The following is a 41,667-nucleotide window of genomic DNA, read 5'->3' as shown; positions in this document are numbered from 1 at the left end:
CCCGTGGGGGAGGGTTGGGGAGAGGGCAAAGCAGTTGCCGCTCAAACCGAATTTTCCACAGCCGCAACAAGCCCTATACCACAGGAGAGGGAACAAAGTGCCGCCGCCGTTTCAGACGACCTGAAAACCGAAAGCAGCCTGCACCCCGTCGAAAGTAGTCTGCACAGGCAAATCCGACAGCAACCTGCCCCCTCCCCCGTGGGGGAGGGTTGGGGAGAGGGCAAAGCGGTTGCCGCTCAAAGTGCAATCGCCGTCATCACCGAATCCGACCTCTACCAATACGTCGCTCGTTCGCGCGTCCACGACCGCCGCAAGAAACATGTCGCTGTTTCAGACGGTCTGTTACGCGACCTTGCCGAAATCAATATCGGCGACCCCGTCGTGCACGAGGAACACGGCATCGGGCGGTATATGGGCTTGGTAACGATGGATTTGGGCGGCGAAACCAACGAAATGATGTTGCTCGAATACGCGGGCGAAGCGCAGCTTTATGTGCCCGTTTCGCAACTGCATTTAATCAGCCGCTACTCCGGCCAGGCGCATGAAAACGTCGCCCTGCACAAGCTCGGCAGCGGCGCATGGAACAAAGCGAAACGCAAAGCCGCCGAAAAAGCGCGCGATACCGCCGCCGAATTGCTCAACCTCTACGCCCAACGTGCCGCCCAATCGGGACACAAGTTTGAAATCAACGAGTTGGACTATCAGGCGTTTGCCGACGGCTTCGGCTATGAGGAAACTGAAGACCAGGCCGCCGCCATCGCCGCCGTGATTAAAGATTTGACGCAGGCGAAGCCGATGGACCGCCTTGTGTGCGGCGATGTCGGTTTCGGCAAAACCGAAGTCGCCCTACGCGCCGCGTTTGTGGCGGTGATGGGCGGCAAACAGGTTGCCGTCCTCGCACCGACCACGCTTCTGGTCGAGCAGCACGCGCAAAACTTCGCCGACCGCTTCGCCGATTTCCCCGTGAAAGTCTCCAGCCTTTCGCGTTTTAACAACAGCAAAGCCACCAAAGCCGCACTGGAAGGCATGGCGGACGGCACGGTCGATATTGTTATCGGCACGCACAAACTGGTGCAGGACGATATAAAATTCAAAAACTTAGGCTTAGTGATTATCGATGAAGAACACCGCTTCGGCGTGCGCCAGAAAGAGCAGCTCAAACGCCTGCGCGCCAATGTCGACATCCTTACCATGACCGCCACGCCGATTCCGCGCACCCTCAGCATGGCACTCGAAGGCCTGCGCGACTTTTCGCTGATTACCACCGCGCCCAGCCGCCGCCTCGCCGTCAAAACCTTTGTCAAACCGTTCAGCGAAGGCAGCGTGCGCGAAGCCGTGTTGCGCGAACTCAAACGCGGCGGGCAGGTATTTTTCCTACATAATGAAGTGGATACCATCGAAAACATGCGCGAGCGGCTGGAAACCCTGCTGCCCGAAGCCCGCATCGGCGTGGCGCACGGACAACTGCGCGAGCGCGAACTGGAACAAGTGATGCGCGACTTTTTGCAGCAAAGATTCAACGTGTTGCTCTGTTCCACCATCATCGAAACCGGCATCGACATCCCCAACGCCAACACCATCATTATCAACCGCGCCGACAAATTCGGGCTGGCGCAACTGCACCAGCTTCGCGGACGCGTCGGCCGCAGTCACCACCAAGCCTACGCCTACCTGCTCACGCCCGAATACATCACCAAAGACGCAGAAAAACGCCTCGACGCTATCGCGGCGGCAGACGAACTCGGCGCAGGCTTCACCCTCGCCATGCAGGATTTGGAAATCCGCGGCGCAGGCGAAATCCTCGGCGAAGGACAATCCGGCGAAATGATACAGGTCGGCTTCACACTCTACACCGAAATGCTCAAACAAGCCGTGCGCGACCTCAAAAAAGGCCGCCAGCCCGACCTCGACGCACCGCTGGGCATCACCACCGAAATCAAACTGCACAGCCCCGCCCTGCTGCCCGAAAGCTACTGCCCCGACATCCACGAACGGCTCGTCCTCTACAAACGCCTCGCCGTCTGCGAAACCGTGCAACAAATCAACGCCATACACGAAGAACTCGTCGACCGCTTCGGCCTGCCCGAACAACCCGTCAAAACCCTCATCGAAAGCCACCACCTGCGGCTCGCCGCCAAAGAATTGGGCATAGACGCCATCGACGCCACCAGCGAATCGGTAACCGTTACCTTCGGCAAACACCACCAAATCGACCCGACAGAAATCATCCTGCTGATTCAGACAGATAAAAAATACCGGCTGGCTGGGGCGGATAAGTTGAGATTTACAGCCGAGATGGAAAATATCGAAGTCAGGATTAACACCGTGAAGAATGTGTTGAAGACTTTGAAAGAAAGAGTGATAGCAAAGTAGAGTTTGATAAAGAAAAGGTCGTCTGAAAAATTTTCAGACGACCTGCGAGTCAGATTCGTACCCAACAAAACCGTTACACTGAGAATGTAGGATTCAAGAATTCAATAACCCAAAGTGTAGCTAACAAAGAATATACTATAAGGCAACATGTACAAACTAAGTTAATATTATGAATGCTTTGGACTATATCGACTCCCCTTTAGACTCAATATCCACTAACAATCCTTACATAATAACCGAGGTAATCGAATTAACTGAAGAACATCAAACAAAATTAATCCTGATAGATTATCTTTTAAACAATTTCTTAAATTTGAATAATCATCCTTACCTATTAGGATATAACTTATATTTAAAAGCTAGTCTATCGGAAGATAAAAATAGAATTTCTCTTTTAGAACAAGCAAAATTTTCCTTTGAAAAGGCTACTTCTGATTCTGAAAATGCTATGTTTGCCAAAGTCTATCTAGCACATGTTTATTATGATTTAGAAGAATTTAATCATTGCCTTGATATGATAGAGCAAATTCCAAATAATTACTTTTCAAAACTACCCAGTCATCAAAATTGGCGTGACTTAAAAATCCAAGAGTTGAAAATATGCTGCCTAATCAAGTTAAAAATATTTTCTAATTTTGAATTTATTCTACATAGTTATTTTTTAAAAATTTCAAGTTCAAGTAAACATAATATACCCGTACCAACGGAACTTTCCAATGTAATAAAAAATATTAAATAATCAAAAAATTAATATCTTATAGAGGACGCTAATATGGGTAAATTTCATACCCCTTTGGGCAACTTGACATTCATTACTGAAGAAACAACAAAGACATCTTTTCTTCAAGGTAAGTTTGGTGAAATATCTTTCTCTATTCAAGTCAATCAACCATTTGATTTCGAGGAAATAGATTTTAACTTTATTCAAAGTAAAATGAATAACTTTTCTCAGATCAGGGCAAAAACTGACCTATTCTTAAGAAATATTCTATATACCCAACCCAAACAACTTGGATTTAGTCATTACAAAGATAAACTAGCAAGCGTAGGTTGGGTTGGCAAACCCAACAAAAATCTGAATGTTGGGTCACGACCCAACCTACATCTGCTGAAATTAGATTGGAAGCAGCAGGAATCAGATTAATTCCTAATAATCCACATTAAACAATAAACACTCATATTTACGTTATTTATTTCAAGTGGCACACAATAGCAAGGTCGTCTGAAAACTAATTTAGAGTTTTCAGACGACCTTTTATCAAACAATGGAGAATATAGACTGACTTTGACTTGCTATAAACTATTCTATTAACTCCGAATCCAATATACTCAAATCATTATTTGTTGGCATAGTAAGAGGTTTCTCATCATTCTTAACTTCTCCGTTAACATATTCTGCGTAATTGCATGTTTTGCAGCAAGCGTAGGTTGGGTTGGCAAACCCAACAAAAATCTGAATGTTGGGTCACGACCCAACCTACATCTGCTGACCCAACAGCTTGCTATAAACCATGAAACTTGGTTCCTTCAATTTTAAATCCTATCGAGTTAATATTAAAAATGAATCTTAAAAAATATCTGATTACTTTACTCTTTATATTCTTTATACCGCAAAATACTATGGCTGATTCTTTTGAAATTTACAAATATTCGGGTAAAAAACTATTAATAGAAAAAGAATATTCCCAACCTCTATTTCTCTCCATGAAAGAAATAGAGGCTAGAGGATTAAATATCTCCGACTACAATATATTGTGTAGCACTTACATTGATAAAACAGAAAACAAATATTATGTTTTTACCTACTCTCCTAAAGTATTAAATCCTCATCGTAGAGGTGGACATGGAATTATTGAAGTCCACATAAACGCTAAAACTCATGAAATCAAATCACATTTTTCAAGATAGCCTCCTGCATTAGAAACAAGACAAGGCAAACTATTATGAAAAATAGAGATTCTCTGAGTTTTGATGCTTATTTGGCATGTAAGGATTTATCAGTTGCTGAATTACTCAATATTCTGCTGAATTCTAATACTCAAATTCAATACGAAGCAGCTAGAAGATTGCAATTTTTCCGGTATCGTGAAATTAAAGACATCGTTAAAAATGTTCTCTTAACAAGCCAGTATAGTCGGCATAGGGAAATTGCTGTTTTTATTCTCGGGCAGATTCAGAATAAGCTTAATAAATATGAACTTGAAGAGGTTTTATCTCTTTTAATTGATTTTATAAACAACGATAAAAGCATTAACGCAAAATCCTCAGCGATATCTTCTTTAGGGCATTTGTTTCACCATTATGATTTAGGAGAGGAAGAATTCTGCGCAATAGAGGAAAAAATTCAATTAATTTGGCAAATACATAGATATTCTATTGTTATTGCTACTGCGTTCAGCTCTGCATTTTTTCCCAAAAGAGATTATATTGAAGAATATCTAATAAAAAATTTAAAGAGCAGACATCCGAAAGTAATCTCTTGGGTTGTGTATGCATTAAAAGAAAAAAGTTATCACTCGAGATCGATTGAAACTTTGCTATTGAACAAATTAGACCATTCTCGCATAGAATCATATATTTATATTGAGATAGCTGCCTATCTAATCTCAATCAACTGTGAACAAATTATTCCATATATTGAAGATATGGTATTAACACAAAACAAAATTGATGATGAAATTCATATAGCTCTTAAAAATAATTCATCAAAAAGTTTTTCAGACATAAGAAAAATAATGTTGAGAAAATTTCAATAAATTATTGGTATACCTTATAATATTCCATCTTTTATGCAGGCAATTTTGTTTTATTCTTAAACTCTATTTAATAACAAGGATTTAAATGAAATCTTATTTTCTGATATTTTGCGCATTGCTTACATCTGTCAATATCGCCAAGGCCGATACGATGGAAACCATGCGTATGTACGATAAATCTTTGTCTAAGGTTTTGGTAGAAGCTGCCCGCGATGGCAGTTTTATTGACTTGGATAAAATCGGTCGCAGTATTGGCATCCCCGAGTTGACGCATGAAATCAATCAAACTGCTAACCATACGATAAAAAACGACAAGCAGTTCAACAGCACATACCATGTAAACCAAGATCCATATCAACAATACGGTATCCGCAGTATTTCGTTTGCCGAATGGTCGTCTGAAAAAGGCAAGATGAAGCAGCTTGAATTTGAACTTCACAATAACCGCTGTCCGTTACCACCTACAAACTATGAAGAGTTCGCAGGCAGTCCTAGCTTTATCGGCCATTTAGACGGTAAAGACATATCTATTCTTACGTTACCCGCTCCGGCAAAGGCAAAGATGCTTTTTCTGAAAAAACGTAAAGACAACTGCGCGGTCATGATTGTTCAAGAATTTATCATAGCCGATTTCGGACCTGAAATTCGTTAATAAAAAAGAACGCTACAAACCACAGATAAAGCTTCGTCGCTATGTTCTGGTTTGAACTGAATCCACTATAACTTCCAACTCAAGCCAAAGGTCGTCTGAAATCCTCAATTCGTATTTCAGACGACCTTTTCTCTACTGGAATTTTTAATTTCTCAAAATCTCAACATAACAAAAAACCTGCCCGAATCATCGGGCAGGTTTTTTGATAGCTGAATCGAATTAGTTTTTATCCAAGTCGACCAGTTTGTTTTTGGCAATCCAAGGCATCATAGAACGCAGTTGCGCGCCGACTTTTTCGATTTGGTGGTCGGCATTCAGACGACGGCGTGCGGTCATGCTGGCGTAGTTGGTTGCGCCTTCTTGGATGAACATTTTGGCGTATTCGCCGCTTTGGATACGGTACAGGGCTTTTTTCATCGCTTCTTTGGTAGCAGGCGTGATGACTTCGGGGCCGGTAACGTATTCGCCGTATTCCGCGTTGTTGGAAATGGAGTAGTTCATGTTGGCGATACCGCCTTCGTACATCAAGTCTACGATCAGTTTCAGCTCGTGCAGACATTCGAAGTAAGCCATTTCAGGTGCGTAACCTGCTTCAACCAGGGTTTCAAAGCCGCATTTCACCAGCTCGACCGCGCCACCGCACAATACGGCTTGTTCGCCGAAGAGGTCGGTTTCGGTTTCTTCGCGGAAGTTAGTTTCAATAACGCCACCTTTGGTGCCGCCGTTGGCTGCTGCGTAAGACAGGGCGATGTCGCGGGCTTTGCCGCTTTTATCTTGGTAAACGGCGATCAGTGAAGGGACGCCGCCGCCTTTCAGGAATTCGCTGCGTACGGTGTGGCCAGGACCTTTAGGGGCGACCATAATCACGTCCAAGTCGTCGCGCGGTACGATTTGGTTGTAGTGGACGTTGAAACCGTGTGCGAACGCCAGTGCCGCACCTTGTTTCAGGTTAGGCTCGACTTCGTTTTTGTATACCACAGGTTGGTTTTCGTCAGGCAACAGAATCATCACAACGTCTGCTTTTTTAGTAGCATCGGCTACGGACAATACTTCAAAGCCTGCTGCTTCTGCTTTTTTCCAAGAACCGCCTTGGCGCAGACCGACTACTACGTTTACGCCTGAATCTTTCAGGTTGGCTGCGTGGGCGTGACCTTGTGAGCCGTAGCCGATGATGGCGACGGTTTTGCCTTTGATCAGGGACAGGTCGGCGTCTTTATCGTAATAAACTTGCATTTGATTTCCTTTGGATAAAATGGGTTCCGGCTTTGCGTTGAGGATGCCGGACAGTTGGATTGGGGGTAAGGGGTTAAACGGAGAGTTCTTCCATCAAAACGATTTCGAGCGCGTCGGTTTTGCCGTCGATGGCTTTGACGAAGCCTTGGAAATGTTCGCTGGCGTTGTGCGCATCGATGGCTGCCTGAGATTTCCAGTTTTCGACGAAGACGAAACGTTCGGGTTTGCCGATTTCCTGATGCAGATCGTAGCTGATGTTGCCTTCTTCCGCGCGGCTGGCTTTGACCAGGCTTTGGAACAAGGGTTTCAGCGTTTCTGTATGTTCAGGTTTGACGGTAACCAGTGCGACGATTTTAATGTTTGACATAAATCTCTCCTGCCGTTTTTGTTTTCAGACGACCCTAGATAGGTCGTCTGAAAACTGACGGTGTTAAATTTTCAAAATACGCTCGCCGCGGCCGATACCGGCTGCGCCTGTGCGTACGGTTTCCAAAATCTGGGCACGTCCGACAGTTTCGAGAAAAGAGTCGAGTTTGTCGGTAGAGCCTGTGATTTCGATGGTGTAGCTGCGGTCGGTTACGTCGATGATGCTGCCACGGTAGATTTCGGTCAGACGTAAAAATTCGTCGCGGTCTTTGCCGACGGCGCGGACTTTTACCAACATCAATTCGCGTTCGACAAAACGGCTTTCGTTCAAATCGACCACTTTGATCACCTCAATCAATTTATTGAGTTGTTTGGTGATTTGTTCGATGACTTGCTCGTCGCCGTGGGTAACGATGGTCATGCGCGAGAGGGTTTTGTCTTCGGTCGGGGCTACAGCCAAGGAGTCGATGTTGTAGTCGCGAGCGGAGAAGAGACCGACCACGCGGCTCATCGCGCCTGATTCGTTTTCCATCAGAACAGATAAGATATGTCGCATTGTCGTTCTCCTTACGCTTTCGGGTTTTCGCGCATATGCGGCGGCAGGACCATTTCGTCCAAACCTTTGCCGTTGCCGACCATGGGCAGCACGTTTTGTTTTTTATCGGTCAAGAAGTCCATAAATACCAAACGGTCTTTTTGTTTGACCGCTTCCAAAAGCGCGCCTTCAACATCGGATTTTTTGTCCACGCGGATGCCGATGTGTCCGTATGCTTCCGCTAGTTTGACGAAATCGGGCAGAGAATCGAAATAGGTTTCCGATTCGCGGTTGCCGTAATACAGCTCCTGCCATTGGCGAACCATGCCGAGGTAGCCGTTGTTGAGGGTAACGACGTTTACCGGAATGCGGTATTGGAAGCAGGTGGACAATTCTTGGATGTTCATCTGAATCGAACCTTCGCCGGTAATACAGAACACGTCTTGATCGGGAGCGGCGAGTTTCGCGCCCATCGCATACGGCAAACCTACACCCATCGTACCCAAGCCGCCGGAGTTAAGCCATTGGCGCGGGCGTTCGAACGGATAATATTGCGCTGCGAACATTTGGTGTTGCCCTACGTCCGAAGTGATGATGGCGGAGTTGTTGGTGATTTCGGCAAGTTTTTGCACGACGTATTGCGGTTTGATGATTTCGCTGTCGTTGTCAAACCACAGACAGTCTCGCGAACGCCATTCTTCGATGCTTTTCCACCATTTGTCTAAAGAATCGGACGCGGGAGTCGTATCTTGTTTACCCCACAAGCCGATCATTTCGGTCAACACGTTTTTCACGTCGCCGACAATCGGAATATCGACTTTGACGCGTTTGGCGATGCTGGACGGGTCAACATCAATATGAATGACTTTTTTGGCTTTTTCAAAAAATTTGGACGGAACGGATACGACACGGTCGTCAAAACGCGCGCCCACTGCCAACACAACATCTGCGTTTTGCATGGCAAGGTTGGCTTCGTAAGTACCGTGCATACCCAGCATACCCAAGAATTGGCGGTCGCTTGAAGGATATGCGCCCAAGCCCATCAGCGTACCGGTACACGGTGCCCCCATCATACGGACGAACTTCGTCAACTCTTCCGAAGCGTTGCCCAAGATTGCGCCGCCGCCGAAATAGACGATCGGACGTTTGGCAGAAGCCAACATTTGAACGGCTTTTTTAATCTGCCCGATATGACCTTGTACGACAGGTTGGTAAGAACGGATAAAGATGTCTTCCTGCGGATAGCTGAATTTCGCCATCGCCTGCGTTACATCTTTAGGAACATCGACCACGACAGGACCGGGACGGCCGCTGGCGGCGATTTGGAATGCTTTCTTGATGGTCTCGGCAAGCTCGTTGACATTGGTTACCAAGAAATTGTGCTTGACGCACGGACGGGTAATGCCGACCGTATCCACCTCTTGAAACGCATCCGTACCGATGAGCGAATTGCCGACCTGTCCGCTGATGACCACCATCGGAATCGAATCACTGTATGCGGTGGCAATGCCGGTCAACGCATTGGTCACGCCCGGTCCGGAGGTAACCAACGCAACGCCGACTTTGCCGCTGACGCGCGCATACGCATCTGCCGCGTGTACCGCCGCCTGCTCGTGGCGTGCCAGGATGTGTTTGAATTTATTGAGTTGGAAAATAGCGTCGTAGATTTCGATGACTGCGCCGCCCGGATAGCCGAAAACGTACTCTACACCCTCGGCTTTGAGACTTTGCACTATGATTTGTGCGCCTGATAATTGCATAATGACCTCTTTTATACGGCTTCAAACCAATAGGGGCAACCCGCCTCGCCACAGCACCTGTAATGCAAGCCCTCCAAGCAGCGGTTTAGGGTACGCGCATTGAAGAAACACGGCGACAGTCAGACTGTCCAATCAATTGGTATGAAACACAGAGTTTATGAATGAAAGAATGCAAACGATAACGCAAACCGTCTATTCAATCAAGACAAAATCTTTCATCTTTTAACATTATCCGAATACCGAAAAGATTGAGTATTGATTTTTATAAGATAAATATGTAAGCATTCAAAATATATTAATGAAAATTGTTGACAGTTTTTATAGAAAGGTCGTCTGAAAACCATTTTAAAGTGTTTTCAGACGACCCTCTGGCTGCCATTCTTCTCCTCTTGTTTCACATTCCCTATAAACTCATTTCTCCCGTTTTGTCTATTCCTTCAGGCATATTTTCCAAAAAGAGATGCAGCAAATGATCAATTACCAAATCATTGGTGGTGCTGCAATAGGGTCTATTCGCGTAATGTTCCTTGTGATGATGGTATTGGCTTTTGATAACGGCGGCATCTTGAACCATCAGACGTTCAAGAAACGGGCGGAACAGATGGAATTTGATCGGCAACGGGAAGCGGCTTTTAGGGAAATGGACACGGACATTCAAGCTCATGCTGCCCTTGTTTTGCGGAATAAAGAAGGCGGAAATCCGATATTCATGACTGTTTGGCGTGAAGTAATCGATACGCACCAGCCCCGGGAATGTAAATGCCGCATTGTTGACCGTAATGCCTTTGTCGAATAACTTGTTAATCAACCCGTTTTGCTGTTGATTGAGGCGATACTGCGTTACGAAACCGCGTTCGTGGTGGCTCTGGCTGATCTGCATACTTTGCTTGCCTTTGTTGCGCAGCAGTTTGGCATGGATATAGCGCGTATGGGTCGGATCGAGGAAGTTTTCGATGGCGTGGATAAAATCGCCTTCCATATATCGGACGGCATTGGCGGTTTCAAAACCTTCCGGCGCTTCAAAATCGGCATATGGTTCGAAAGGAATATCAGAAACCAAACAGACCCACACCCAATCGTCGTACTCTTGGCACGGAAACGTAGGAACATTCTCAGCTTCTTCACAAGCACACATCCCGCCGACAACAGTCAAAACTTTGCCTTGCGCGTCAAACTCCCAGCCGTGATAACAACATTGAAGCTTACCCGAAACGATTTTGCCCGCACTCAGCGGTACATGCCGATGCGGACAGCAATCATCCATACAGGCTGCTTGTCCGTTCAGCCGTACCAATACCAACTGTTGTCCCAACAATTCGCGATGAACGGGTTTGTCTTTAAGCTGCTTGCTCGGTATCAACGGATACCAAGCGCGTTTCATTTTTTCTATATTCATGGTTTGTGTCGTTTTATTTGATTGTTATGGCAAATCAACTTTTTTATGTTGATCCGCTGTTTTAAAGCTTAAGGCGCGGATTAACCCATGCAGCTCTTACGTTTATAAGGGCGGTAGGCTTTTCCATTAAAGCGGTAACGCGTTTCGGTGCAATATCCTGCATTGCCTTCTGTAACGGCGATATCGCGCAAGCCGTTATGTTGTTGCGGCAAGATATTGATTCCATAGCCTCCGTCTTCCAACAAGACCTCTGATTTGCCGCGTCCGCTGGATAGGATTTGAAATTCTGTCGATGCGCTGCCGCCCATTGTGCAGACTGCGACGAAATATTTAGCGTCCTTTTTCGGGGAAAGCGAAATAGGTGCAACAGCAAAATCACCGCATCCGTTTTGTATGGATTTGAACGCAGGCTCTACCTTTGCATCTGCGGAATATTGACGAAATGCCGGATTGCCCGACACTTCCAGCGATATCGTTTCAGCGGATGCAGCCGACGTGGCGGCAAGGCAAATGAGTAAAGCCGTTTTTTTCATGATGTACTCCGTGTTTTAAGTTCGATATTGTGTTTACAGTTTGTATTTGATTAGGATTTTTTTGTAATAGCCCTGACTCAATGCGTGTAACAGCTTCCAAATAAGCCGGCGCGCAGGTCGGAGATGGGATGTATAGACTGCCATGTATTCGATCTCAGGGACTGCGCCGCGTACTCTTTTGAAATCGGGCGCACCCGAACTGAAATTTAAAGGGACATCCGCTTCGATACAGGTTTGCATGGAACGCGTCATGCAGCGGCGGTATAGGGCATCACTTTGAGGCTTGGCGTCATCGTAGCCGACGATGGGCGAAGTAGCGGTATCGCTGTCGATGGCAACACCGGATACACCGGCACTTTCACCGGTTTCGCTGTCACGCAGTAGAAATAAATTCAAGATATCGCGCGATACGGCTTCGCGCATAAATTCAACGGTAAATTGTACGTTTTGCTTGGAATATTTGTGCAGATACAGACGGTTGTACCAATGCACCGCCGCTTCAAAATCCGCATCGGGGCTGTCGGCACTCAAACGCTCGAAAACATAACGCCCGTCATTGGATATCTTACGGTCGCGCTTGGTATTGGCTTTTGCCATGACTGCCTGCCAATCGTCCATGATATAAACCTGCCGCGTCACAATCATTTTCCAACCGAGCCGCTCCAGACGTTCAATCAAGTCCTTATGCTGGCGCGGATTGAGCGAACGGATAGACAACGCATGTTTCGGCCATTTTGCGACGGCGGTTTGGGTCAGCTTCGACATTGAGGTCGTCTGAAAAGACTCGGAGAAGCTATTGGTAGAGAGGCAATAATTGTTCAACGTCACCATGCGGTCGATTTGATTCAGCCGCAGCATACCGCTTAACGCCGACAACAAACCGGACGCAAGCATACGCTGCCCGACGGGCAACTTGACCAACTCGTCTTTCGCATAATCCACGATTGCCGAATGTGGCGACGCGGTAAAGCAGTTCGGTGTTATCCTGTCGATGACCGTGCAGGGAATATCCAAACCGCCGATATTCAAAATCTCGGCGCAGGCATTCATATTAGCGAACAGGCGTTGCAGCAGGATGTCTCGGAACAATGCCGCAAATTTATGGGACAAATCAGTTTTCATCGCCGTCAAACTCGATATCGAAAGTGCTGGCGCTGGTTAAAGGTTTATGGTGTCGGATTTTGCGCCACATCATTTCCCCCAATGCCAGCCATTGCGCATAAACAGGCAAATCGGCAATCACATCGTCCGCACGTTGGAAGTCCTGCCAAAGCTCAGACCATCTACCCTCTTTCCAAGCCTTGTAACCAAAAAGCAGCGGCAAGGTCGCGCCGACCCGTAAAGGCTTGGATGGCGCATTGTGTTCCCGTTGCTGCAAATCCCCTGCCCCATTAAATATCAAATCTTCACGTAAAAGATGCAGACCGCTGGTCGCGCGGGGATTGCATTCCAACACCCACAAATCTTTTCCGTCATCAATAAAATCAAAAGCCGCCTGTCCGTGATACGCGTTTTGCTCGGCAAATTTTGTCACAAATTCGTCCAAACGCGGATCGGAAAGCGGCTCGAAATAGGTTGATGCCGAATCGTTGAGCAGGTAGCGCGGGCGGTAGGCGGCATGCGCCAACACTCTGCCGTGTTCGCAAATCACATAATTACACAGCCCCTGCCCCGTAATAAAATCCTGCTGCACCCAAGGATAATCCGCAGTGATGTGAATATTTTTCAGACGACCTTCCGTTACGCCGCGTATTACGGAACGTCCGAAACGCGAATAAACAGGCTTCAATACCGTTTTCTTCACGCTGTCGCATTCGACTTCGCCGACCGACGTGATTCGGCGCGTAGCCGGAAAACGCACCGCCGTATCCTGCGGCATCCGCTCGAAAAAACGGAATTTGTCATGCAGGGTGAACAGCGTTTCATTATCCGGCATCCAACATTTGGCACGCTCCGACTCCGGCAAATCCAGCCTTGCCAAATAAAAAATATCTTCACAAGTCGGCACCACGCAATCCGCCTGCGCCACCAGTTCCGTCATGACACGCGCATAGCCGGCGAAATCCAAACGCGGCGCAGGAATGCGGCGGTACTCGCCTAATCCGGCAAAAATGCCGACCGGGAAACGCAGGCTGTCGCAAAACACAACCTGATGCCCACCGCGCTTGGCGAACCGCGCCCATTCCAACGCAACGGGCGCACGGGGAGAAGTGATGAGGATGTTCAATTTTGTCTTCCTGAAACGTTTGACTTTGCATCGATAATTTATGTCGTCAGAATGACAGTGTATCACATTGTCAAAAAAGGTCGTCTGAAAACGGGCTGAAACGTTTTCAGACGACCTAAATATTCCATTCAAATATTCCATCCAAGAAATCCCTACTGCCTCTCCGTTATAGTGGATTAACTTTAAATCAGGACAAGGCGACGAAGCCGCAGATAGTACATCAGGACAAGGCGACGAAGCCGCAGACAGTACAGATAGTACGGCAAGGCGAGGCACCGTCGTACTGGTTTAAAGTTAATCCACTATATCTTCTACGGAAATAGAACCAATCAGAATAAGGCTTGCAAGCCGTTTCTTTGCTTTTCCACCCAAACTTTGCGGATAGTCAACTATGGTACTTATAGCCACTTGCCAGCATGTATGTTTTAAAACATAATGACCCCGCTTATCTATACCAGATGCTTCACAACAACAATACCATCCCTCAGCAAATCGCGCCCACCCTACTCTTCCGACAACATCCCCTGCGCGTTTTTACTGATGACACGTTACTCAAAACCGTCTGAAAACAAATGTTTGAACGCTACGCTTTCTATCCGTGACAAGCGCAGAAAATGGTTTTACCCGACTGTTATCCAAGTGAGGACGCCTCCTCTTTAATTGAATTCCTTAAACAATTTCTTGCCGCTTCGCAGCCCGATGTCCTCTCCCAAACCGACTTCATCATAACGATGATTATGGTTTGACCGCTGCCTGCGTTACCGAAATTGCACCGATGGGGCTGAATTGCCCGAACTGTTGATTAAAAAATAGCTTAGTGTGATGTGGACATCAGGTCGTCTGAAACCGTCTTCTGTCTTCGTTTTCAGACGACCCCTGACCCGCGCGACTCAACATCATGCGCTGTCACAACACGCCCCTTTTTATCGGTATCCATCGCTCGATGATGTTTACCGAAACCGGTTTTATTACAAAAAAACGAAAGGACTACCTCATGTCGGACAATACGCAACCCACGCGGCAGGGCTTGCCCTCGCTGCCGAAAAGCACGATTTGGATGCTCAGTTTCGGTTTTCTCGGCGTTCAGACGGCCTTTACCCTGCAAAGCTCGCAGATGAGCCGCATCTTCCAGACGCTCGGCGCCGACCCGCACAGCCTCGGCTGGTTCTTTATCCTGCCGCCGTTGGCGGGGATGCTGGTGCAGCCGATTGTCGGCCATTACTCCGACCGCACATGGAAGCCGCGCTTGGGCGGCCGCCGCCTGCCGTATCTGCTTTACGGCACGCTGATTGCGGTCATCGTGATGATTCTGATGCCGAACTCGGGCAGCTTCGGTTTCGGCTATGCGTCGCTGGCGGCTTTGTCGTTCGGCGCGCTGATGATTGCGCTGTTGGACGTGTCGTCAAATATGGCGATGCAGCCGTTTAAGATGATGGTCGGCGACATGGTCAACGAAGAGCAGAAAAGCTACGCCTACGGGATTCAGAGCTTCTTGGCGAATACGGGCGCAGTTGTGGCGGCGATTCTGCCGTTTGTGTTTGCGTATATCGGTTTGGCGAATACTGCCGAGAAAGGCGTCGTGCCGCAGACCGTGGTCGTGGCATTTTATGTGGGCGCAGCGTTGTTGGTGATTACCAGCGCGTTCACGATTTTCAAAGTGAAGGAATACGATCCGGAAACCTACGCCCGCTACCACGGCATCGACGTGGCGGCAAATCAGGAAAAAGCCAACTGGTTCGAACTCTTGAAAACCGCGCCTAAAGCGTTTTGGACGGTCACTCTGGTGCAGTTTTTCTGCTGGTTCGCTTTCCAATATATGTGGACTTATTCCGCTGGCGCGATTGCGGAAAACGTCTGGCACACGACCGATGCGTCTTCCGTAGGCTATCAGGAAGCGGGCAACTGGTACGGTGTATTGGCGGCGGTGCAGTCGGTTGCGGCGGTGATTTGTTCGTTTGTATTGGCGAAAATCCCCAACCGATACCTCAAGGCGGGTTATTTCAGCTGCCTGGCTTTGGGCGCGCTCGGCTTTTTCTCCGTATTCTTCATCAGCAACCAATACGCGCTGGTGTTGTCTTACATCTTAATCGGTATTGCTTGGGCGGGCATCATCACTTATCCGCTGACGATTGTAACCAACGCCTTGTCGGGCAAGCATATGGGCACTTATTTGGGCTTGTTCAACGGCTCCATCTGTATGCCTCAGATTGTTGCTTCGCTGTTGAGCTTCATGTTGTTCCCGATGATGGGCGGTTTGCAGGCCAATATGTTCTTGGTAGGGGGCGTCGTCCTGCTGCTGGGCGCGTTTTCCGTGTTCCTGATTAAAGAAACACACGGCGGCGCATAATTTTCTTCATTTATCGGCAGGAGGGTCGTCTGAAACTTCTGCCGACGCTTTATTTGATTTAAGTAAGACGAACCGTATTTCAAAACGGTTTGCCATAAAACCATCAAAACAGGAGCTTTACGATGTATACAAGAATCATGGAAGTCAGCCCTTGGACGCTGCGTTCGGCAAAACTGGAAAAAGAACACAAACGGCTGCAAGAGAGCCTGACCAGCTTGGGCAACGGCTATATGGGTATGCGCGGCAGCTTTGAGGAAACCTATTCTGCCGACAGCCACTTGGGCACCTACATCGCCGGCGTGTGGTTCCCCGACAAAACCCGCGTCGGCTGGTGGAAAAACGGCTACCCCAAATATTTCGGCAAAGCCATCAACGCGCTCAATTTCAGTAAAGTCAGAATCTTTGTCGACGGGCAGGAAGTGGACTTGGCGAAAAACGACGTTGCCGGCTTCTCCGTCGAACTCGATATGCAGCACGGCGTGTTGCGCCGCTCGTTCACCGTATTCGGCGTGCGTTTCGATGTGTGCAAATTCCTGTCCGTCGCGCAAAAAGAGCTGGCGGTTATCCGCTGGGAAGCTGTGTCCGTTGACGGCAAAACCCACCAAGTCCGCATCGATTCCATCATCGACGCCGACGTGAAAAACGAAGATTCCAACTACGAAGAAAAATTCTGGCAGGTATTGGACAAAGGCGTTTCAGACGACCGCTCCTACATTGCCACCCAAACCGTCGCCAATCCCTTCGGCGTAGAGCAATTCATCGTCAACGCCGAGCAAACCTTCGCCGGCAGCTTCAAAGCCCTCGGCGGCAGCCAAACCGACTGGCAGGTCTCCAATTCTTTCGAAGCCGAAGTCGGCAGTACGCCCGAAACTTTTGAAAAACGCGTGATTGTTACCACCAGCCGCGATTATCAGGGCTTGGAAGCGGTGAAAGCCGCAGGCCGCGCCTTGTCGGAAAAAATCGCAGGCGTTGCGTTTGAAACCTTGCTGGACGCGCACAAAGCAGGCTGGCTGCACCGTTGGGAAATCGCCGACGTAGTCATCGAAGGCAGCGACGAAGCGCAGCAGGGTATCCGCTTCAACCTGTTCCAACTGTTCTCCACCTACTACGGCGAAGACGCGCGCCTGAACATCGGCCCGAAAGGCTTTACCGGCGAAAAATACGGCGGCGCGACCTATTGGGACACCGAAGCCTACGCCGTGCCGCTCTACCTCGCACTGGCGGAACCCGAAGTTACCCGCAACCTGCTGCAATACCGCCGCAACCAACTGCCGCAGGCGCAACACAACGCGCGCGAACAGGGCTTGGCGGGCGCACTCTATCCGATGGTAACGTTTACGGGCATTGAGTGCCACAACGAATGGGAAATCACCTTCGAGGAAATCCACCGCAACGGCGCGATTCCTTACGCCATCTACAACTACACCAACTACACCGGCGACGAAAGCTATCTTGCCAAAGAAGGCTTGGAAGTCTTGGTCGAAGTGTCCCGCTTTTGGGCGGACCGCGTCCACTTCTCCAAACGCAACGGCAAATACATGATTCACGGCGTAACCGGCCCGAACGAATACGAAAACAACATCAACAACAACTGGTACACCAACACCCTCGCCGCATGGGTATTGGACTACACCCGCGAAGCCCTGGCGAAATATCCGCGTCCGGATTTGAATGTGAGTGCCGCCGAGCTGGAAAAATGGGCGGACATCAGCGCCAATATGTACCGTCCGCATGACGAAGAACTCGGCGTATTCGTGCAACACGACGGCTTCCTCGACAAAGACATCCGCCCCGTGTCCGCGCTTTCGCCCGACGATTTGCCGCTCAACCAGAAATGGTCGTGGGACAAAATCCTGCGTTCGCCCTTCATCAAACAGGCGGACGTATTGCAAGGCATCTACTTCTTCGGCGACCGTTTCAACATGGACGAAAAACGCCGCAACTTCGACTTCTACGAACCGATGACCGTGCACGAAAGCTCGCTGTCGCCGTGTATCCACGCCATCCTCGCCGCCGAACTGGGCAAAGAAGAAAAAGCCGTGGAAATGTACCAGCGCACCGCCCGCCTAGACTTGGACAACTACAACAACGACACCGAAGACGGCCTGCACATCACCTCCATGACCGGCTCGTGGCTCGCCATCGTCCAAGGTTTCGCCCAAATGAAAACCTGGGGCGGCAAACTCAGCTTCGCACCGTTCCTGCCGAGTGCGTGGACAGGCTATGCCTTCCACATCAACTACCGCGGCCGTCTAATTAAAGTCGCCGTCGGCAAAGAAAACGTCGTCTTCACCCTGCTCAAAGGCGAGCCGCTCGAATTGCAGGTGTACGGCAAAGACATCACGCTTAACGGCAGCCATACCGCCGCGTTGGAAAAATAAGGAGGGCGAAAAATGACTTTTACCGCAGTCCTCTTTGACCTCGACGGCGTCATCACCGACACCGCCGAATACCACTACCGCGCATGGAAAAAGCTCGCCGAAGAACTGGGCATCAGTATCGACCGCAAGTTTAACGAGCAGCTCAAAGGCGTATCGCGCGACGATTCACTCAAACGCATCCTCGCGCACGGCGGCAAAACCGTCAGCGAAGCCGAGTTCGCCGAACTGACCCGCCGTAAAAACGACAACTACGTCGAGATGATTCAGGCGGTCAAACCCGAAGACGTGTACCCCGGCATTTTGCCGCTGCTGGAAGCATTGAGGGCAAACGGCAAAAAAATCGCCCTCGCGTCTGCCAGTAAAAACGGCCCGTTCCTGCTCGAACGCATGGGGCTGACCCACTTCTTCGATGCCGTCGCCGACCCTGCCGCCGTCGCGCATTCCAAACCCGCCCCCGACATCTTCCTCGCCGCTGCCGAGGGCGTGGGCGCGGACATCCGCCGCTGCATCGGCATTGAAGACGCCGCAGCCGGCGTCGCCGCCATCAAAGCCGCTGGCGCCTTGCCCATCGGCGTGGGCAAAGCCGAAGACTTGGGCAGCGACATCGCGCTGGTCTCCGGCACCGCCGAGCTGACCTACGCCTACCTGCAAAACGTGTGGGCACAGTCGGGCAGGTAAAGCGCGTCAGGTAAAGTGTTAAAGAGGTAAAAAGGTCGTCTGAAAACCAGAATTTTGGTTTTCAGACGACCTTTGTCTTAGCTATCATCGCTCCGTTACCCTTTCAGAAAGTACACCATGAATACGCTGAACAAAACACTGTTATCCGTTTCCGTCGCGCTGGGCTTAAACTCCTGCGCCAACGTCCAAACCGCCAAAACATACGACTTGGACTTTTCCAAACAGAAATACACCGAACAAAGCATCGAAGTGAACGGTCAGGCGGTTAAATTCCGCGCTTATGAAAACGTGGTTTACGTCCGCAATCCTGTCGATACCCGCTACGAAATCATCAATATTTACGTCCCCGAAGCCTATTACAACGGCGGTGAGATAGACGGCTTTACCGCCGAAACCGCACCGATTTTCCTGCCCAACCAAATCGGCGGCTATATGCCTGCCGAACCGGGCAAGCCTGCTTTAGAAGGCAAACGCGGCGAACCCGAAGACGGTCAAAAATCGCCGAACGCTGCTCTGACCGCCCTTTCCAAAGGCTACGTCGTCGCCTCCCCAGGCGCGCGCGGCAGAACGGAATCTACCGGCAAAGCACCCGCCGCCATCGTTGATTTGAAAGCCGCCGTCCGCTATCTGAAAGCCAACGACAAAGCCATGCCCGGCGATGCCGAAAAAATCATTTCCAACGGCACAAGCGCGGGCGGCGCGATGTCCGCCCTCTTAGGCGCAACAGCCGATCAAAAAGATTACGAAAACCACCTCAAAGCCTTAGGCGCGGCGGAAGGCAGCGACAAAGTTTTCGCCGTATCCGCCTACTGTCCGATTACTGACTTGGATCATGCCGATATGGCTTACGAATGGCAGTTCAACGGTATAAACGACTACAAAAAAATGAACATTTCCATGCTCGACTACCGCGTCAAACGCGAGCTGGTCGCAGGCACGCTGACCGATGACGAGAAAAAACTGTCCGACCTCCTCAAACCCCTATACCCTGCATACCTCAACAGCCTGAACCTGAAATCCCCTAAAGGCAAACCCCTGACACTGGACGCCCAAGGCAATGGCAGCTTTAAAAACCATATTGCCGGTTTAATTGCCCAATCCGCACAAGCCCAGCTTGATGCAGGCAAAGACCTGAGCGACCGCACTTGGCTGACCGTCCGCAACGGCAAAGTCGTTTCTGTCGATTTCGATGCCTATGCCAAAGCCGCCGGCCGCCAAAAAACACCGCCGGCCTTTGACGGCGTAGATTTAAGCGCAGGCGAAAACCAACTCTTCGGCACCAATACCGTCGACAAACGCCACTTTACCGCGTTCTCCATGCAACACAACACCGCCGCCAACGCCGAAATCGCAGATGAAGAAACCATCAAAATCATGAATCCGCTCAACTACATCGGCAAACCGGGTGCAAACCTGCCGCAAAACTGGCGCATCCGCGTCGGCACCAATGACCGCGACACCTCACTGGCAGTCTCCGCCATATTAGCCGCCAAGCTGCAAAACAACGGCTACACCGTCGATTACGCCTTGCCTTGGGATGTCGGACACGGCGGCGATTATGACTTGGACGAACTGTTTGCCTGGATGAAGCAAGTCAGCCTCAGCCCTGGGAAATAACGCTTATCCGACAAGCCAAAAGGTCGTCTGAAAACCAGAATCTTGGTTTTCAGACGACCTTTTGTTTCTCTTACACCCAGACAAAATTTGCCGCGACGGTTTCAGAGTGCGCGATCTCCTGTTGTAGTGAACTTTCAGAAGATTTTTTGCGAAACCTGAATGTAAGCCTCGGCTTACCGCCCTCTCCCTAACCCTCTCCCGCGGGGAGAGGGAACAAAATTGGCTGGAAATCCCAAAATGGCTGAGGTTCGGCATCCTCAATCCCTCTCTCACTGGAAGAAGGGACAAATTGGCTGGAAATCCCAAACACGGTTGGGTTTCGGTATCCTCAATCCCCTCTCCCCGTGGGAGAGGGTTAGGGAGAGGGCCGCGAACCGTCAGGTTTGCTTTTTAGCGATCGTTGGCTTGACGACCTCATCAACCCTGCCTCTCCAACATCCCTTGAAACCGCAATAATGCCAGCCATAAGAATCCTACGCCGATACAGCCCATGATCAGCATATGCCCCCAGACGATTTCAATCCCCGCGCCGCGGAACAGGATGTCTTGCGAAAACTTCACAAACTGCGTCAGCGGCCAATATTCGCTGATCAGTTGCGCCGCGTACGGTATGTTGCTGCGCGGGGATGCGCCGCCGGCAAACAGGTTCATCACGATATACACCGGCAGCATCAGCATACCGAACTGTCCCATCGTCGATGCGAACGTGGCAATCATGATGCCCAGCGATGCCACCGAAAACAGGAACAACGCCAGCCCTACCGCATAAAGCGGCACCGAGCCGATGAGCGGCACGCCTATGCTCAAATGCACGATAAACCACAGCGACGACAACGCCGCCACCCAAATCACGGCGGCATTTGCCAGCACTTTGCCCATCATCAGTTCGAACGCATTGACCGGCATCACCAGCAGATGCTCGATTGTGCCGCGTTCGCGTTCGCGGATAACCGCCGCCCCCGTCAATAAAATCAGCAACATACACGACATCGAGCCGATTTGCGAAGTCGGCATGAACCACGCGCTCTCGCCGTTGGGATTGTAATAAGTATTGATGACAGGGCTGATTAACTCCGGCCGCGTCACGCCGGTGAATTCGTAAATTTCGCGGTTGATAATTTGCGAAAGATAAGACGCGCCCACCCCCGCCTGCGTCATCGACGTCGCATCAACCAAAAGCTGCAAATCAGGATTGCGCCCTGCCGCCATGTCGCGCTGAAAATTGGGCGGTACTTCCAAAATAAAGGTGAACTCTCCCTTGTCCATCAATTCGTCCGAATCTTCGCGCCGCACGTCCTCTACCGGTTTGAAAAACGGATGCTGCACGGCATCGCGGATACGCATGGACAAAACCGAACGGTCTTGGTCGATGATGCCGACAGTTGCGTTTTTCAAATCCGCGCCGACCTGCGCCATCTGATAAATCGTGGCGGTGAAGATATACACAATCAGCACCATCAGCACCGGATCAGTCAGCACGCTGCGGAACTCCTTGAGCATCAGGGTCAGAATGTTTTTCAGGGTACGCATGGGGGTTCCTGTTGGTGGGTTGTATTGTCAAAGGCCGTCTGAAAAACCGTCCGGCTGTTTTTTCGGCTTTACAGCCTGTTCCTTTAAACAAAACGGCGTTTGCCGCGTTACTCCGCCAGCGCCGCATCCACTGCCGCAAGCGCATGGATGGCGGTGCTGTCGAACACGGGCTGCGGGCTGTCGGTTTCGTTCACAAGCAGGCAGATTTCGGTGCAGCCGAGTATCACGCCCTGCGCGCCTTCGTTTTTCAGACGGCCTATCACGTCGTAAAAATAGCGGGCGGATTCGGGGTGGATGCGGTTCAGGCACAGTTCGTCAAAAATAATGCGGTGGATTTCGTCTTGTTCGGCAGCGGTCGGAACTATGGTTTGTACGCCCTGCGAAACCATGCGCTCAGTGTAAAAACCGTCGCTCATGGTAAAGCGCGTACCGAGCAGGCCGACGGCGGACAAGCCTTGCCGTTTGATGGCGGCAGCGGTGGCATCGACGACGTGCAGCAAGGGGATGCCGGCCGCCTGTTCGATGGCGGGAGCGACTTTGTGCATGGTGTTAGTGGCGAGCAGCAAAAAATCCGCGCCGCCCGCTTCGAGCTTCCGCGCGCTTTGCGCCAACACGTTTCCCGCCGCCGCCCAATCGCCGCTTTTCTGCAAACGGACGATTTCTTCAAAATCCACGCTGTCGAGTAGGATTTTGGCGCTGCGGTTGCCGCCCAAGCGGCGGTTGGTTTCGCGGTTGATGATTTGGTAGTAGAGCACGGTGCTTTCGGGACTCATGCCGCCGATGATGCCTATGTTTTTCATGTTTTTCCTTTCGTTTGATGTGTGAAGTTAATCAATCCTAGCGCGTCAGCACGAAGCTGTCGTCTATCAGCCGCCACACGTTTTCTGCGGGCGTTTGCGCTAATACGATGCTCAACCAGTGTTCTTTGTTCATGCGGTAGGCGGGCAGGATGCCTGCCGTCGCGCGCCATGCGCCGATGTGTTCCGGGCGGCATTTGACGTTGACGATTTCCGTCAGACCGCCCTCGCCCATGCCCAGTTTTTCAGACGGCACGGGCATATAAAGGCAGAACCATTTGCGGTTGCCCGTGTGACGGAACACGGCAAAGTCGGGAGATTTCGCCCACGGATATTCTGCCGCCGCGCCGTAGCGTTCGGCCAGTCCGTCAAACAGAGTTATTCGGTTCATGGCGTTTCTTTCTTTAATAGTGGGTTAAGGTTCGGGGTGGACATCCATACGCGCCTGCTGAGTTTTCAGACGACCTCTCTCACTTCTCCTGTTTCTTCAACAACACGCACGCCAAAATCAGGCTGGTGGCGGCAAAGGCGGCGATGGCGGCGTATTCGTGCAGCAGGTCGGCGGTGTGCAGCCCTTTGGTGAAGCTGCCGACGCTGACGGTGTAGTACCACGACGACGGGAAGGTTTTGCCGATAACCAACGCGCCGCCTTCCATGGTGGACAGCGGGTAGAGAAAGCCGGAATAGGTTTGCGCGGGGATCATGGTGATGATGGCGGTGGCGAAGATGGCGGCAAGCTGGGAGCGCACGAAGCAGGAAATCAACAGCCCCAGCGCGGTGCTGGCGGACACCATCAAGAGCGTGCCGACGGCAAGTCCGGCAAACGAGCCTTTGAGCGGCACGCCGAACAGGTAAATAATCATCAGCATCATGGCGGCGAAATTGACCATGCCGACGGCGATATAGGGAAGCTGTTTGCCGATCAGATATTGCGCCACGGCGGCGGGCGATGCGTAGAAATTGGCGATGGAACCGATTTCGCGTTCGCGCACCACGCCGACCGCCGACATCATGGCGGGTATCATCATCAACACCAGCATCATCACGCCCGGGGCGATGGCGTTGATGCTGTTGAAATCCTGATTGTACATAAAGCGCGGTTCGATGCCGGCGGGGGCTTTGAGCGAAACGGGCAGCCCACTTTCGGCGATGCGGTCTTTGGTGTAGGCGGTGATCAGGCTGCCGATGTAGCCGCGGATGTTGGTGGCGTTAAACGGCATGGAGCCGTCCACATAAAACCCGACTTCGGGTTTGAGTCCGCGCGCCAAATCGCGCCCGAAACCGCTCGGAATATCGATAACCAATATGGCGCCGGAGCTTTTGAGCACGGTGTCGATTTCGGCTTCGGACTGTATCGGCGGCTGTTGGAGGAAGTAGCGCGAACCGTCGAAATATTCGACCAGCTCGCGGCTGGCGGCGGTTTGGTCGCGGTCGTAAACGGCGAATTTCAGATTCCGCACGTCAAACGAAATCCCCCACGATACCGACGCCATGATAATCAACGGACCGAACACGGCGAAAAACAGGCGGATTTTGTCGCGCAGGAGCTCTTTGGCTTCGCGGCGGGCGAAAGTCCAAATCATGGAGAAGCGGTATTTGAAGTTTTGGGTGTTTGGGTTGTCTCGTAGGGTGTTTGGGTTGTCTCGTAGGGTGTGTGAACTTGGTTCACGCACGCCGTTTTGGGTTTCAGACGACCCCATATCTTTTCCTTGAAGGTCGTCTGAAAAATCAGCTGCCGTAGCTGTAGCCGAATCCAAAGACGTTGTTGGGTCTTGACCCAACCTACCTTTTTCGAAATGCACGCCGTCTGTATTTTGACGAAACTCGCTTTGTTCACTTTCAGACGACGTTTCGTTTTGCTCATACAGGTCGTCTGAAAAATCAACCACCGTAGGTTGGGTCGCGACCCAACTTCCCGAATCTGAAGGAATCGTTGGGTCTTGACCCAACCTACCTTTTTCGGAATGCACGCCATCTGTGTTTTGGCGAAACTCGCTTTGTTCGTTTTCAGACGACGTTGCGTTTTGTTTATACAGGTCGTCTGAAAAATCAGCCACCGTAGCCGTAGGTTGGGTCGAGACCCAACTTGTCGAATCCGAAAGCATTGTTGGGTCTTGACCCAACCTGCCCTGTTCGAAATGCACGCCGTCTGTATTTTGGCGGAACTCGCTTTGTTCACTTTCAGACGACCTTGCGCTTTGTTCACACAGGTCGTCTGAAAAATCAGCCGCCGTAGCCGTAGGTTGGGTCGAGACCCAATCTGTCGAATCCGAAAGCATTATTGGGTCTTGACCCAACCTACCCTGTTCGGAATGCCCGTCATCCGATTCCGCTTCAATCAGATACTGTACAAACGCTTCTTCCAAATCCGGCGCATTCTGCCTTGCCGCCAGTTCGGCGGGCGTGCCCACCGCCAGCACGCGGCCTTTGTGCATAAAGGAAATGCGGTCGCAGCGGGCGGCTTCGTTCATAAAGTGGGTCGAAACGAAAATGGTGATTTTGTCTTCGCGGGAGAGTTTCAGAAGATGCCGCCAGAACATATCGCGCGCGGCGGGATCGACCCCCGAAGTCGGTTCGTCCAGAATCAATACTTCAGGGTGATGCAAGCAGGCGGCGGCAAGTTGCAGACGTTGGCGGATGCCCAGCGGCAGCGATGCGGGCGCGGTGTCGGCAACGTCCGCCAAATCAAACTGTTGCAGGGCCTCTTCCACCGCCGCCGCGCCTTTAGCGCCCATCTGGTAGAGTCTGGCGTGCAAATCCAGATTGCGGCGCACGCTCAACTCTTCATACAGCGAAAACGCCTGCGACATATAGCAGACGCGCATTTTCGTATCCAAGCCGCCCGCGTCTATCGGCTTGCCCAACAGCGTGGCGTCGCCTTCGGTCGCTTCCAGCAGGCCGGTCAGCATTTTCATGGTGGTGGACTTGCCGCAGCCGTTGCTGCCGAGAAAGCCGAAAATCTCACCTTTTTGAATGGTAAAGCTGACATGGTCCACAGCGGTGAAATCGCCGAAACGCTTGGTCAGCCCGTGTGCTTCCATAGCGGGCGGCGCATCGGGATCGGGGACGAACGGCGTAATGTCCAAACCGCCCGAACCCTGCTGCTTCTCCGGCGGCAGCATTTTGACGTAAGCCTCTTCCAACACATCGGTGCCGTAATCCGCCAACACATTGGCGGTAGGCTTGTTTTCCAGCAGCCTGCCCGCGTCCATCGCCAGCAGCCGCTCGAAACGCTGCGCCTCTTCAATATAGGCGGTCGCTACAATCACGGTCATGCCCGCGTGTTCCCGCCGCAAATCGTCCACCAACGCCCAAAACTGGCGGCGTGACAAAGGGTCCACACCCGTGGTCGGTTCGTCTAGAATCAGCAAATCCGGACTGTGGACCAGCGCGCAGCACAAACTCAGCTTCTGCTTCATCCCGCCCGATAGCTTGCCCGCCGCCCTGCCGGAAAACGGCGCAAGGCGGGTCGCCTCCATCAGCCGCGCAATCTGCCGCGTGCGTTCCTGCCCGTCCAAACCAAACAGCCGCGCATGGAAATCGATATTTTCATACACCGACAAGGTAGGATACAGGTTGCGCCCCAAACCCTGCGGCATAAAGGCGATGCGGTGCGACAAATCCCGCCGCACGTCCTTGTCCGCCATATCGCCGCCCAACACTTCCACCCGTCCGTCCTGAATCACCTTCACGCCCGCCATCAGCGAGAGCAGCGTCGATTTGCCCACACCGTCCGGCCCGATCAAACCGACCGTCGCGCCTTTCGGAATGTCCAGCGACACATCGTCAAGCGCAAGGGTCTTGCCGTAGCGGTGGGAAAGGTTTTGGATGGAAACGGTGTTCATGATGCAACCTTTTTGCAGAAAACGGGATTTCAGACGACCTTAACTATTATTTAGTAAAAATCATTGCAAAACTGTCAGTGGAAACTCATCTCAACGATTTTCCCCATGCTTTTTAGGTTTGTATTGAGACATAATTTCTTCTGCTTGAGATTCCAATTCCGGAAACAAAGTTTTTTTACTGATACCAAAAGATTTCAATTCCTCCATAATGGATTCTTTATTTCTGACAATAAATTTCTGACCATTTTTCGCTTTACGCTGCCATCCGTTAGGAATAGATGCAGGTCTCAACTTATTATTGCTGATACCAAATAGTAGAAAACAACCTTGCTGACGAGAAATACGGGCGTTATTCAATTTGGCACGGACACAAAGAACACGAACAAAGTCAGAAAATTCAATAACTGGACGAAAGCTAGGTTTGTCTGTCCGTATATCGTGAATCAACGCAGCAATTTCTTTTTGCTCATTAAATGCAATTTTTTCTAAATCACTATATTTCGTATTTTCCATCTCTTTTAAGCAAAATAGTAAGTCCTCAAGAATTTCATCTTTATGATTTTTTGTTTCAATTTTTTTTCTATAAGATCTAAGAACATCTTTTTTAAAAAAATCTTCTATATACTTAATCCGAGCTGGCAATTCAGTATCCTGCAAACATTTATGTAAATCAAAAGTTTCTGGCTGCAATGAAAGCGCCGACAAAACCGCTACTGTATCACTATCCCCATATTTCACTTCCTCATCGGGAATATCTAAAATAATCAACTCCCCATCTTTATCATGATGCTCTTTATTCCGTGCTGCAAAGCATAGGGCAATCAACGCATTGGCAGTTAAATCCAATAAACGTGTGGCATATCCGTAGTGCTGCAACTTTACTAATTTTTCAAATAAAGTATTGTCAGGGGAAAAGTCATCGGGGCAATTAGTAAACGTGTCTTTAATAATTTTATGTTCATTTTCAATTAAATACTCGCAACCTTCCCGATAAATGCCCGGCAACATACGCCACCGTACATCCGCCTGCCCTCGGAAAAAACGGGTATGCCCCTGCTTTGGCTCTCCAATCTCTTTTAAAATTTCAAGCAAATCACTGACACTGCTAATTTCATGACTACACATTTTTCATCCTTAATAAACCTCAGCCTAACTTTAAGTAAAAAAGTTAAATTTCTCGTACCACATCTTTAAAAGCTTGTTCCCGGCCTTGCGCAATAGTTTGCCATAAGTTTTTTGGTTTGGCGGATGCCGTCTTTTTCCTCATGACCGATATGGTAAACCTCAATATCGCATCCCTCTTCCTCTGACAGATAACGGACTTCATAAGCCTCGCCTGCCTTCGGTGTGAAAGAAGCGGCGACTCGACAACTATAATGTTGATTTCTCGTTTGAGACGAAAATGCACCGTCCAAAACCACAGGCTGATTCGCCGATACGACCATCTCGCGATAAGAATCACGGAAAACGAATCCGGTGTCTTTTTCTGTTTTACGGCTCAACTCGGTAGGCGGAATACCGATCGAAATATTCCTAACCTTACGCGGCAATCCGTTGACAAAACGACGGTTTACCGCGTTCCGTTTTGTTCCCTCCCATTTTGCGCAGTCCGTTTCAGGATATATGCGGATCAAATCCGAACCGTATGAACCATACGAGCGGATTTGTGCCTGACTGTCCGGATCAAAAGCAACGTTTTTCTTTACAACCTGACTCTGCATCGAGCCACACGCCGACAACAGTAAAATAGAACCCAAAAGTAAAACTGATTTCATTATTTTCTCCAAATTTTCAAAATACAATTGTTGATAAACAAGATTCAAGCGTAGTCGGTTATCCCGAAAAGGTCGTCTGAAAAACCGTTCTAACTGTTTTCAGACGGCCTCTCGACCTCCAGATAACGATGCTCCGGCATACCGACATCCCGCGTAACCGGATTATCCATCAATGGAAAAAAGCCGTCCTCCAGCTCATACAGCAGCAACCCCCAAAAAGCATCTTCCGCAGCCGCTTCAGAATCAGCTTGCTCCAGCCAACGGATCAAGTTTTCGGCTATCTCTCCATCTTTTGGCAACCCGCCTTTCACAACAAAGCCCGACTTGAGCTGAAACACCGCCGCCATCAAACGGCAGTAAGTTTGCACAAACAAATCCAAACTGCTGCCGGCAAACACCAGTTCCTTCTCCCAATCATTTTCCGCTTCGGGCGAATACAGCCACACCCGACCGTCCGCACCAACGACAAAATAAGCACCGCCGTAACCATACTTACCAAAACAGCGCGCCTCGCCAAGCGGTGTATCGATAGACACCGTTTCATCGGAAAAGCGGACGAAATAAAAACGGGCGGGCGGATAGTCTGTCAAAAGCGCAATCACATCGCGACAATAATCTTCAAGCGACGCCTTCTTACCCGAAACATAATCGGCAGGACGGCATATCGCAATACCGTCAGCGGTTAAAGCCCGGTGCAAATCAAACATACGGTTTCCTTGTTTTCAGACGACCTCATGTCATCGAATGCAACGACAAACATCGCCTTATTTATCTAAAGGATACAACGAACAAAGGTCGTCTGAAAACCTTGTCAATCGGTTTTCAGACGACCCTTTTCCAGTTATTGATATGAAGCGACTTCTTTTAAATAATCTATTTGTATCAAACAGATAGTTCAGCCAAGTCCAATATCAGAACTTCACGCCTTTATGTAAGGCTACGATGCCTGCGCTCATGTTATGGTAATCGACGCTGTCGAAACCCGCATCGAGCATCATTTGTTTCAAGGTTTCTTGATCGGGGTGCATGCGGATGGATTCTGCCAGATATTGATAGCTGTCTGCGTCTTTGGCAATGAGTTTGCCCATGACCGGCAGCAGTTTGAAGGAATACAAATCGTATGCGCCTTCCAGTGGTTTGTAGACTTTGGAAAATTCCAATACCAATAGTGTTCCACCCGGTTTGAGTACGCGGTACATTTCTTTGAGGGCGGCATCTTTGTGGGTCATGTTGCGCAGACCGAAGGCGACGGAAACCAGGTTGAAATAATTGTCAGGAAACGGTAATTTTTCTGCGTCGGCGAGCGATACGGGCAAAATCAAACCTTCGTTAAGCAGCCTGTCGCGACCGACGGTCAGCATGGATGAGTTGATGTCGGTCAGCCACACTTCGCCCTCTTTGCCCACACGCTTGGCCCAGCCGCGCGACAAGTCTCCTGTACCGCCGGCGATATCCAGCACTTTATCGCCCTTTTTCAGACGAGCGGTATTGATGGTGAAATGTTTCCAAACGCGGTGCAGGCCGGCAGACATGACATCGTTCATGATGTCGTAGTTTTTGGCTACGGAATGGAACACTTCGGCCACTTTACCTGCCTTTTCTTCTTCGTTTACGGTAGTGAAACCGAAATGGGTTTTGTGGTCGCTCATAGAGGTGCTTTCCTAAAATAATCTGAAATCAATATGGTTCAAACGGTATTTCGATTTTCAGACGACCTTGCTCTAGGGGTCGTCTGAAAGTTTAATCATTGAGAGGCAAACCTGTCTTTCAATTTGTCCATGGCTACGCCGAATGCTGAAATTTCATCTCAGAAGGTGATGGCATTTTTATCGTCATTCACGATATGCTTTTTGCGGACCTGCTTGGTATAGTCTATCAAATGGATGGCTAAATAATCTTTTTTATTCAGATAGCAGCGCAACTTGCCCCCCGTGCAGTGGCATTGTACCCTCAAGACCGTATCTTTCCAGCCGATTTTGTTTGACATCCGACAGGCTGATATATTTTTTCAAGCGAGGAACAGAGCCTGCTTTGCCGACATCCTGCTGTCCGTCACAATGCCGCTTCAAAAAGAACAAACACGCTCAGTAATCAATGATGCCCGCCACAACCGCCGCTGCCACAGGAATGCTTTTTACCGGCAACAAGGTCTGCGGCACTCGGTATTCTGGAGGCTCCGGCTTCTTTTAACCTGCGGAGATAATCCTGCCAAAGCGCATCATAATCGTAAGCCAATTTATAAAGATAAGCCCAGTCATACAAACCGCTATTATGACCGTCTGAAAAAGTAATTTTGAGCGCATACTGACCGACAGGGTCTAAATCAGAAATCGTAACTTCCGCTTTACCTGTCTGCAAGACATCTTGTCCCGCACCATGTCCGCGCACTTCGGCGCTGGGAGAATAAACGCGGAGAAATTCGGCAGGAAGGGTTTTACGTTCGCCGCGATAAACCAAAACCAAAGCCGATCGGTCATGTTGCAAACGGATTTCTTCAGGAATGTTGTTATCAACTTGGTTCATGTCATACCCCCATTTTCTTTCGCAGCACCGCTACCCAGATTGAAAAAACGCCGCCCAAAAACGCAAACAGCAAGATTAAAATGAGCGCAAAACGGGTCAGCTCAATCCGCATCGACATATCCAAGCCCAAATCAAACACTGCCAAAACCACATATATCAGGAAAGAAAGCATCATCAGTCCGATACAGATAAAGGCATAACGCGTATGGGCGGCAATTTTCGGATGGCGGATCATTGTTTGAGAAACAAGAAATAAAATTTCCGCTATTCTAACAGTTTTACGGTTCACCCAAACAATAAAGTATCTTGCCCCACCCTGCTTTGTCTTGTTGCATATAAAGAAGGTCGTCTGAAAACCTGTTTGGGTTTCAGACGACCTTGATTGCCTATTGCCAGATATAAAGTAAGACCGCCTTATCGTTTTCTTCTTTCGGCGTTAACCGAACATCATCGCCTTTGTCTCCGGTAACCCGTACCACCATACCGCCGATCTGACGCTCCATGACTTCAAGTTTCGCTTTGCCGCGTTGGCGGTAAACATACTCCTCGCATTCCCGCTGACACCAAAAATCCTTCCAATGAATGAAATATTTCTTGCCCGATTCAATAGCCAGTTTCTCTCCGCCCTTAACGATGAAATAAGGATAATCAGGCTTTTTCGTTCGGAAAGTCCATTCGGCTTTTTTGGATTTGCCATTGCGCTCATACTCGAATACGGCACGATACGCGGTATCGTATTCCAAAGGCGACAAGGGAAATAAGGCAAACTGTCGATCAGAAAACGTATGATTCGGATCATTGCTTGCCGTCATCACCTTGACCTTCTCTATTTCGGATTTGCCTTGATAAAGCTTGAACGTCTTCATTCGAATTTTTCCGGCAGATTCCGCAAAAGCAATGCTGACCGGATTGCCGGTAAATTCGTAGCCGGGCATGGGGTCGGGATGTTCGCCGTGAAAATCCGGCATGGCAAAATTGCCTTGCGGATAAACGACATAAAGAAACTCGCGTTGCGCCTTGATTTCGTCCGCGTAAACAATGGCATGGTTGTTGCAGGCGTTTTGATAATAACGCCGCCCTGGTTCAGGATAAACCCTGCCTAAGCCGCAATAATAATTAAACTGATGATTTCCCTGATTAATGGCGACCGATGTACGCCCGTCGCGATACTCAAATGCCGCACCGGCTTCATCAATGCCTTGTTCCAACAAGGAAAAACGGTGATAAATCGCAGTCATCAAACCGTCAATCTGCTGCTGAACAGGCAAATGGGTATCTACCTCTTCTGGATACGGATAAAAACCGGTACTGATATTTTCATGTACGCCATCATAAAAATAACCGACCTTTTGGGCGCGTTCCGCCGGACGGTTGCCCGTGAAAAACGGATTGCTGCGATGACGTTCGTCATGACCGTCTTCAGGGTTCTGCAACAAATAACGCGCATGATTACGGGCAGATTTCTCTAAAACCGATGAATGCGCCAAAGTCGGCAACCCCGCGTTTGCACGCAAGAAGTTCAGGTAAGCCAATCCGCCGAATGACGAAACGGAAGACCTGTCATGCGGCGACTCAGCATGAATCAGCTCGTCATGGGAAATCCTATGGTTTTGCTGGTAATAAAAAAAACCGAATGCCGCAGCCAGCAGCAGAAGCCAGAAAGTGAGATTTTTCATCTTGTTATCAATATAAGTGAGAAGACGGCAAAAGTTATGCCTATTTCATTGCAAATTCTGAATCATACAGGATAAAGGTCGTCTGAAAAACCAAAACCCCGACTACAAACCATGTAATCGGGGTCGGCGATAAAAAAGACTTAGTATTGGTATTGATTCTGCTCAGGATATTGGTTCTGCGTCGGGTATGGATATTGATTCTGTTCGTACATTTGAGGCTGCTGTACTTGTTGGCGGTTGTCGATTCTGCTGCCGGTACGTTCCAATGCCTGACCAGCTTTACCGATACCGTGACCGATACCGCTGACAGAACGTCCGATAATGCGGGAGCCGTCTTCCCGAACGCCATTCCAAGTATTGTGACAACCTGCCAAAGTCAATAAAACCAGTGCAACAGATAATGCTTTCATGATGTGCTCCTATCGTTAGTATAGCCAATCCGCAGCTTTAAAAACTGCGGGTATGTTTCCATTGACAGTAATCAATCAGAGAGAGTTTATCGATTTTCCTGATTTTACGAGTGCATAACAAAAACACTTCGTAAGAGTCATAAATATTTTCAGACGACCTTTGGTATATCTGCCCTTAAGATGTCTGAATATGCTCTTGAAGAATCAAGCTTCCAAGTTTTTACGCCACAACACCAACAGTTTGCCGATATGCTGAACCAATTGCGCATCAACGGCGTCACACAACGCATTGCAAATTTCAACGCGTTCGGCACGGTCGTCGCCGAATACACGGACTTTGATTAACTCATGCGCCGTCAAGGCAGCATCGGTTTCCTTAATAACGGATTCGGTCAAACCTTGCTGTCCCACCATTACAACGGGATGAAGGTGATGCGCGCGGGCTTTCAATTCCAAAATTTCTTTGGTGCTTAATTTATTGTCAGTCATGTTCTAGTGCTTGAAAAGAAAGAATAATGCGGCATTGTACGCGATTTGGCGCAATCTCGGGGGAAAATAACGTACAATACGGCGTTTCTCTAAATCATTAAATATATTATGGCAGTACGTTCCAAATCATCCAAAGCTTGGCTTCACGAACACGTCAACGACCATTACGTCCACATGGCGCAAAAAGACGGCTATCGCGCCCGCGCCGCATACAAACTGCTGGAAATCAACGAAAAAGACAAATTAATCAAACCCGGCACGGTTTTGGCGGATTTAGGCAGTGCGCCGGGAAGCTGGTCGCAAGTCGCGGCAAAACTAGTCGGCAATTCAGGACGCGTGTTCGCATTGGATATCCTGCCCATGGATGAAATAGAAGGTGTCTCATTTATTCAAGGCGACTTCAGGGAAGATGAGGTATTGGCGCAATTTGAAACCTTACTGGACGGTCGTCCGCTAGACCTTGTAATTTGCGATATGGCACCCAATATGTCGGGTAACGCCGTAACCGACCAAGCACGCAGCTTTTACTTGTGCGAACTGGCTTTGGACTTTGCAGTCAATCACTTAAAAACGGGCGGCAGCTTTTTGGTGAAAGTATTTCAGGGAGCGGGCTATCAGGAATATATGGCAGCCATGCGCGAAATCTTCGGAACAGTGCAGACGCGCAAGCCCGAAGCATCACGCAATCGTTCCAGTGAGATTTATTTATTAGGGAAAAATAAACGCTGACAATACAGACAGCGTGTTTTAAAATCTTCCTTTCGTTTATCTTAATATCATGGAGTCTGGCTAAGTGGGGAATACCTTTAAGTCAATCCTGCTATGGGTTGCTTTGTGCGTCGGTCTGATGGCCGCGTTCAACGCACTGACCAGCAGGCAGGAAAACAAGCAGCAAATCGAATACTCTCAATTTATCCAACAGGTAAACAACGGTGAAGTGAGCAACGTCAAAATCGAAGGCTCCGCTATCATCGGTTATCTGATTAAAGGCGAACGCACCGACAAAACCACTTTCTTTACCAATGCGCCTTTAGACGATAGTTTGGTCAAAACGCTTCTTGACAACAAAGTCCGCGTCAACGTTATACCTGAAGAAAAACCGAGTATCCTTACCAGCCTGTTTTTCAGCCTGCTGCCGGTATTGCTGTTGATTGGCGCATGGTTCTACTTCATGCGTATGCAGAGTGGCGGCGGCGGCAAAGGCGGCGCATTCTCTTTTGGTAAAAGCCGTGCCCGCCTGATGGACAAAGAAACCAATAAAGTTACCTTTGCCGATGTTGCCGGTTGTGATGAAGTAAAAGAAGAAGTACAAGAAATCGTTGATTATCTGAAATCCCCCACCCGCTACCAAAGCTTGGGCGGTCGCGTTCCGCACGGCATTTTGCTGGCGGGCAGCCCGGGTACAGGTAAGACTTTGCTGGCAAAAGCGATCGCAGGCGAAGCCGGCGTGCCGTTCTTCAGCATTTCAGGTTCCGACTTTGTTGAAATGTTCGTCGGTGTCGGTGCAAGCCGCGTGCGCGATATGTTTGAGCAAGCGAAGAAAAACGCCCCTTGTATCATTTTCATTGACGAAATCGACGCTGTCGGCCGTCAACGTGGTGCAGGCTTAGGCGGCAGCAACGACGAACGCGAACAAACCTTGAACCAGCTTTTGGTCGAGATGGACGGTTTTGAAAGCAATCATACCGTTATCGTCATTGCCGCAACCAACCGTCCCGACGTACTGGATCCGGCATTGCAACGTCCCGGCCGCTTCGACCGTCAGGTTGTTGTTCCGCTGCCCGATATCCGCGGTCGCGAACAAATCCTGAAAGTCCATGTGAAAAAAGTACCTTTGGATGAATCCGTAGATTTGTCATCATTGGCACGGGGCACACCCGGCTTCTCCGGCGCAGATCTGGCGAACTTGGTCAACGAAGCCGCCCTGTTTGCAGGCCGCCGCAACAAAATCAAAGTCGACCAAAGCGATTTTGAAGATGCCAAAGACAAAATCTATATGGGTCCCGAACGCCGCAGCATGGTAATGCACGAAGACGAAAAACGTGCGACCGCCTACCATGAAGCAGGTCATGCGATTGTTGCCGAAAGCCTGCCGTTTACCGACCCTGTTCACAAAGTGACCATCATGCCGCGCGGTCGTGCGCTCGGTTTGACTTGGCAGCTTCCTGAACGCGACCGTATCAGCATGTATAAAGACCAAATGCTGAGCCAATTGTCGATTCTGTTTGGCGGACGCATTGCCGAAGACATCTTCGTCGGCCGTATTTCTACCGGTGCATCCAACGATTTCGAACGTGCCACCCAAATGGCGCGCGAGATGGTTACCCGTTACGGTATGAGCGATAAAATGGGCGTAATGGTTTATACGGAAAACGAAGACGAAGTATTCTTGGGACGCAGCATTACCCGTTCTCAAAATATTTCCGAAAAAACCCAACAAGACATCGACGCAGAAATTCGCCGCATCTTGGATGAGCAGTATCAAGTAGCCTACAAAATCCTTGATGAAAACCGCGATAAAATGGAAATTATGTGCAAAGCCTTGATGGATTGGGAAACCATAGACCGCGATCAAGTGCTGGAAATTATGGCAGGCAAACAACCTAGCCCGCCTAAAGATTACAGCTACAATCTACGTCAGGACAATCCGGAAAAACCTGAAACCGAGTCGGCAGCGCAAACTCCGGAAGCAATCAATCAACATGAACCTGCTTCCACAGAAACCGCTCAAGAGTCATCAGATAAAGCTCAAGAGTCATCAGATAAAGCTCAAGAGCCATCAGATAAAGCTAAAGACTTATCAGACAAACCTGAAGACCAAGCTTAATCGCACAAGAAAAAACGGCAGCCTAAAAGCTGCCGTTTTTATTATTTGAACCGCCCTATTTCTGCGGTTGAAATCGCCGATTCAATCTAAGAGAACACAGCCGCTAAGTCGCCAGCCATACCATACACCAAGCCAAAGCCTTTTTTCACATCCAAGCGCCACACCGTTTTCAGACGACCTCTGCTATGATTACGCCTTCTATCTGTACTTCCCTCCTTTTATCATGCCCGCCAACGTCACCATTCCAGCCTTCGATCCTCTAAGCATCCCCATAGCAGGTACCAATCTGATTGAAGCCTCTGCCGGTACGGGCAAAACCTACGGCATTGCGGCTTTGTTCACACGCTTGGTTGTGCTTGAGCAGATGCCGGTTGAAAGCATTTTGACCGTTACTTTTACCAAAGCGGCGACGGCGGAATTAAAAACCCGTTTGCGCGCACGCTTGGACGAAGTGTTGCAGGCTTTAGAAAGCGTGGAGGATACAGACAATCTTTCAGACGAACTTGAAACATATTGCCGAAACAATCATCCGGGCGATGTGTTTCTAACCGGTTTGCTCAAACAGGCATTGGTTCAAGAAAGTCGGGCACGGCTGATTGTCCGCCTCAAAGCCGCCATCGGACAATTCGACAACGCCGCGATTTATACCATTCACGGCTTCTGTCAACGCATTTTGCGCGATTATGCGTTCTTGTGCCGCGCGCCTATGGATGTCGAGTTGACCGAAGACAACCGCGACCGCCTGCTGATTCCCGCTCAAGATTTTTGGCGCGACCGCATCGTCAATGATCCCATTCTAGCGAAGTTGGTATTTGAACACCGCCAAACGCCGCAAACCATGCTGGCGGCAATACAAAAGTTCGTCAGCCGTCCGTATTTGGTTTTCAGACGACCCGAAGCAGATTTAGTCGCCGCGCAGGAAAACTTTCGGAAAACATGGGAAAAAGTGCGTTCCAAACTGGACGCTTTGGAAGAAACATTCTGGCGCATCCGTCCGATATTAAATGGGCAATCCTATCAAGAAAAAACATTCAAAACCGTCTTTCTCGAACTACAATCCGCCGCCCAATCCGATGCCCTTCCTTCTTTTTGCAAAACGACGGCAGAAAAGCTGCCCATGTTTGCCGTAGAAGCTTTAGAGTCCAAAGTCAAAAAAGGCAATACGCCCGACGCTGCCGCCTTTGCCGATTTGCAGATATTGGCGAATCTCGGCGCAGATTCGGCTGCCATTGTGCAAGCTGAAGAAGATACACTTACCCTGCTCCACCTCGACCTGCTCGACCATCTTAATGCCAGCCTGAGCGAACAGAAAAAATCCAAACGCGAACGCGGTTTCGACGATTTGCTGCTTGATGTTTACGACGCATTGACCGATAACCCGCAGGCAGACTCGCTGGCTCAGGCGGTAGCGCAAAACTGGCGCATCGCCTTGATTGACGAATTTCAAGACACCGATCCGCTGCAATACGAGATTTTCCGAAAAATCTTCATCAGCCAAAACAAGCCTTTATTCCTAGTCGGCGACCCCAAGCAAGCCATTTACAGCTTTCGCGGCGCCGATATTTACGCCTATCTGCAAGCCGCGGCTGACGCGCAACACAGCTACACGCTGGCGACCAATTACCGCAGCCATGCCAAGCTGATTAACGGCATAGGCGCATTGTTCCGCTGCAAAAACCGTCCTTTCGTCTTGGACGGCATAGACTATACCGAAGTCGGCGCCGCGCGTTCCGAAAGCCGGCTTTCGCCACCGCGCACTGCCATACAGATACGCTGGCTCAACGGCAAAGACGACGAAGTGCTCAACAAAGACATCTTGCGCCGCCGCGCATCCGAATATTGCGCCGACGAAATCGCCCACACGCTCAACGAAGCTGCCGAAGGTCGTCTGAAAATCAAAGACAGACCGGTCGTTTCGGGCGACATCGCCGTCTTGGTCAGAACGTTCAACGAAGGCGTAATGGTGGCAAAATCGTTGAAAACGCGCGGCATACAAAGCGTTTTGCTGTCGCGGGAATCGGTTTTCACCACGCCCGAAGCCCTCGCCCTTGCCGCGCTGTTGGATTACTGGCTCAATCCCGGACAAATCGGCTCGTTACGCTTCGTCTTATCCGGCACATTGTTCGGCTACGATGCGCAAGCCCTGTATCAACTCAACCGCAACGAAGCCGAATTATTAAACTGGATAAACACCGCCGCCGAATCCGTCGCCATTTGGCGGAAAAGCGGGATTTATGCCGCGCTGCAATACTTCTCCTCGCTGCACGGCATCGAAACCGGACTGCTTGCACGCGTCGACGAACGCGGTCTCACCAATTTCCATCAGCTTTTAGAATGCCTCTCCGAAGAAGAAGGACAAAGCCTCAGCCCCGCCGCCCTACATCAATGGCTCAACGACCAAATCAGTCTGGCGCAAGACAGTTCCGTCGGCGAATCAGGGCTTTTACGGCTTGAAAGCGACGAAGCACTGGTCAAAATCGTCACCATGCATGCCTCCAAAGGTTTGCAATATCCTTTGGTCTATTGCCCTTTCGTTTGGGACGCGAAAGACATGAAGCCCGCCGATTGGCAAATCCTCCACACCGCCGACAACACCACCGAGCTGCTTGCCAAAACGCAACTCAACGATGAAGACCGAACCCACCTTGCCGACGAAGAAATGGCAGAACGCCTGCGCCTGCTTTACGTCGCGCTGACCCGTGCCGAAGAACAGCTCGTCCTCTATGCCGCCCATTGCGGCGATACCGCCGATTCCCCTTTCGCCTACCTGCTTGAAGGCAGCGCCGACAGCAATCGGGCGGATACCCGCCAAGCCTATGATCAAGAACGCAAAGCAAACAAAGCCATAGGCGAGCTGCAAATGCTGAAAAACAACTGGCTGCGTTTCCTCAAAAATCCGCCCGAACATACCGACTTCAGCTTTTCCGAAGACGCGCCGCAACCCGCAGCCGCGCAAAACCGCCATCTTTCAGACGACCTCTATCAAGCCGCCGTTATCCCCGCCCGCGGATTTCAGTTTATCCGCCATACCAGCTTTACTGGCCTCAGCCGCCAAGTCAAAACCCGAGACGACGAGCACGAAGAATTACAACCCGCACTCGACCCAGCAGAAACTGCCGCCGACACAGAAAGGTCGTCTGAAACCGCTCTTCCCGTTTCAGACGACCTCCCGAATACCGACATCCACCATTTCCCACGCGGCGCCAATGCCGGCGTCTGCCTGCATGAAATGTTGGAAAAATTCGACTTTGCCCAAAGCGCCGAAAACCAAAGCAGCCTGATAACTGAAACCTTGACCCGCTACGGCTTCGACCTGCTTTGGACAGATGCCGTCAAACAAATGCTCGAGACCTGCCGCAAAACGCGCCTTTCTGCACAAAGCCTGTCTGAAATCCCACCCGAACGCCGCCTTCCTGAAATGGGGTTCACCCTCTACACCGAAGACTTCAAACTCCATGACCTGCGCCGCTGGTTTGCCCGCGAAAACAGTACCTTGCCGCCGGAATGTATCGAAGCCGCAGAAAGATTGGATTTCCAAGATGTACAAGGCTTTCTCAACGGCTTTATCGACATGGTTTGCCAAGATTCAGACGACCTCGTCTGCATCATCGATTACAAATCCAACCATCTGGGCGACGACGCCGAAGCCTATACGCAACAAGCCATGAATGAAGCCGTAGCAGACCACCACTACTACCTGCAAGCACTCATCTACGCCATCGCCGTCGCCCGCTACTTAAAACTGCGCGGCAAACCGTTACCCAAAATCGCCATCCGATACCTCTTCCTGCGCGGATTGGACGGCACGGACAACGGCGTCTGGCAATGGGACTTGGATACCGAATCCTTGGCGCAATGGCTGTAAATGGAATGAAAAAGGTCGTCTGAAAATGTTCAAAAACATTGTGAAATGCAAAGCAGACGGCTATAATCCTCCTTACAAGTTTTCCGACGGATAGCGAAAAGTCTGTCTTTCGGCTGCTCTTTTCAGTTAAGGTTTTATTAAATAATGTCTTTGTTGGTTAAGGAAAAATACTAACCTTTCTTAACTATATAGAAGATTGAAAATAATGAAATTTTTTGACTGAGTGCAGTCGGAAGACTTGCCCCACTAATCGGGGATTAAGACTACTTAAACTGCACAACAGAAACTGTATTGGTATGTCGGAAGACTTGCCCCACGTATCGGGGATTAAGACACACTATCGCCTACCACTTGGAAATAGGTCATGCCGTCGGAAGACTTGCCCCACCAATCGGGGATTAAGACTGAATCTAGCGTAACCACGACTTTTCCTTTCTTTGGTCGGAAGACTTGCCCCACTTATCTGTCTTTCAAGCTTTTCAGACGACCTCTAACCAAGGTCGTCTGAAAATATCGGAAAACCTGCCCCTCTCATCGGGGATAAAAATCAAACAGCCTTGATGGTTCGTTCCATCAAGGCTGTTTTTGCGTCGGGCGTATTGTCAAGCTGCTTGGATAATGCGGTATTGCCCGTTGCCGAATACGGTTCCTTTGCCCAAGTGCAGCCATTGCCCGATATACAGCATTTGCGAAAAGGCGGGTGAAAGGCCGGTCAGTTGCCATGTACCGATTGCGCCGCTAAGGGGCGTAATCTGCTTTTGACGGTTGGAAAACCGGCGGTGTTCGTGCCATGAAAGCCGGGGCGGGACACCTTGTCCGCCGATTTGGGCGGACAGCTCGGCAGCGTTTGCATGATTGCCCCAGTGCAGATGGGCAAGCGTCAGATAGCGGCGCAGGAGCTGGCGTAGGAAAATGGCCTGCGTCAGCTCGGTTTCGCGCAAAATCCTGCCTTTTTGCTGGATACGTAGAGGCGTCAGCAGCTGAATATGCGCTTGGGAGGGATAGCGTTCGGGCAGCCTGATATGGTTGTCGTGCAGCGCGATGGGGCTACCGCGTTCGCTAATCGTCAGGAAACT

36 protein-coding genes are annotated in these 41,667 nt (G+C 49.9%); 13 read left to right on the top strand and 23 right to left on the bottom strand.

What is annotated here, in order from left to right:
* The 6 genes from mfd to HMPREF2572_RS09465 all read left to right on the top strand — a co-directional run.
* Window positions 1–2,373: transcription-repair coupling factor (mfd, locus tag HMPREF2572_RS15100; RefSeq protein WP_246827801.1), on the top strand; the 2,373-nt coding region annotated here is incomplete at its 5' end.
* Window positions 2,374–2,542: 169 nt separating this feature from the next.
* Entirely contained in the window at window positions 2,543–3,112 is a 570-nt protein-coding gene (locus HMPREF2572_RS09485) for a hypothetical protein (RefSeq protein WP_070498016.1), read from the top strand.
* A 33-nt stretch (window positions 3,113–3,145) separates the two neighbouring features.
* Window positions 3,146–3,517, top strand: coding sequence for a hypothetical protein (locus HMPREF2572_RS09480; protein ID WP_246827800.1), 372 nt, complete (start codon window positions 3,146–3,148; stop codon window positions 3,515–3,517).
* A 476-nt stretch (window positions 3,518–3,993) separates the two neighbouring features.
* Window positions 3,994–4,281 carry a hypothetical protein gene (locus HMPREF2572_RS09475; RefSeq protein WP_246827799.1) on the top strand — a complete coding sequence of 96 codons (288 nt, stop codon included), beginning with the start codon at window positions 3,994–3,996 and terminating at the stop codon, window positions 4,279–4,281.
* A gap of 35 nt (window positions 4,282–4,316) precedes the next feature.
* Complete coding sequence (locus HMPREF2572_RS09470) at window positions 4,317–5,129, top strand: hypothetical protein (protein ID WP_070498014.1); 813 nt, start codon at window positions 4,317–4,319, stop codon at window positions 5,127–5,129.
* Window positions 5,130–5,214: 85 nt separating this feature from the next.
* A complete protein-coding gene (locus HMPREF2572_RS09465) occupies window positions 5,215–5,781 on the top strand; it encodes a hypothetical protein (protein WP_070498011.1) in 567 nt (188 codons plus the stop codon).
* Window positions 5,782–6,000: 219 nt separating this feature from the next.
* Here HMPREF2572_RS09465 and ilvC read toward each other — a convergent pair whose 3' ends face one another.
* The 8 genes from ilvC to HMPREF2572_RS09425 form a co-directional block, all read right to left on the bottom strand.
* On the bottom strand, window positions 6,001–7,014 hold the full coding sequence (gene ilvC, locus HMPREF2572_RS09460) for a ketol-acid reductoisomerase (RefSeq protein ID WP_016687748.1): 1,014 nt from the start codon (window positions 7,012–7,014) through the stop codon (window positions 6,001–6,003).
* Between the two features lie 73 nt (window positions 7,015–7,087).
* Window positions 7,088–7,381 carry a putative quinol monooxygenase gene (locus HMPREF2572_RS09455; RefSeq protein ID WP_003745150.1) on the bottom strand — a complete coding sequence of 98 codons (294 nt, stop codon included), beginning with the start codon at window positions 7,379–7,381 and terminating at the stop codon, window positions 7,088–7,090.
* A 63-nt stretch (window positions 7,382–7,444) separates the two neighbouring features.
* Entirely contained in the window at window positions 7,445–7,936 is a 492-nt protein-coding gene (gene ilvN, locus HMPREF2572_RS09450) for an acetolactate synthase small subunit (protein ID WP_029609678.1), read from the bottom strand.
* Window positions 7,937–7,947: 11 nt separating this feature from the next.
* Window positions 7,948–9,675, bottom strand: coding sequence for a biosynthetic-type acetolactate synthase large subunit (ilvB, locus tag HMPREF2572_RS09445; RefSeq protein ID WP_070498008.1), 1,728 nt, complete (start codon window positions 9,673–9,675; stop codon window positions 7,948–7,950).
* 403 nt (window positions 9,676–10,078) lie between these two features.
* Window positions 10,079–11,071 carry a Rieske 2Fe-2S domain-containing protein gene (locus tag HMPREF2572_RS09440; protein WP_070498004.1) on the bottom strand — a complete coding sequence of 331 codons (993 nt, stop codon included), beginning with the start codon at window positions 11,069–11,071 and terminating at the stop codon, window positions 10,079–10,081.
* 80 nt (window positions 11,072–11,151) lie between these two features.
* Window positions 11,152–11,604, bottom strand: coding sequence for a hypothetical protein (locus HMPREF2572_RS09435; protein ID WP_070498002.1), 453 nt, complete (start codon window positions 11,602–11,604; stop codon window positions 11,152–11,154).
* Window positions 11,605–11,637: 33 nt separating this feature from the next.
* Window positions 11,638–12,714 carry a GNAT family N-acetyltransferase gene (locus HMPREF2572_RS09430; protein ID WP_246827798.1) on the bottom strand — a complete coding sequence of 359 codons (1,077 nt, stop codon included), beginning with the start codon at window positions 12,712–12,714 and terminating at the stop codon, window positions 11,638–11,640.
* 1 nt (window position 12,715) lies between these two features.
* Window positions 12,716–13,831: an ATP-grasp domain-containing protein gene (locus HMPREF2572_RS09425; protein ID WP_070497997.1), complete on the bottom strand. Its 1,116-nt coding sequence runs from the start codon at window positions 13,829–13,831 to the stop codon at window positions 12,716–12,718.
* Window positions 13,832–14,825: 994 nt separating this feature from the next.
* Here HMPREF2572_RS09425 and HMPREF2572_RS09420 point away from each other — a divergent pair.
* From HMPREF2572_RS09420 to HMPREF2572_RS09405, 4 genes are all read left to right on the top strand, one after another.
* The gene (locus HMPREF2572_RS09420; protein ID WP_070498046.1) at window positions 14,826–16,178 is read left to right on the top strand and encodes an SLC45 family MFS transporter; all 1,353 of its coding nucleotides are present in this window, start codon (window positions 14,826–14,828) and stop codon (window positions 16,176–16,178) included.
* Between the two features lie 122 nt (window positions 16,179–16,300).
* Complete coding sequence (locus tag HMPREF2572_RS09415) at window positions 16,301–18,559, top strand: glycoside hydrolase family 65 protein (protein WP_070497996.1); 2,259 nt, start codon at window positions 16,301–16,303, stop codon at window positions 18,557–18,559.
* Between the two features lie 12 nt (window positions 18,560–18,571).
* Window positions 18,572–19,237, top strand: a complete 666-nt coding sequence (pgmB, locus tag HMPREF2572_RS09410) for a beta-phosphoglucomutase (protein ID WP_019270379.1) — start codon at window positions 18,572–18,574, stop codon at window positions 19,235–19,237.
* Between the two features lie 117 nt (window positions 19,238–19,354).
* On the top strand, window positions 19,355–20,854 hold the full coding sequence (locus HMPREF2572_RS09405) for a subtype B tannase (protein ID WP_070497995.1): 1,500 nt from the start codon (window positions 19,355–19,357) through the stop codon (window positions 20,852–20,854).
* A 417-nt stretch (window positions 20,855–21,271) separates the two neighbouring features.
* On the opposite strand, the gene HMPREF2572_RS09400 is transcribed toward HMPREF2572_RS09405, so the two are convergent.
* The 14 genes from HMPREF2572_RS09400 to yhbY all read right to left on the bottom strand — a co-directional run bounded on the left by HMPREF2572_RS09400 (window position 21,272) and on the right by yhbY (window position 33,899).
* The gene (locus HMPREF2572_RS09400) at window positions 21,272–22,384 is read right to left on the bottom strand and encodes an ABC transporter permease (protein WP_070497993.1); all 1,113 of its coding nucleotides are present in this window, start codon (window positions 22,382–22,384) and stop codon (window positions 21,272–21,274) included.
* 107 nt (window positions 22,385–22,491) lie between these two features.
* The gene (locus tag HMPREF2572_RS09395) at window positions 22,492–23,184 is read right to left on the bottom strand and encodes an aspartate/glutamate racemase family protein (protein ID WP_070497991.1); all 693 of its coding nucleotides are present in this window, start codon (window positions 23,182–23,184) and stop codon (window positions 22,492–22,494) included.
* 37 nt (window positions 23,185–23,221) lie between these two features.
* Complete coding sequence (locus HMPREF2572_RS09390; RefSeq protein ID WP_070497990.1) at window positions 23,222–23,572, bottom strand: MmcQ/YjbR family DNA-binding protein; 351 nt, start codon at window positions 23,570–23,572, stop codon at window positions 23,222–23,224.
* Window positions 23,573–23,651: 79 nt separating this feature from the next.
* Window positions 23,652–27,026, bottom strand: coding sequence for an ATP-binding cassette domain-containing protein (locus HMPREF2572_RS15095; RefSeq protein WP_246827797.1), 3,375 nt, complete (start codon window positions 27,024–27,026; stop codon window positions 23,652–23,654).
* A 90-nt stretch (window positions 27,027–27,116) separates the two neighbouring features.
* Window positions 27,117–28,151: an FRG domain-containing protein gene (locus tag HMPREF2572_RS09375; RefSeq protein ID WP_070497988.1), complete on the bottom strand. Its 1,035-nt coding sequence runs from the start codon at window positions 28,149–28,151 to the stop codon at window positions 27,117–27,119.
* A gap of 65 nt (window positions 28,152–28,216) precedes the next feature.
* Window positions 28,217–28,849, bottom strand: a complete 633-nt coding sequence (locus HMPREF2572_RS09370) for a hypothetical protein (protein WP_246827796.1) — start codon at window positions 28,847–28,849, stop codon at window positions 28,217–28,219.
* Between the two features lie 41 nt (window positions 28,850–28,890).
* Window positions 28,891–29,508, bottom strand: coding sequence for an SUKH-4 family immunity protein (locus HMPREF2572_RS09365; RefSeq protein WP_070497986.1), 618 nt, complete (start codon window positions 29,506–29,508; stop codon window positions 28,891–28,893).
* A 204-nt stretch (window positions 29,509–29,712) separates the two neighbouring features.
* Window positions 29,713–30,450, bottom strand: coding sequence for a bifunctional demethylmenaquinone methyltransferase/2-methoxy-6-polyprenyl-1,4-benzoquinol methylase UbiE (gene ubiE / locus HMPREF2572_RS09360; protein ID WP_003760056.1), 738 nt, complete (start codon window positions 30,448–30,450; stop codon window positions 29,713–29,715).
* 158 nt (window positions 30,451–30,608) lie between these two features.
* Window positions 30,609–30,788 (bottom strand): hypothetical protein, encoded by a 180-nt coding sequence (locus HMPREF2572_RS09355; protein ID WP_049229651.1) that lies wholly within the window; start codon window positions 30,786–30,788, stop codon window positions 30,609–30,611.
* Between the two features lie 104 nt (window positions 30,789–30,892).
* Window positions 30,893–31,324, bottom strand: coding sequence for a gamma-butyrobetaine hydroxylase family protein (locus HMPREF2572_RS09350; RefSeq protein WP_003762839.1), 432 nt, complete (start codon window positions 31,322–31,324; stop codon window positions 30,893–30,895).
* A gap of 1 nt (window position 31,325) precedes the next feature.
* Window positions 31,326–31,613, bottom strand: coding sequence for a cytochrome b6 (locus tag HMPREF2572_RS09345; RefSeq protein WP_231286232.1), 288 nt, complete (start codon window positions 31,611–31,613; stop codon window positions 31,326–31,328).
* 97 nt (window positions 31,614–31,710) lie between these two features.
* Window positions 31,711–33,000, bottom strand: coding sequence for a CAP domain-containing protein (locus HMPREF2572_RS09340; protein WP_070497983.1), 1,290 nt, complete (start codon window positions 32,998–33,000; stop codon window positions 31,711–31,713).
* A gap of 140 nt (window positions 33,001–33,140) precedes the next feature.
* Window positions 33,141–33,410, bottom strand: coding sequence for a pyrrolo-quinoline quinone (locus tag HMPREF2572_RS09335; protein WP_070497980.1), 270 nt, complete (start codon window positions 33,408–33,410; stop codon window positions 33,141–33,143).
* Between the two features lie 204 nt (window positions 33,411–33,614).
* Window positions 33,615–33,899, bottom strand: a complete 285-nt coding sequence (gene yhbY, locus HMPREF2572_RS09330; protein WP_003743108.1) for a ribosome assembly RNA-binding protein YhbY — start codon at window positions 33,897–33,899, stop codon at window positions 33,615–33,617.
* A gap of 108 nt (window positions 33,900–34,007) precedes the next feature.
* On the opposite strand from yhbY, the gene HMPREF2572_RS09325 reads away from it, so the two are divergent.
* The 3 genes from HMPREF2572_RS09325 (at window position 34,008) to recB (ending at window position 40,591) form a co-directional block, all read left to right on the top strand.
* Window positions 34,008–34,628 carry an RlmE family RNA methyltransferase gene (locus HMPREF2572_RS09325; RefSeq protein ID WP_070497978.1) on the top strand — a complete coding sequence of 207 codons (621 nt, stop codon included), beginning with the start codon at window positions 34,008–34,010 and terminating at the stop codon, window positions 34,626–34,628.
* A gap of 64 nt (window positions 34,629–34,692) precedes the next feature.
* The gene (gene ftsH / locus HMPREF2572_RS09320) at window positions 34,693–36,726 is read left to right on the top strand and encodes an ATP-dependent zinc metalloprotease FtsH (protein ID WP_070497975.1); all 2,034 of its coding nucleotides are present in this window, start codon (window positions 34,693–34,695) and stop codon (window positions 36,724–36,726) included.
* 223 nt (window positions 36,727–36,949) lie between these two features.
* Complete coding sequence (recB, locus tag HMPREF2572_RS09315; protein ID WP_070497973.1) at window positions 36,950–40,591, top strand: exodeoxyribonuclease V subunit beta; 3,642 nt, start codon at window positions 36,950–36,952, stop codon at window positions 40,589–40,591.
* A gap of 602 nt (window positions 40,592–41,193) precedes the next feature.
* Here recB and cas6 read toward each other — a convergent pair.
* On the bottom strand, window positions 41,194–41,667 hold a 474-nt coding region (gene cas6 / locus HMPREF2572_RS09310; protein WP_148132319.1), incomplete at its 5' end, for a CRISPR system precrRNA processing endoribonuclease RAMP protein Cas6.

It is taken from the genome of Neisseria sp. HMSC064E01 (assembly GCF_001808875.1).
In the GTDB taxonomy this organism is placed as follows: domain Bacteria; phylum Pseudomonadota; class Gammaproteobacteria; order Burkholderiales; family Neisseriaceae; genus Neisseria; species Neisseria sicca_A.
Note: the sequence above shows the minus strand (reverse complement) of the source record. Positions and strands in the feature narration are given on the sequence as shown.

Coding starts and splice junctions, on each gene's coding strand:
- HMPREF2572_RS09485 (WP_070498016.1), top strand. CDS start 2,543: ATGAATGCTTTGGACTATATCGACTCCCCTTTAGACTCAATATCCACT.
- HMPREF2572_RS09480 (WP_246827800.1), top strand. CDS start 3,146: ATGGGTAAATTTCATACCCCTTTGGGCAACTTGACATTCATTACTGAA.
- HMPREF2572_RS09475 (WP_246827799.1), top strand. CDS start 3,994: ATGGCTGATTCTTTTGAAATTTACAAATATTCGGGTAAAAAACTATTA.
- HMPREF2572_RS09470 (WP_070498014.1), top strand. CDS start 4,317: ATGAAAAATAGAGATTCTCTGAGTTTTGATGCTTATTTGGCATGTAAG.
- HMPREF2572_RS09465 (WP_070498011.1), top strand. CDS start 5,215: ATGAAATCTTATTTTCTGATATTTTGCGCATTGCTTACATCTGTCAAT.
- ilvC (WP_016687748.1), bottom strand. CDS start 7,014: ATGCAAGTTTATTACGATAAAGACGCCGACCTGTCCCTGATCAAAGGC.
- HMPREF2572_RS09455 (WP_003745150.1), bottom strand. CDS start 7,381: ATGTCAAACATTAAAATCGTCGCACTGGTTACCGTCAAACCTGAACAT.
- ilvN (WP_029609678.1), bottom strand. CDS start 7,936: ATGCGACATATCTTATCTGTTCTGATGGAAAACGAATCAGGCGCGATG.
- ilvB (WP_070498008.1), bottom strand. CDS start 9,675: ATGCAATTATCAGGCGCACAAATCATAGTGCAAAGTCTCAAAGCCGAG.
- HMPREF2572_RS09440 (WP_070498004.1), bottom strand. CDS start 11,071: ATGAATATAGAAAAAATGAAACGCGCTTGGTATCCGTTGATACCGAGC.
- HMPREF2572_RS09435 (WP_070498002.1), bottom strand. CDS start 11,604: ATGAAAAAAACGGCTTTACTCATTTGCCTTGCCGCCACGTCGGCTGCA.
- HMPREF2572_RS09420 (WP_070498046.1), top strand. CDS start 14,826: ATGTCGGACAATACGCAACCCACGCGGCAGGGCTTGCCCTCGCTGCCG.
- HMPREF2572_RS09415 (WP_070497996.1), top strand. CDS start 16,301: ATGTATACAAGAATCATGGAAGTCAGCCCTTGGACGCTGCGTTCGGCA.
- pgmB (WP_019270379.1), top strand. CDS start 18,572: ATGACTTTTACCGCAGTCCTCTTTGACCTCGACGGCGTCATCACCGAC.
- HMPREF2572_RS09405 (WP_070497995.1), top strand. CDS start 19,355: ATGAATACGCTGAACAAAACACTGTTATCCGTTTCCGTCGCGCTGGGC.
- HMPREF2572_RS09400 (WP_070497993.1), bottom strand. CDS start 22,384: ATGCGTACCCTGAAAAACATTCTGACCCTGATGCTCAAGGAGTTCCGC.
- HMPREF2572_RS09395 (WP_070497991.1), bottom strand. CDS start 23,184: ATGAAAAACATAGGCATCATCGGCGGCATGAGTCCCGAAAGCACCGTG.
- HMPREF2572_RS09390 (WP_070497990.1), bottom strand. CDS start 23,572: ATGAACCGAATAACTCTGTTTGACGGACTGGCCGAACGCTACGGCGCG.
- HMPREF2572_RS15095 (WP_246827797.1), bottom strand. CDS start 27,026: ATGAACACCGTTTCCATCCAAAACCTTTCCCACCGCTACGGCAAGACC.
- HMPREF2572_RS09375 (WP_070497988.1), bottom strand. CDS start 28,151: ATGTGTAGTCATGAAATTAGCAGTGTCAGTGATTTGCTTGAAATTTTA.
- HMPREF2572_RS09365 (WP_070497986.1), bottom strand. CDS start 29,508: ATGTTTGATTTGCACCGGGCTTTAACCGCTGACGGTATTGCGATATGC.
- ubiE (WP_003760056.1), bottom strand. CDS start 30,450: ATGAGCGACCACAAAACCCATTTCGGTTTCACTACCGTAAACGAAGAA.
- HMPREF2572_RS09355 (WP_049229651.1), bottom strand. CDS start 30,788: ATGTCAAACAAAATCGGCTGGAAAGATACGGTCTTGAGGGTACAATGC.
- HMPREF2572_RS09350 (WP_003762839.1), bottom strand. CDS start 31,324: ATGAACCAAGTTGATAACAACATTCCTGAAGAAATCCGTTTGCAACAT.
- HMPREF2572_RS09340 (WP_070497983.1), bottom strand. CDS start 33,000: ATGAAAAATCTCACTTTCTGGCTTCTGCTGCTGGCTGCGGCATTCGGT.
- HMPREF2572_RS09335 (WP_070497980.1), bottom strand. CDS start 33,410: ATGAAAGCATTATCTGTTGCACTGGTTTTATTGACTTTGGCAGGTTGT.
- yhbY (WP_003743108.1), bottom strand. CDS start 33,899: ATGACTGACAATAAATTAAGCACCAAAGAAATTTTGGAATTGAAAGCC.
- HMPREF2572_RS09325 (WP_070497978.1), top strand. CDS start 34,008: ATGGCAGTACGTTCCAAATCATCCAAAGCTTGGCTTCACGAACACGTC.
- recB (WP_070497973.1), top strand. CDS start 36,950: ATGCCCGCCAACGTCACCATTCCAGCCTTCGATCCTCTAAGCATCCCC.